General features: G+C 72.9%; 45 protein-coding genes (1 of these 45 only partly in view). 20 read left to right on the top strand and 25 right to left on the bottom strand.

Translation table 11 applies throughout. From position 1 onward, the window contains the following. From DTL70_RS06990 to DTL70_RS07035, 10 genes are all read right to left on the bottom strand, one after another. Positions 1-1,340, bottom strand: partial view of a DUF2264 domain-containing protein gene (locus DTL70_RS06990; protein ID WP_114021099.1) — the 5' portion only. It extends 562 nt beyond the left edge of the window; only the first 1,340 of its 1,902 coding nucleotides appear in the window; the start codon lies at positions 1,338-1,340; its stop codon lies beyond the left edge, outside the window. Between the two features lie 29 nt (positions 1,341-1,369). Next, a complete protein-coding gene (locus tag DTL70_RS06995; RefSeq protein WP_245979096.1) occupies positions 1,370-2,347 on the bottom strand; it encodes a hydroxyacid dehydrogenase in 978 nt (325 codons plus the stop codon). A gap of 191 nt (positions 2,348-2,538) precedes the next feature. Further along, entirely contained in the window at positions 2,539-3,486 is a 948-nt protein-coding gene (locus DTL70_RS07000; RefSeq protein ID WP_114020981.1) for a carbohydrate ABC transporter permease, read from the bottom strand. Then, on the bottom strand, positions 3,483-4,484 hold the full coding sequence (locus tag DTL70_RS07005; protein WP_114020982.1) for a carbohydrate ABC transporter permease: 1,002 nt from the start codon (positions 4,482-4,484) through the stop codon (positions 3,483-3,485). Before DTL70_RS07005 ends, DTL70_RS07000 begins: the two co-directional genes overlap by 4 nt. Next, the gene (locus tag DTL70_RS07010; protein WP_114020983.1) at positions 4,481-5,848 is read right to left on the bottom strand and encodes an ABC transporter substrate-binding protein; all 1,368 of its coding nucleotides are present in this window, start codon (positions 5,846-5,848) and stop codon (positions 4,481-4,483) included. Before DTL70_RS07010 ends, DTL70_RS07005 begins: the two co-directional genes overlap by 4 nt. A gap of 154 nt (positions 5,849-6,002) precedes the next feature. Then, positions 6,003-7,133, bottom strand: a complete 1,131-nt coding sequence (locus tag DTL70_RS07015; protein WP_114020984.1) for a substrate-binding domain-containing protein — start codon at positions 7,131-7,133, stop codon at positions 6,003-6,005. Positions 7,134-7,316: 183 nt separating this feature from the next. Beyond that, entirely contained in the window at positions 7,317-10,172 is a 2,856-nt protein-coding gene (locus DTL70_RS07020; protein WP_425470325.1) for an NHLP bacteriocin export ABC transporter permease/ATPase subunit, read from the bottom strand. An 89-nt stretch (positions 10,173-10,261) separates the two neighbouring features. Continuing rightward, the gene (locus DTL70_RS07025) at positions 10,262-12,379 is read right to left on the bottom strand and encodes an NHLP family bacteriocin export ABC transporter peptidase/permease/ATPase subunit (protein WP_245979098.1); all 2,118 of its coding nucleotides are present in this window, start codon (positions 12,377-12,379) and stop codon (positions 10,262-10,264) included. A gap of 167 nt (positions 12,380-12,546) precedes the next feature. Continuing rightward, complete coding sequence (locus tag DTL70_RS07030) at positions 12,547-13,353, bottom strand: biotin/lipoyl-containing protein (protein WP_114020986.1); 807 nt, start codon at positions 13,351-13,353, stop codon at positions 12,547-12,549. Between the two features lie 215 nt (positions 13,354-13,568). Beyond that, on the bottom strand, positions 13,569-13,763 hold the full coding sequence (locus tag DTL70_RS07035; protein WP_181860819.1) for a type A2 lantipeptide: 195 nt from the start codon (positions 13,761-13,763) through the stop codon (positions 13,569-13,571). 332 nt (positions 13,764-14,095) lie between these two features. Here DTL70_RS07035 and DTL70_RS07040 point away from each other — a divergent pair, with 332 nt between their 5' ends. The 9 genes from DTL70_RS07040 (at position 14,096) to DTL70_RS07080 (ending at position 23,860) form a co-directional block, all read left to right on the top strand. Then, positions 14,096-15,211 carry a sialidase family protein gene (locus tag DTL70_RS07040; RefSeq protein WP_114020988.1) on the top strand — a complete coding sequence of 372 codons (1,116 nt, stop codon included), beginning with the start codon at positions 14,096-14,098 and terminating at the stop codon, positions 15,209-15,211. A 609-nt stretch (positions 15,212-15,820) separates the two neighbouring features. After that, entirely contained in the window at positions 15,821-16,648 is an 828-nt protein-coding gene (locus tag DTL70_RS07045; RefSeq protein ID WP_114021101.1) for a TrmH family RNA methyltransferase, read from the top strand. Positions 16,649-16,793: 145 nt separating this feature from the next. After that, positions 16,794-17,237 (top strand): hypothetical protein, encoded by a 444-nt coding sequence (locus DTL70_RS07050; protein ID WP_114020989.1) that lies wholly within the window; start codon positions 16,794-16,796, stop codon positions 17,235-17,237. 10 nt (positions 17,238-17,247) lie between these two features. Further along, the gene (locus tag DTL70_RS07055) at positions 17,248-19,647 is read left to right on the top strand and encodes a DUF6571 family protein (RefSeq protein WP_114020990.1); all 2,400 of its coding nucleotides are present in this window, start codon (positions 17,248-17,250) and stop codon (positions 19,645-19,647) included. Positions 19,648-19,853: 206 nt separating this feature from the next. Beyond that, positions 19,854-20,252, top strand: coding sequence for a hypothetical protein (locus DTL70_RS07060; protein ID WP_147266743.1), 399 nt, complete (start codon positions 19,854-19,856; stop codon positions 20,250-20,252). A gap of 75 nt (positions 20,253-20,327) precedes the next feature. After that, on the top strand, positions 20,328-21,041 hold the full coding sequence (npdG, locus tag DTL70_RS07065) for an NADPH-dependent F420 reductase (protein WP_425470326.1): 714 nt from the start codon (positions 20,328-20,330) through the stop codon (positions 21,039-21,041). A gap of 81 nt (positions 21,042-21,122) precedes the next feature. After that, positions 21,123-21,800: a hypothetical protein gene (locus DTL70_RS07070; RefSeq protein WP_245979077.1), complete on the top strand. Its 678-nt coding sequence runs from the start codon at positions 21,123-21,125 to the stop codon at positions 21,798-21,800. A gap of 269 nt (positions 21,801-22,069) precedes the next feature. Then, a complete protein-coding gene (locus DTL70_RS07075; protein WP_114020994.1) occupies positions 22,070-23,605 on the top strand; it encodes an MFS transporter in 1,536 nt (511 codons plus the stop codon). Between the two features lie 45 nt (positions 23,606-23,650). Next, positions 23,651-23,860, top strand: coding sequence for a hypothetical protein (locus tag DTL70_RS07080; protein WP_114018552.1), 210 nt, complete (start codon positions 23,651-23,653; stop codon positions 23,858-23,860). 49 nt (positions 23,861-23,909) lie between these two features. Here DTL70_RS07080 and DTL70_RS07085 read toward each other — a convergent pair whose 3' ends face one another. Beyond that, complete coding sequence (locus DTL70_RS07085) at positions 23,910-24,707, bottom strand: site-2 protease family protein (protein ID WP_114020995.1); 798 nt, start codon at positions 24,705-24,707, stop codon at positions 23,910-23,912. Between the two features lie 106 nt (positions 24,708-24,813). Next, complete coding sequence (locus tag DTL70_RS07090; protein WP_114021102.1) at positions 24,814-25,779, bottom strand: EamA family transporter; 966 nt, start codon at positions 25,777-25,779, stop codon at positions 24,814-24,816. 190 nt (positions 25,780-25,969) lie between these two features. On the opposite strand from DTL70_RS07090, the gene DTL70_RS07095 reads away from it, so the two are divergent. Beyond that, positions 25,970-27,004: a LysR family transcriptional regulator gene (locus DTL70_RS07095; RefSeq protein ID WP_114020996.1), complete on the top strand. Its 1,035-nt coding sequence runs from the start codon at positions 25,970-25,972 to the stop codon at positions 27,002-27,004. Positions 27,005-27,159: 155 nt separating this feature from the next. Here DTL70_RS07095 and DTL70_RS34745 read toward each other — a convergent pair whose 3' ends face one another. Together DTL70_RS34745 and DTL70_RS07105 are read right to left on the bottom strand one after the other, a co-directional pair. Beyond that, complete coding sequence (locus tag DTL70_RS34745; RefSeq protein ID WP_281278659.1) at positions 27,160-27,291, bottom strand: hypothetical protein; 132 nt, start codon at positions 27,289-27,291, stop codon at positions 27,160-27,162. 301 nt (positions 27,292-27,592) lie between these two features. Continuing rightward, complete coding sequence (locus DTL70_RS07105) at positions 27,593-27,997, bottom strand: ChaB family protein (RefSeq protein WP_114020997.1); 405 nt, start codon at positions 27,995-27,997, stop codon at positions 27,593-27,595. A 208-nt stretch (positions 27,998-28,205) separates the two neighbouring features. Here DTL70_RS07105 and DTL70_RS07110 point away from each other — a divergent pair, with 208 nt between their 5' ends. Next, entirely contained in the window at positions 28,206-31,658 is a 3,453-nt protein-coding gene (locus DTL70_RS07110) for an AfsR/SARP family transcriptional regulator (RefSeq protein WP_114020998.1), read from the top strand. Between the two features lie 42 nt (positions 31,659-31,700). Here DTL70_RS07110 and DTL70_RS07115 read toward each other — a convergent pair whose 3' ends face one another. The 3 genes from DTL70_RS07115 to panB form a co-directional block, all read right to left on the bottom strand. After that, on the bottom strand, positions 31,701-32,582 hold the full coding sequence (locus tag DTL70_RS07115) for an ABC transporter permease (protein WP_181860820.1): 882 nt from the start codon (positions 32,580-32,582) through the stop codon (positions 31,701-31,703). Continuing rightward, complete coding sequence (locus DTL70_RS07120) at positions 32,579-33,580, bottom strand: ATP-binding cassette domain-containing protein (protein ID WP_114020999.1); 1,002 nt, start codon at positions 33,578-33,580, stop codon at positions 32,579-32,581. Before DTL70_RS07120 ends, DTL70_RS07115 begins: the two co-directional genes overlap by 4 nt. A gap of 133 nt (positions 33,581-33,713) precedes the next feature. After that, positions 33,714-34,541 carry a 3-methyl-2-oxobutanoate hydroxymethyltransferase gene (panB, locus tag DTL70_RS07125; RefSeq protein WP_114021000.1) on the bottom strand — a complete coding sequence of 276 codons (828 nt, stop codon included), beginning with the start codon at positions 34,539-34,541 and terminating at the stop codon, positions 33,714-33,716. A gap of 515 nt (positions 34,542-35,056) precedes the next feature. On the opposite strand from panB, the gene DTL70_RS07130 reads away from it, so the two are divergent. The 3 genes from DTL70_RS07130 (at position 35,057) to DTL70_RS07140 (ending at position 38,154) form a co-directional block, all read left to right on the top strand. Continuing rightward, positions 35,057-36,115 carry an endonuclease/exonuclease/phosphatase family protein gene (locus tag DTL70_RS07130; RefSeq protein ID WP_114021001.1) on the top strand — a complete coding sequence of 353 codons (1,059 nt, stop codon included), beginning with the start codon at positions 35,057-35,059 and terminating at the stop codon, positions 36,113-36,115. Positions 36,116-36,371: 256 nt separating this feature from the next. Beyond that, positions 36,372-37,571 carry an MFS transporter gene (locus DTL70_RS07135; protein ID WP_114021002.1) on the top strand — a complete coding sequence of 400 codons (1,200 nt, stop codon included), beginning with the start codon at positions 36,372-36,374 and terminating at the stop codon, positions 37,569-37,571. Positions 37,572-37,881: 310 nt separating this feature from the next. Further along, positions 37,882-38,154 (top strand): hypothetical protein, encoded by a 273-nt coding sequence (locus DTL70_RS07140; protein ID WP_114021003.1) that lies wholly within the window; start codon positions 37,882-37,884, stop codon positions 38,152-38,154. 74 nt (positions 38,155-38,228) lie between these two features. Here DTL70_RS07140 and DTL70_RS07145 read toward each other — a convergent pair whose 3' ends face one another. From DTL70_RS07145 to DTL70_RS07155, 3 genes are all read right to left on the bottom strand, one after another. After that, positions 38,229-39,980 carry an NAD+ synthase gene (locus tag DTL70_RS07145; protein ID WP_114021004.1) on the bottom strand — a complete coding sequence of 584 codons (1,752 nt, stop codon included), beginning with the start codon at positions 39,978-39,980 and terminating at the stop codon, positions 38,229-38,231. A gap of 72 nt (positions 39,981-40,052) precedes the next feature. Continuing rightward, a complete protein-coding gene (locus tag DTL70_RS07150; RefSeq protein WP_114021005.1) occupies positions 40,053-41,669 on the bottom strand; it encodes a multicopper oxidase family protein in 1,617 nt (538 codons plus the stop codon). Between the two features lie 142 nt (positions 41,670-41,811). Then, positions 41,812-42,429, bottom strand: coding sequence for a hypothetical protein (locus DTL70_RS07155; protein WP_114021006.1), 618 nt, complete (start codon positions 42,427-42,429; stop codon positions 41,812-41,814). A gap of 154 nt (positions 42,430-42,583) precedes the next feature. On the opposite strand from DTL70_RS07155, the gene DTL70_RS07160 reads away from it, so the two are divergent. The 4 genes from DTL70_RS07160 (at position 42,584) to DTL70_RS07175 (ending at position 50,237) form a co-directional block, all read left to right on the top strand. Continuing rightward, complete coding sequence (locus tag DTL70_RS07160; protein ID WP_114021007.1) at positions 42,584-43,651, top strand: helix-turn-helix transcriptional regulator; 1,068 nt, start codon at positions 42,584-42,586, stop codon at positions 43,649-43,651. Between the two features lie 230 nt (positions 43,652-43,881). After that, positions 43,882-45,096 carry a S8 family peptidase gene (locus DTL70_RS07165; protein ID WP_114021008.1) on the top strand — a complete coding sequence of 405 codons (1,215 nt, stop codon included), beginning with the start codon at positions 43,882-43,884 and terminating at the stop codon, positions 45,094-45,096. A 192-nt stretch (positions 45,097-45,288) separates the two neighbouring features. Continuing rightward, positions 45,289-47,790 carry a protein kinase domain-containing protein gene (locus DTL70_RS07170; protein WP_114021009.1) on the top strand — a complete coding sequence of 834 codons (2,502 nt, stop codon included), beginning with the start codon at positions 45,289-45,291 and terminating at the stop codon, positions 47,788-47,790. Further along, positions 47,787-50,237, top strand: coding sequence for a protein kinase domain-containing protein (locus tag DTL70_RS07175; RefSeq protein ID WP_114021010.1), 2,451 nt, complete (start codon positions 47,787-47,789; stop codon positions 50,235-50,237). Before DTL70_RS07170 ends, DTL70_RS07175 begins: the two co-directional genes overlap by 4 nt. Before the next feature lie 34 nt (positions 50,238-50,271). Here DTL70_RS07175 and DTL70_RS07180 read toward each other — a convergent pair whose 3' ends face one another. After that, positions 50,272-51,330 carry a helix-turn-helix transcriptional regulator gene (locus tag DTL70_RS07180; RefSeq protein WP_114021011.1) on the bottom strand — a complete coding sequence of 353 codons (1,059 nt, stop codon included), beginning with the start codon at positions 51,328-51,330 and terminating at the stop codon, positions 50,272-50,274. A gap of 106 nt (positions 51,331-51,436) precedes the next feature. Here DTL70_RS07180 and DTL70_RS07185 point away from each other — a divergent pair, with 106 nt between their 5' ends. Continuing rightward, the gene (locus DTL70_RS07185) at positions 51,437-51,835 is read left to right on the top strand and encodes a VOC family protein (RefSeq protein WP_114021012.1); all 399 of its coding nucleotides are present in this window, start codon (positions 51,437-51,439) and stop codon (positions 51,833-51,835) included. A 24-nt stretch (positions 51,836-51,859) separates the two neighbouring features. On the opposite strand, the gene DTL70_RS07190 is transcribed toward DTL70_RS07185, so the two are convergent. Then, a complete protein-coding gene (locus DTL70_RS07190; protein ID WP_114021013.1) occupies positions 51,860-52,807 on the bottom strand; it encodes an aldo/keto reductase in 948 nt (315 codons plus the stop codon). 82 nt (positions 52,808-52,889) lie between these two features. Between DTL70_RS07190 and DTL70_RS07195 the strand changes: the two genes are divergently transcribed. Beyond that, positions 52,890-53,495: a TetR/AcrR family transcriptional regulator gene (locus DTL70_RS07195; protein ID WP_114021014.1), complete on the top strand. Its 606-nt coding sequence runs from the start codon at positions 52,890-52,892 to the stop codon at positions 53,493-53,495. 348 nt (positions 53,496-53,843) lie between these two features. Here DTL70_RS07195 and DTL70_RS07200 read toward each other — a convergent pair whose 3' ends face one another. The 3 genes from DTL70_RS07200 to DTL70_RS34750 all read right to left on the bottom strand — a co-directional run bounded on the left by DTL70_RS07200 (position 53,844) and on the right by DTL70_RS34750 (position 57,628). Then, positions 53,844-55,736 carry an ABC transporter ATP-binding protein gene (locus DTL70_RS07200; protein ID WP_114021015.1) on the bottom strand — a complete coding sequence of 631 codons (1,893 nt, stop codon included), beginning with the start codon at positions 55,734-55,736 and terminating at the stop codon, positions 53,844-53,846. Positions 55,737-55,812: 76 nt separating this feature from the next. Beyond that, positions 55,813-57,231 (bottom strand): asparagine synthase-related protein, encoded by a 1,419-nt coding sequence (locus DTL70_RS07205; RefSeq protein ID WP_147266744.1) that lies wholly within the window; start codon positions 57,229-57,231, stop codon positions 55,813-55,815. Positions 57,232-57,499: 268 nt separating this feature from the next. Then, positions 57,500-57,628, bottom strand: coding sequence for a hypothetical protein (locus tag DTL70_RS34750; protein ID WP_281278660.1), 129 nt, complete (start codon positions 57,626-57,628; stop codon positions 57,500-57,502). Positions 57,629-57,671 lie beyond the last annotated feature (43 nt).

Genomic DNA, 57,671 nt, shown 5'->3' on the forward strand with positions numbered 1-57,671 from the left:
CTGGAGGGGAGGGCGAGCGCCAGGTGGTTGTCGGGCGGGTTGTCGCGCGCGGTCGGCCCGGTCCTGGTCGAGTACGCGAACCGCGCGTAGAGCGGATCCTCCCGCTCGTGCGCCTCCCCCTCGTCCGGGTGCACGTTGTCGCTGCCGTGGTTGTGCAGCCGCACGAGTCCGTCGCCGCCGGTCGACTGGATGAGGAAGCCCGGCGCCGCCACCGCCAGCGCGCGGTCGGGGCCCTCGCTCGGCGCGGCCTCCTCGACGGCCGTCCACAGCGGGTCCTCGGGCGGTACCAGCAGCGCGACGAAGCACTTCGACGCCCAGTAGGGGGAGGCCGGGCCCGAGTAGCGCTGCACGGTGGGGGCGTGCGCGCCGTGCCAGCCGAGCGACAGCAGCCCGTCCGCGTCGAGCGCCCCCCGGTCCAGGAAGTAGCGCAGTGTTCCGCTCAGCAGGCGGCGCGAGACGCCGGGCGCCAGTGGCGTGTGACCGGTCAGCGCGCCGAGGCCGACGGCGGTCCCCGCCGCGAACCGGTAGGTGAGGGAGCGGCCGAAGTGGACAGGGGCGCCGTCGCCGCCGAACAGCAGCGCGAAGCTCGCCAGGTGCGCGCGCAGCCGTGCCCCGTACCGTGCCGCAAGGTCCTTCTCGCCCGCCAGGTGCGCGTGCAGCAGGGGGTACAGGTGCAGGGCCCAGCCGTTGTAGTGGTCGAAGGCGCGCCCGTCGCCGTCGGCGTACCACCCCTCGCCCCGCCACCAGCCCTCCAGCAGTTCCAGCCCCCGCTCGGTCGCCGTCCGCGTCTCGGCGTCCCCGCGCCCGGCCGCGTCGAGGAACCCGGCCACCGACAGCGGGAAGAGGTACCAGTTGTTCGGCGCGGGGGAGCGCCGCAGCGCGCCCCGCAGCCAGGCCTCGGTGCTTTCCCGTACGGGTTCCTCCAGCCGGTCCCACAGCCACGGTTTGGTCAGCCGCAGCGCCAGTGCCACCGACGCCGCCTCCACCATCGGCTGCCCGGCGACCGTGTGGTCCAGCACCTCGGGCCACGACTCGGCGTCCGCGCGCCCCGGGGTGCGGGTCCCGGCGCGCAACCCGTCGGCGTACCGCTCCAGCAGGTTCGCCGGGTCGCGGCCACCCGCGCCCGCGACGCGGAACGCGGCTGCCAGGAACGTGCGCGCGTACCCTTCGAGACCGTCCGAACGCGTCCCCGACACGGAGGCGCGCCCCGGCAGGTGGAGCAGCGCGCCGCGCGGTGTGGCCCACTGCCGGGCGGCCCGCAGCAGGGCGTCTGCCACCGCTTCCCAGTGGGCGCGGGTGTAGCCGGTGTACGGGCTCAGCGCACGGTCGTGTGCCGGCATGGTCAGCGGCTGCGTGCGGCCCGCCCCGCTCACGCCAGCAACTCCCGCTGCTCGGGCGGCACCGCGTGGGCGAAGCCCTCGCCGGCCGCCCAGCGGTGCACCTCCCGGACGGCCGACTCGGCCAGCCGGTCGAGTTCGTTGCCCTGCGAGCCGGCCAGGTGCGGGGTGAGCAGCACGTTCTCGCACTCCCACAGCGGATGTCCCGCGGGCAGCACCTCGGGCTCCGTGACGTCCAGTACCGCGTGCAGGCGGCCCGCCAGCACCTCGTCGGTCAGCGCCTCCTGGTCGATCACCGCGCCACGCGCCGTGTTGACGAGCGTCCCGCCGTCTCTGAGGAGGGCCAGCAGTTCACGGCTCACCAGGCCGCGGGTCGCCGGCAGGAGCGGGGTGTGGACACTGACCGTGTCGGCCGCGGCGAACAGGCCGGGCAGCTCCGTCTTGGTCGCGCCCAGCGCCGCCGCCTCCGCCTCGGTGACGTACGGGTCGTGGAGCAGCACCCGCAGTTCGTGCGCGCGCAGCAGCGCGAGCACCCGGCGTCCGACGAGCGACGCGCTCACGATGCCCACGGTGCGCCGGTAGTTGCCCAGCGTCGGATCGGCCGAGAGCCACTCCCGGCGGCCTCGTCGCGCGGCGTACGCGCGGGCCGTGTGCAGGACGCGCTTGTTCGCCAGCAGGATCATGGCCAGCGTGTACTCGGCGACGGGTGCGGCGTTCGCCGCGGCCGCCGAGGAGACCTCGATGCCCCGGTCCCAGCACTCCTGTGTGACGTGTCCCCTGACGCTGCCCGCCGTGTGCGCCACGGCACGCAGCCGCGGTGCGTGGGCGAGGGCCGCCGCGTCCAGGGGCGGGCAGCCCCAGCCGGTGACCAGCAGTTCGGTGGTGGCGAGGGTTTCCCTGGCCGTCGCCGTGGTGAAGTCCGTGAGGAGGGTGGGGGCCAGGTCGACGGCCTCGGCGAGGCGGCGCCTGGCCGCGGGCTTGAGTACCGCGTCCGCGGCCTCGCGGCCCATGGCGAGGGCCGCGGCGGGTCGGGTGGCACGGCCGGGACCCGCGGTGCGGGCCCGGCCTTCGGCGGGGGCGGGCTCCGCGGTGGGGCCGGTGGCGGGTGCGGGTCCGGTGGCGCGGGCGGGGGCGGTGCCGGGGTCGGGCATGGGGCTCCTGGCGTCGGGTGGGTGGTCGCTTCGGTGGGCCGGGGGTGGTCTCACTTCACGCTGCCCGCCGTCAGCCCGGACCTCCAGTGGCGCTGGAGAAGGACGAAGGCGGCGATCAGCGGCAGGACCGCCAGGAGCGAGCCGGAGATGACGACGGGGTAGTAGTCGGGCGTCACCACGGCGGCACTGTTCCATACGTACAGTCCGAGGCTGACCGGGAACAGCTTCTGGTCGGACAACATCACCATGGGCAGGAAGAAGTTGTTCCAGATGGCCGTGAGCTGGAACAGGAAGACCGTCACCAGTCCGGGCCCCAGCATCCGCAGGGCCACCCGGAAGTAGGAGGCCAACTCTCCCGCGCCGTCCACCCGCGCGGCCTCCAGTACCTCGTCGGGCACGTACCCCTGGCTGAAAACCCGCCCCAGGTACACGCCGAAGGGGTTGAAGAGGACGGGGATGAACACCGACCAGAAGGTGTTGACCAACCCCACCTCGGAGGCCATCAGGTACAGCGGGAGGGCCAGCACCGTGGGCGGCACCATCACGCCCGCCAGGACGAGTCCGAACAGCTTCTCCTTGCCGCGGAAGCGGTACTTGTCGAAGGCGTACCCGCAGGCGACGCTGATCATCGTGGAGACGGCCGCGCCGGCCACCGCGTACAGCAGGCTGTTGAGGTACCAGCGGCCGTAGATGCCGTCCTCCATGGCGAAGAGGGCCGCGAGGTTGTCGGCGAAGGAGAAGTCGCCGAGGGAGAGCAGATCGCTGCGGAAGAGCGCGCCGCGGTTCTTGGCGGAGGCGAGCAGCAGCCACAGGACGGGCAGCAGCGTGTAGAGGACGGAGAGTCCGACGATCGCGTTGACGGCGACCCGGCCCAGCAGCCTGGGCCCGGCCGACGCCGCCGTGTGCGGGGCGCGCGGGGCGCGGCGCGTACGCCGGGGCCGGGACCCGCGCGAGGCGCCGGAGCCCAGCGGTGCGCGCGGGGTGGTGGGGGCGCTCATCCAAGACCCTCCTCGCCGGGGCCGCCGGCGCGGCTGTCGCGGTTGCTCCACCGGCTCAGCCCGTAGGACAGGGCGACGGTGACGGCGAGCAGGACCACCGAGGCCGCCGCCGCGAGGCCGTAGTTGTTGCGGGTGAAGGCGGCGTCGTAGATGTACATGTTCGGCGTGTAGCGGCCACCGACCACCGGCGTGGCCTGACTGAGCAGCATCGGCTCGGTGAACAGCTGGAGGGACCAGATGAGCGTGAACATCACGACCATCACGCCGGAGCTGCGCACCAGCGGCACTTTGACGCGCAGCGCGGTGCGCACGGGCCCTGCGCCGTCCACGAGCGCCGCCTCCGTCAACTCGCGCGGCACGGCCTGGAGCGCGGCGTAGAAGAGGACGACGTTGTAGCCGAGGTTGCTCCACATCGCGATGTTGACGAGGGAGGGCAGCACGGTGTCCACGCCGAGCAGGTCGAGGGAGATGCCGCCCTTGCCGAGCAGTTCGACGACCGGGCTGAGTCCCGGCGTGTACAGGTACAGCCAGATGACGGCGGCGATGATGCCGGGTACGGCGTGCGGCAGGAACAGCGACAGCTGCGCGGTGCGCCGCAGCCTGGCCGCTCCCGAGTCGAGTAGCAGGGCCAACAGGAGCGCCAGCGCCACCATCGACGGAACGTAGATGAGGCAGTAGAGCGCCGTGGTGCCCAGTCCCGCCAGGAAGGTGGGGTCGGTGAGGACCGCCTCGTAGCTGCGCAGCCCCGCGAAGACGGTGCGTTCGGGGCCGAAGCCGAGCCCGGGCTGGTCGTCGCTGAAGAAGCTCAGATAGACGGCGCCGCCCACGGGGACGAGGAAGACGAGGACCAGCAGCACGAAGAACGGCGCCATCAGGGCGGCGCACGCCCCTCTCGCGCGCCGCCGCGCGGTTCTGCGCGTCCGCGCGGTACGGCCCTGGGACGTCGCCGCGGGCGCGAGGGTGCCCGCGGGGGCGGCGGGCGTCGGTGCGGTACTCATCGCGCTCCCTCCCGCGCGTCGAGCCCGAGGGACTTCAGGTCCGGCATCGTCGAGCGCTGCCCTTCTTCCAGGGCGGCGAGGACGGTGCCCTCGCCGTCGCCCGCGCGGGCCAGCCCGGTCTGCACGGTCTTGAGGGTGGCCGTCATCCGCGGGCCCCACGTCCAGCGCCGCGAGATGTGCGCCGCCTCGCGCCGGAAGAGCGCGTAGATGTCCTGTCCGCCGAAGTAGCTGGTGTCCATCGCCTCCCGGGCGACGGGCACAAGACCGCCGACGGCCGGGTACTGGGTGCTGATCCCGCTGGAGAGCCGGGCCCTGAGCGAGTCGGGGCTGGAGACCTGCCACTCGATGAAGTCCATGGCCGCCTTCGGGTGGGCGCTGTCCTTGGTGACGGCGAAGGTGGAGCCGCCCATCACGCCCAGGCGCGGGTGGCGGGGGTCCCACTGGGGGAGCGGGGCCACGCCCCACTTGCCCTTCTGGCCCGGCTGGGCCGACATCATCCCGCCCGCGTCCCAGGCCGCGGTCACCTTGCCGAAGACCTCACCGCGGCCGACCTGCGCGGTGCCGGCCTGCGTGTCGACGGGGCCCAGGAAGACCAGGTCCCGGTCGATGAGCCGCTGCCAGTAGGCTGCCACGTGGCGGGTCGGCCCGTCGGTCATGGACACGGTCCAGGTGGCGTCGCGGGTGTCGAACCAGCGGCCGCCCGCCTGCCAGGCGAGTCCGGCCAGGTGGTGGCCGCCGTCGGTGGGGAAGGTGGCGATCCGCGATCCTGGCGCCGCCCGCTTGACCTCGCGGGCGGCTTCCTCGAACTCGTCCCAGGTGCGGGGCACCTCGATGCCGTGCTTGTCGAACAGGTCGCGGCGGTAGAGGAAGACCATCGGTTCGACGTCCAGCGGCACGCTGAAGGTGCGGCCCTCGAACGTGGTGAGGTCGAGCGCCTGCGGCAGCAGTTTCTCGCGCAGCCGCGTGTCGATCAGGCCGGTGAGGTCGCGGGCCACGCCGTCGATGGCGAAGCCGGGCACCTGGGGGTACTCGATCGTCGCGACGTCGGGCGCGTTGCCCGCGCGGGCGGCGTTGCTCAGCTTCGCGTATCCGCCCTGTTGTCCGGAGGGGACCTGTTCGAAGTCGACGTGGACGCGGTTCTGGCTGCTGTTGTAGGCGTCCACGACCTCCTGGCTGCCGCGCAGGGCCGACCAGAACGTCAGGTGGACGGGCGCCCCGGCGCGCTCCGCCACCGCGCCGGCGCCGCCGCCCGAGCAGGCGGCGGTCAGCAGCAGCGGCAGCGCGGCGAGCGCCGTCAGGAGGGAACGGGCGGTGCGGAGGGTGCGGGTAGTGCGGGAGTGCCGCGGAGAACGTCGGCCGTGCACGGTGGGTGCCTCCTTCGGGAGAGGAGGGGAACACCGGCATCCTGATCGCCCGAACGAATGAGGTCAATGGAGCGATCAGAGGAAAGGAAAACGGTCAAACGATCGAGTGATGGCGGGTGTTGACGCTGCCAGGGCGCGGGGGAGCCGTGCCCGCTCAGTCCGCCGGGGCCCGCACGGCCGAACCGCGGACCTTCAACTCGGGCAGCAGCTCCACCCGGCGCACCGCCTCGGGCGCCGCGCCCGTCGGCCGCCCCACCCGGTGCAGCAGCAGCTCGGCCGCCGCCCGTCCGATCGCCTCCGTCGGCGGGGCCACCGCCGTCAGCGGCGGGCTGCCCAGCGCCGCCACCACGTCGTCGTAGGCCACCACCGAACAGTCCTCGGGCACCCGCACGCCGCCCTCGCGCAACTGCTGCACCAGCATCAGCGCGTCCACGTCCGCGTGCAGCACCGCGGCGGTCGCGCCGTGCTCGCGCAGCACGGCGCGCAGATCCACCAGCGACGCCTCGTGCTCGTCCGTCCCCGGCCTGCGCGTCGGGTCGGGCGCCGAGGCGGCCGCGGAGCCCGCCGTGAGCACCACGGCCCACTCCTCGACCTGTGGCCGCTGGGAGGCGATCTGCGCGAAGGCGGCGCGCAGCGTGCGGGCGGTCGGGCTGTCGTCCCGCGCCGCCAGCACGATCCGCCGGTGCCCCAGCGAGACCAGGTGGTCGAGCGCCAGGTGCGCGCCGTACCAGTGGTCGCTGCACACCGAGTCGTGCGCGTGCAACGGGGAGCCCGGTGCGGGCCTGCGCTCCATCAGCACGGCGGGTACGGGCAGTTCGGCCAGCCACTGGGCGTCGAGCGCGGCCCCTTCCGCGCCGCGCCAGCGCGGCGAGACCAGCAGGCCGCGAGCGCCCTGCTCCAACGCCTGGCGGGCCATGGCCTCTTCGGCGCCGGGATGGTGCCGGGCGATGTGCAGGGCCATCCGCACCCCGGCCTCCTCCAGCGCGGCACGGGCGCCGCGTACCGCCTCGAAGAGGTAGGAGTGGTGCTCGGGCACGATCAGCCCGACCGCCGGAGCCGAGGCGTCCACCGGCGGGGCCCCGCGCTGCTCGGGAACGGAGGACAGCGACCGCGCCACCCCGTGCCCCCGCTGTACCTCGCCCCGGCGCGCCAGCTCCTCCACGTCGCGCCGCAGGGTGACGACGGAGACACCGAGTTCCTCGGCCAGCGCGGTGACCCGCACCTGGCCCCGTGCCCGTACCGCTTCCAGCACCCTCTCCCGCCTGGCGGCGGCCCCCTCGCGCACGGCGGTAACCCTTTCGTTTGACCGTTTCTCCCTACGATACGGTCGCCCCGCGCCGGCGTCCCGGAAACCGGCGTCCCGAGAACCGGCGCCGCGGAAACCGGCGTCGCGCACCAGAAGCCGGGCGCCCCCGGGGTAGGTGTGTCAGACCGTCACCGCCCAAGGGGGTGACGACTCGGTGACGTGTCAGTACCTCTGGCGCCGCACCAGGTCGTGGAAGGGCCCCGCGGTGTCGGCGAGCAGGGCGGCAGGGGCGCCCTCCTGCACCACGCGCCCCTCGGACATGACCAGGACGCGGTCGGCGTCCATGACGGTGGACAGCCTGTGGGCGATCACCACCCGGGTGGCCCGCAGGGCACGCGTGGACTCGGCCACCACCCGCTGGGTCTCGTTGTCCAGCGCGCTGGTCGCCTCGTCGAAGAAGAGGACGCGGGGACGGCGCACCAGGGCCTGAGCGATCATCAAGCGCTGCCGCTGGCCGCCGGAGACGGTGCCGCCGCCGTCGGACAGCACGGTGTGCAGGCCCATCGGCATGGCCTTGATGTCGTCGGCCACCCCCGCCATCCGTGCCGCCTCCCACACCTCCTCCAGCGGAAACGTCTCGGCGCCGCAGATGCACTCCAGGATGGAGCCCGCGTGCGGCTGCGCGTTCTGCAGCACGACCCCGCACTGGCGCCGCACCGCCGCCTGGTCGAGGGCGGCGAGGTCCTGCCCGTCGAAGCGGACCTCGCCCGAGGTGGGCCTCTCGAAGCCGATCAGCATGCGCAGCAGCGTCGACTTGCCGCAGCCGCTGGGCCCGACGACGGCGACGAACTCGCCGGGCCGCACCCGCAGGGTGACCCCGTCCAGCGCCAGCGGCCCGTCCTCGGTGTAGCGGAAGGCCACCTCGCGGGCCTCGATCAACCCGCTCAGCTCTCCCGGCCGCACGCTGCCGCCGCGTACCTCGGGCGCCTCCCGGAGCACAGGCTTGAGCTGTTCGTACATCGGCAGCGTGGCGGCGGCAGAGATCAGCGAGTTGGTCAGCTGCGTGACGGAGGTGAGCATCATCGTCATGGCCGTGGTGAAGGTGAGGAACCCACTGGGGCTCAGGGCGCCCCGGGCAGGGCCCGCCAGCAGCACGAACAGCAGCAGCATCGCCAGCGGCAGGTAGACCGCGTTGACGACCGTGCTGAGGTTGCGGACGCGGCCCACCCGCCGCTGGAGCTCGCGGCTGCGCGCGAAGTCGGTGGCCCAGGCCGCGTACGCGAACGACTCGGCCGCCGCGACGCGCAGCTTCGGCAGCCCGCGCAGCGTCTGGAAGGCCCGGTTGTTGAGCTTGTTGTTCAGCGCCACCAACTGCCGCTGCCAGCGCAGCTGCCACAGGCCCAGACCCGCGAACACCGCCGCGATGACCCCCAGCACGCCCAGCGCCATCAGCGCCAGCGACACGCTGTGGACCAGCAGCAGCACCAGGTTGACCGCGGCCACCGTGCCCGACTGCACCACGACGGAGCTGATGCCCGACAGCACCCGCCGGATCGAGCTGACGCCCAGCGCAGCGCTGGCCAGCTCCCCGGTGGAGCGCTCCGCGAAGAACCGGGTCGGCAGCCGCAGCAGCCGGTCCCACACGGCCGGCTGCAAGGACGCCTCGATCCGCCCCTCGAGGCGCAGCAGTGCCGTGTTCTGCACCAGCATGAACGCCGCCGCCATCACCGTCGTGCCCACGAGCGCCGCCGCGGCCTGCGCGATGAGCCCCTTCTCCGCGTTCGGCACGTACACGCCGAGCACCTGCCCGGTGGCCACCGGCACCAGCGCGCCGAGGCCGACGGCCACCAGACCGCACGCCACCAGGGTCAGCAGGTCGCCGCGGGCGCCGTGCAGCGCGAACCGCAGCAGCCGCCGCGCGGGCAGCGGCTCCTCGGGCAGCGGGCGGTAGAACATCTGCGCCCGGGGCGCGAGCGTGGCCGCGTTCCGGCCGCCGATCCGCCACCGGCTGCCGCTGCCCGGCTGCACCGCCTCATACCGGCCGCGCCGCCACAGCAGCGCGACCGGGGCGCCGCTGGCCGCCCGCCTGCCCACCAGCGGCCCCGCGTTGCGCTTCCACCAGGTGCCCGTGAGCCGCACGGGCCGGGTGCGCAACCGCGAGTGGTGCGCCAGCCGTTCGACGGGGTCCGTACGCTCCTCGGTGGGCAGGCCGTCGTCGGGGACGTGCAGCGTGACCCCCGCGGCCTCGGCGACGGCCCGGCAGACCGCCACCACGGCGTCGTCCCCACCGCGGCCGCCCGTACCGCCCTGGTCACGGCCCGGGCCGCCGAGCGAGGCGAGCAGCGCCCGGTCGGCCTCCTCGCGCACGGCCTCGCCCGCCTCGATGCCGGCGGCCGCACGGTCCTCGTGGGCGCGCTCCAGCCGTTCGATCCAGCGGTCCAGGGTCAGCAGCAGCCTCGTCAACTGGTCGACCATGTGCTGCCAGGTCGGCCCGTCGATCAGGAACGCGGCGGTGTCGGTGCCGTAGCGCACGCAGCCGGGGGCCAGCGGCATCCACAGGATGTCCTCATCGCCGCCGGCGCCCCCGGCGCCGCCGTGGGGCGCTTCGTGGCGGGACCCCTGCTGGGGCTGCCCGTCCAACGGCGCCTCGAACAGCACCCGCAGGCTCCGCCCGACGCCTCGCGCGAACGCGTCCTCCAGCGGCCCGAGCACCTGTTGCGCCCACGGGTCCGCGTACCCGTCCCAGGCCAGCTCCCGCAGCGGTATCCGGCGCAGCACCCCGCCACGCACCGGCCGCCCCACCAGGGTGTGGCGCGGGCCCTGGACCGGGCCGAGCAGCAGCGTGCCCGCCTCGAGCCTGCCCAGAAAGTGCCAGTGCCCGTCCCGGTCCGCGTCCACCGCGAAGACGTCCATCGCGCCCTCGGCCACCAGCCACAGCACGTGCGGCCCCTCCAGCGACATACCGCTGCCGGGCGTGTGCCACACCGCCGTGCCGAGCCCCGCGAAGTGCGCGAGCACCACGTCGGCCGCGGGGGAGACCTGCTGCGGCTGCTGGTGGGCCGGCTGTGCGTACGTCACCTGGTACCTCGGCTGTCCTGACGTTTCCTGTGCTTCCTGGGGTTCTCGGGGTTCTCGGGGTTCTCGGGGCAGGCTTCCTGGCGCCGGACTCAGTGCTCCCGCACGAGCCGCGCGTACGGCCCCTGGGCGGCCAGCAGTTCCTCGTGACGGCCCCGCTCGGCGACGCTGCCCCGCTCGAGCACCACGATCTCGTCGCTGTCGCGCACGGTGCTCAGCCGGTGGGCGATCACCACGCAGGCGCAGCCGCGGCGGCGCAGGTTGTCGATGATGACGGCCTCCGTCTCGGCGTCCAGCGCGCTGGTCACCTCGTCCAGCACCAGGACGCTGGGGTCGCGCACCAGGGCGCGGGCGATCTCCAGCCGCTGCCGCTGCCCGCCGGAGAAGTTGCGGCCGTCCTGCTCGACGCGGCTGCGGATGCCGCCGGGCCGCCGTGCGACGTCCTCATGCAGTGCGGCGTCCCGCAGCGCGGCCACAACCGCCTCGTCGGTCAGGGATGGGTCCCACAGCGCCACGTTGTCGCGCACGGTGCCCTCGAAGAGGAAGACGTCCTGGTCGACGAAGGAGACGGAGGCGGCCAGCGAGCCGCGCGGCAGGTCCTCCAGGCGCTGCCCGTCGATGCGGATGGCGCCCTCCCACGGTGTGTAGAGCCCGGCCAGCAGGCGCGAGACGGTGGACTTGCCGCTGCCGGAACCGCCGACGAGCGCGAGCTGCCTGCCAGGGCCGACCGCCAGCGACAGCCCGGTCAGCAGCGGCTTGTCGAGCGGGTTGTAGCCGAAGGTGACGTTCTCCAGCATCACGTGCCCGGCCAGCCGGCGGGTGTCGGAGGGCGGTTCGCGGCGCGTGTAGAGAGGGTCGGCGGGGAACGTCTCGACGTCCTTGAGGCGGGCGACGTCGGCGGCGAAGTCCTGGATGCGGCCCGCCACCGCGTTCAGCCGGGTCAGCGGCGCGGTGAAGCTGGTGACCAGCGCCTGGAAGGCCACCAGCAGGCCCGCCGTGATGGCGCCGTCCACGGCGCGCTCCCCGCCGATCAGCAGGATCGCGGCGCTGTTGAGCGCGGCCAGCGTCGACGCCACGACGGCGAGCGCCGCGCTGGGCACCCCCAACCGCTGCTGCACGTCGAGGGTGGTGGCGTGCTGGCCGGCCCAGCGGCGGAAGTGACCCGCCTCGCCGCCGGTCGCCTTCATCGTCTCGATGAGCTGGAGACCGCTGTAGGAGGTGTTGGTGAGCTTCGCACGGTCGGCGCGCAGCTTCTGCGTTCCCGTCGCGCGCAGTCTGATCACGACGCGCATGGCGACGACGTTCAGCAGCGCGATCCCGACGCCGATCAGCGTCAGTTGAGGGTCGTAGGTCCACAGCAGCACCGCGTACGCGACGACGACCACCGCGTCCACGCCCGCCGCCGCCAGGTCCCTGGCCAGTGTCTCGGCCACCGTGTCGTTGGACTGCAGGCGCTGCACCAGGTCGGCCGGGTTGCGCTGCGCGAAGAACGTCACGGGCAGCCGGAGCAGGTGCCGCAGGAAGCGCGCGCTGGTCAGCGTCGAGGAGATCAGCCGGGCCCGCAGCAGGTTGCCCTGCTGGAGCCCGGTGAGCACCGCCGTCAGCACGAGGGCCGCGCCCATCACCGCGAACAGCACACCCAGCAGCGAGTCCTGCCCGGCGAAGACGAAGGTGTCGATGTACGTACGGCTCAGCGCGGGCACCGCCGCGCCGACGACCACCAGCAGGAAACTGGCCACCACCGCGGCCAGCATCGCCCCCGACGTGCCGCGCAGCCGCGCGGGCACCGCACCCAGGACACCCGGCTTCCGGCCGCCCCTGCGAAAGGACTCGCCCGGCGCGAAGGTGAGCACCACCCCGGTGAACGCGGTGTCGAACTCCTCCATCGGCACGAAGCGGCGCCCGCGCGCCGGATCGTTGATGTGCACCCCGCGCCGGCCGAAACGGCGGCCCATCCCGTCGAAGACGACGTAGTGGTTGAACTCCCAGAACAGCACGGCGGGCGCCCGCACCCCGGCCAGCGCCGCGGGCTCCATCTGCATGCCCTTGGCCGTCAGCCCGTAGCCGCGCGCCGCCTTCAGCAGGCTGCTCGCGCGGGAGCCGTCCCGGGAGACGCCGCAGGCGATCCGCAGCTCCTCCAGCGGCACATGGCGCCCGTGGTGGCCGAGCACCATGGCCAGCGCCGCGGCGCCGCACTCGACGGCCTCCATCTGGAGCACCGTGGGCGTACGGACACTCCCGCGCGCCCGGGGGCCCGGTGCCTTGGCCGCGGGGCGGGCCCGGTGCTCGTTGCGGTGCCGGCTGCTGCGCCGCGGGTCGCGGGCGCGGTCACGGTCCCGCTCTCCGGCGCGGGGCCCGGGCGGCTGGGGTGCGCCGGTCACGGCAGCAGCCAGTCGACGGGCCGCTGCGCGGCGAGGTGGACGGCGCCGCTGACCGGCGTCGCCGTCTCGAGCGGGAAGGGCGGCCCGTCCTCACGCGACCACGCGTAGCCCGACCGGGTCGCCGACGAGCGCTCCAGGGAGACCAGCACGGCGCGGGGCTTGCCGCCGCGGGTGAACCGCTCGGCGAGCTCACGGTCGCCCAAGAAGCCGCTGATCTGCTGTGCGGTACGCGGCACGCGCCCGACGGCCTCGACGGTGCCGCGCAGGTGCCCGAACCGGTCGGCGGGCGCCGAGCCGACACTCAGGTCGACGGTGGCTCCCACCGGGAGGGCCGCTCCCTTGTCGGCGGGGACGTAGAGCATCGCGACGAGAGGGTCGTTCTCGCTCTTGACCCGTTCGACGGTGGCCACGTCCGCACCTGTGGTGACGACCGAACCGATCTCGGCGGCCAGCGAGGTGACACGGCCGCGCGCCACCGTGCGCACCGCCCGCACCCCGTGGTCGGTCCGCACGCTCACCACGGCCGCGTCGTCCGCGACCGTCTCGCCCTCCTTCACGTGCACGGCGGTCACCTGCCCCGCGACCGGGCTCTGCAGCACGTAGCTGCCCTCCGCGTGGGTGAGTACGCCGGGCGCGGTCAGCTTGGAGGACACCGTGCCGGTGAAGGACCACACGCAGCCGGCCGCCATCACGAGCAGGGTGACCACGAGGACGAGCAGGCCCTGCGGCCGTGCGAACCGCACCGGAACGTCGAGTTCTTCCGGCGACTGCAGTTTTGCCAGCGCCTTTTTCCGGAACTCCACGTCACCTTTCCTTCACTGTTTCGCCGAAGTCGGCCACAAGGCGGGCGACAACGGCGCATGACCGTAACACATAAGCCCCGGAACGAAGTCCGGGGCTTATGGTTCGGGCCCGCGTCACCGGAATGACGAGCGGTTCCGGTACGGCGCGGTGAAGGTGTCGGTCAGTGACACGCTTATGTCAGCCGATGACACCTTTATTTCGCCGGGCGGCCGACTCAGGACTGGGCGCCCAGGGTGACGCCGACGTTGGGCAGGCCATCGGTGCCGACACCGTTGACGGTGTTGCCGACCAGGCCTTCCACGCCGCCGACGGTCGCGCCGGCCTCGCTCACGGCCTCGTTGAGGATGCCGCCGGAAACGGCGTCCAGCTCGGCGTCGGCAAGCTCAGCGGTCTCGATGTGGTGACGCATGAATGCGTTTCCCTTCATTGCTTCCGGTTTTATGAGGGGGAATCACCCCAGGCGGCGTGAATAACCGCTCGGGGCGCTCATCAGTCGGGCCAGGACAGGCCTGGAAAAACGGGCACATCCGAAACCGGTAGCAGCGGTTCCGCCCGACTGTGCGAAGAGCAGAACACGTGAGTCAGGCCGCTCGCCACTTGAGGGAGCAGCCGTCTCAAGATCTCCACATGGTGCACCCGACGTTTATGGACCGGCACACCCTCTTCTTGACGGCTCCCCGCCGTGTCCCTACCTTCACCCAGGACAAGGGACGTCCTACCTCTGCCAGTTGGGGTCACTCGATGCCGTACGAGAGTTCCGTACCCGAGAGTTCCGTACCGTTCCGCGCCGGAAGCGAGGGCTACGCCGCCTTCCGGATCCCCGCACTCGTGAAGGCGCCCGACGGCGCCCTCCTCGCCTTCGCCGAAGGACGGGCCGACTCCGCCGACGACAGCGGCGACATCGACATCGTCCTCAGACGCTCCAGGGACGGCGGCCGCACCTGGGGCCCACTCCTCGCCGCCGCCACCAACGGCGACGGCACCGCGGGCAACCCCGCCCCGGTCGCCCTCGACGACGGCCGCGTCCTGCTCGTCCACGTCCGCGCCGCGGCCGACGCCACGGAAGCACGCATCCGCCGCGGCGAGATCGCAGACCAGGACGGCCGCCGCGTCTGGCTCCAGTACAGCGAGGACAGCGGGCACGCCTGGAGCGCACCCCGCGAGATCACCGGCGCCGCCAAGGACCCCGCATGGCGCTGGTACGCGACCACACCAGGACACGCACTCCAACTGGCGACCGGACCCTCAACCGGCCGGATCGTCGTCCCCGCCAACCACTCCACCCCTCCCACCGCACCCGGCGACGACGGCACCGAAGGCCGCTACAACGGCGGCCACGACCTGCTCAGCGACGACGGCGGCGCCACCTGGCGGATCGGCTACCGCGACGACGACCCCGACGGCCGCATCAACGTCAACGAGACCACCGCGGCCCAACTGCCCGACGGCACCGTCTACTTCAACACCCGCAACGACTCCAGCCTCCCCGCCCACCGCGCCGACGCCCGCTCCACCGACGGCGGCGCGACACTGACCGCGCCCTTCGCCCCCCAGGACAGCCTCACCACCCCCGTCGTCCAAGCCGGCGTCCTGCACCTGGGCGACCCGGACATCCTCCTCTTCTCCGCACCGTCGCACCCCCGCACCCGCCACCGCATGGCAGTACGCGCCAGCACCGACGGCGGCGCCCGTTGGCGCGTAGCCCACACCGTGGACGAGCGCCCGGCCGCCTACAGCGACCTCGTACGGGCGGACGACCACACCGTCGGCCTCCTCTACGAGACGGGCGACGACAGCGCCTACGAAACACTCACCTTCCGCCGCATCCCGATCGAAGCCCTCACCACACCGACCTGACCAACCCCCGACCTGTCCCGTACACCCACCCGCACCCGCCTGCGAGCCCCCCACGTGAACGATCGTGCGCAAGCGTGGCCCACCCCGCCGCCGACCGGCTGAGCCCGCTGGCTGCGAGGAGGACCACGGGCGGACGCCTCCGCCCGCCCACCCGCCGCGCCGGGCCACCGGCTGCGTACGCCGGCCTGCTCGGGCCACCGGCCGCCAACCGCGCCCGCCTGCGTGGTCGGACCGCCGACCGACGGTCACGCCCGTCTGTGTGGTCGGGCCGCCGCCGGGCGGCTGTGCCCGCTGGCTGCGGGGTGGGCGGGCGGACGGCTCCGCCCGCCACCGCGGCGGACCGCCGGCCGCGCAGGCCCGCCCGCTCGGGCCACCGGCCGTCGGCCGCGCACGTTCGGGTGGTCGGGTCGCCGACCGCCGCCGTGCCAGCCCGCGTGGTCGGACCGCCGACCGACGTTCACGCCCGTCTGTGTGGTCGGGCCGCCGCCGGACGGCTGTGCCCGCTGGCTGCGGGGCGGGCGGGCGGACGGCTCCGCCCGCCACCGCGGCGGACCGCCGGCCGCGCAGGCCCGCCCGCTCGGGCCGCCGGCCAACAGCTACGCTCCCCGGATGCACACCGTGCGGATCACGACCCGCAACGCCCGTTTCCAGCAGTGGCACGCCCTCCTGGCCAACCGCACCAAGCGGCAACGCGGCCGGGAGTTCCTCGTCCAGGGCGTGCGCCCCCTCACGCTGGCCGTCGAACACGGCTGGCCGCTCACCGCCCTCCTCTATCCGGCGGGCCGCCGCCTCACCGACTGGGCGCGCTCCCTCCTGGAGTCGCCCGACGTGCCCGGCGACCGCGTGGCCATGGCCCCCGAACTCCTCGCCGAGCTGAGTGAACGCGAGGAGGGCGACGCCGAACTGGTCGGCGTGGCCCGCATGCCCGACGACGACCTGGCCCGCATCCCCGTCGGCCCCTCCTTCCTCGGAGTCCTCTTCGACCGTCCCACCAGCCCCGGCAACATCGGCACTCTCATCCGCTCCGCTGACGCCTTCGGCGCGGACGGGCTCGTCGTCACCGGCCACGCCGCCGACGTCTACGATCCCAAGTCCGTCCGCGCCTCCACAGGGTCCCTTTTCTCCCTCCCCGCCGTCCGCGTCCCCTCGCCCCGCGACCTCGACGCCTGGCTGGCGGGCCACGACATCACCCTCGTCGGCACCGACGAAGCCGGCGACGACCTCCTCCACGACACCGACCTGACAGGACCGACCCTCCTCCTGATCGGCAACGAAACGACCGGCCTCAGCAACGCCTGGCGCGACCGCTGCCACCGCACCGCCCGCATCCCCATGCACGGCGCCGCCAGTTCCCTCAATGCCGCCAACGCCGCCACGGCCGTCCTCTACGAGGCAGCTCGCCAACGCCACATGGCCGCCCGCACCGGAGCCCCGTAGTCCGCAAGGCACCGGTCGGCAACGGTTGACGCCAGGCGTCCGGGGGACTGTATGGTCACCCTTCGTCACAGTACGCACCGACGCGGATACAACCCGCGGTGCGCGAACACGGGGGATCGAGTTCGCCGACGTCTGGGGGGAAGGTATGTCCTTCGAACAGGAATGGTCCCGCGCGAGTGCGACCGCCATGCGGCTCAACGGGGCCGGGAGGGCCCCGACAGGGGGTGGAGGCAGGGCGGACCTGGTCGTCACGCCCTCCGACAAGGCAGCCGCAGCCAAATTCATCAAGGAAGACCTCGGCCCGGCGGCCACCTACGAGGGCGGCAAGGCGACACTCGCCTCGACCAGCGTCTTCGGCAGCAGCAACACCAACCACGGCGTCCTGCGCGGCTGGGACACCCGCAAGGGCCTGGACTTCTGCCTGGAACGCTGGGGCGAGGCGTGGCAGAAGATCTCCCACCGCCTACGTGGCGAGATGAACGCCCTGTACGGCACCAAGACCGCGTTCGAGGTCTCCGAAGCCGACCGGGTCCGCAGCCTCAACAAGGCTCTCGAGCCGGTGCACGGCAGCCGTCTCAACGACCTGTGAGGCGGACGACGTGGAACTGACCTACCACGACATCATCAACGCCGACTTCTCCTCCCTCACCGAAACAGCCAAGAACTGGCGCATCCTCAGAGACCGCTGCGACATCTTCCACGACGCCTACCACGGCAACGTCCGGAAAAAGCTCAAGGGCTGGTCGGGAGAGTCGGCGGACGCCTTCTGGAAGTCGTCGAAGATCACCGCGCACGAGTTCGCCGCCGCCAAGAAGCAGGCGGGAAAGATCGCGGACCTGCTGGACGACTGCCACCACCGGCTCACCGCTGCCCGCGCACGGCTCGAGAAGGTCCGCGACCAAGCCGTCCACGAAGGCGGCATGAAGGTCGACGCGTACGGCAAGTGCAACCTCGACACCAGCGGCATGACGAGCGGCGAGGCGCAGAGCGCGCTGCGCGACCCCGGCCGCGCCGACGAGGAAACCAAGTGGAACGGCCGCATCAGGGACGCGGTCAAACACGTCGACGACGTGGACTACGAGAACATGCTCACCCTCAAGGCCGCCGCCACGGACAAGGACGGCAAGGGCGAGGACGGCGGGTTCAACAGCGCGGCCGCCGGGGATGTCGAGAAGTACGCAGGCAAGCGCGCCGCCCACCTGATCGAACGCCTCGACTCGCGCGAAGAGGACGGCGGACTGAGCCCCGCAGAGCGGCACGAGCTGCAGGTACTCCTCCGCACGGATCCCGATGACAAGCAGTTCAGCCGCACTCTGCTCAACTCGCTGCAGCCCGACGGGCTCATCGATGCGACGAACCAGCTGAACGCGTTGGCCTACCGCGTCGACAAGGACAACCAGGGCGTCTACCTGGGCATGGAGAAATCGCTGGCCACGTCGCTGGCCTCGGCGACGAGAGTCCCGGTGTTCCGCGACGGGGAGGGCAAGAAGGTCAAGCTGAGTTCACCGGAGTACGGCAAGAAGTACACAGCCTGGCTCGCCAGCCGGGACGGTGCCTTCTACGACAAGTGGCGCGAGGGCATGCGAAAGGCGGGCGCCGACGAGTGGTCCTACGAGTTGCGGGATGTCGGTGGTGTCGGCGGCAGTTCCTACCACGGCCGCGGTTACCAGAGCCTGGTCACCCTCATGAAGCACGGCGACGGCTACTCCCCGCAGATGCTCTACGACCTGGGCGACGACATCCGTGCCGCTGAAGAGAAAGACCCCGACATCTGGGACCACGGGGGGTTCGGAAAGAATCTCTCCGAAGACAGCGGCCTTTCGGATATGAAAAACAGCACATTCGAAAATGACCCTTACGATGGCCTTCTCGCCATCATGTCGGAGGATCCTGTTGCTGCGGCCGGATACCTCGATCCCGCGTCCGACGCCGACCTGGACAAGAACGGGATCCAGAAGAATGATCGCATGGAATACCTTGTCGGCGAGCGGGACTGGAAGGTCGTGGACGCGAGTGTTTATGACTCCGGCGATCTACTCGACAAGGATGCGCGAGACGGCTTCGAGGCTGCCCTGAAAGCGGGAGCCACGGGGCGCCTCCCTGACGCCGTGGTAACCACTGAAGCGCCACAGCATTCGGCGGCGAATGCGGGTGTCATGGAGGAGGCCGTGCGGGTGTTCGGCGGTCCGCCGAGTGACGGTGAGTTGTCTCCCCTCGCCAAGGGTGAGGATTTCGTAGATTTTCGGGGGACCCTCGGGGAGATGGTTGCTGACTACCCCGGGGATGTGCAGCGCGAGGTGACCGGCGACAACGAACTCCCGGTGCGGGGACATGCGGCGCAGTTCGATCCAGGAGCGCTTCACGAGTACTTGAATCAGGTCGGTCGTGACCCCTATGGCTATGGAGTGGTGAAGTCCTCCCAGGAGATGTACTCCATCGAGCACCTGCAAGACGTGATTCATAGTTTGCCGCCCGGGGCCGATGCGAGCGATGTGCGCGACTATGGCGGGGACGCGGTTTTCGGTGGCGCTTATGTATCGGGAGTGCTCAGTGAAGCCAAGGCGGATGCTCTGTACGAGGACAAGGTCAGCGAGGCCGAGGACTTCAACAAGAAGGCCGATGAAGCCGGCAAGTGGGTCAACAGGTTCGTTGGCCTGGGAATCGGAAATTTGGGCCCGGCGCAAGGGGGAGCGGCGCTCTCCACGCCGTTGGGGTGGGCGCAGGAGGATTTGAGTGAGGCAGTTCTGGAGGAAGTGAAGAGGGATATCCCCAAAGAGGCTGAGGAAGCCGAAGGGGAGGGTCGGTACGTGTTTACCAGAACTCAGAACAATATGCGTAACTTCTACAGGGACTGGGCGGAGCGGCTGGGGCGCGAGGCCGACTTGGATGCGGATATCCGGGAGGCTGTTGTGGCTGGCGCCAGAAGTGAAGCTCTCGCTGGTTTTCAGAACGGTGCGGGCACGGCGCGTTCGCATGCCACCGGTACTCCTGGAGGGTAGACAAGGCAGTGACGAGTAGTTTTCAGCGTTTCGCGGTTCTGCCTCTCCTGATTTGCTTCTTCCTAGTGGCCGCTCTTTCGTCGTGCAGTGAGCCTCCCAGGCGTGAATATCGAGTTCCGCAGACGCTCTGCGGGTTGGAAGTTCCCCCACAGGATTATTCTTCGTTGTTCGGGGCCGGGAAAAGGATCACGAGAGAGGACGATTATGTGCAATTGGGAAGCGGGGTGGTGTCCTCGCAGGGGTGTTATTACCTGGTGGACGGGATGCCTGCGGTCGATGTCTCCGGCGAATGGGTGAAGCCGAACGACGAGGCGGCGCCCTCCACTCCGTATGAAGCCGTCATGGAGCACAAGCCCGTTGACAAACCCAGGAAGTACCCCGGGCGGTACGAGGTCGTCACGTGGGGGAAGGGGGCCGTTGCGGGGCTCGACTGCGCTCGGGCGCCCGGCGATGACGACGCCTCGTTCACCAGGTACCTGATCGACATCTACGCGAATGACACCGAGCTCAATGACGACCCTGACCGCGCGCACAAAACTTTCGGCAAGCTGGCGCAGGTCGTGATGGCCGAGGCCGCAGGGAAGTTGACGTGCGCGGGCGGGTGACGGGCAGGTGGGGCGTGATCACCTTCACGGTGGCTGTCGGCCGCGTGCGGCGCGAGAGGTGGCAGTATGCGGCGTATGAATGCAGCTGCCTCTGACGCCGCCGGCAACACCGCACCGAAGAAGGACCCGTGGGACCTGCCTGATGTGTCCGGGATGACCGTCGGGGTGCTCGGCGGGACCGGGGACCAGGGGCGGGGGCTGGCGTACCGGCTGGCCCGGGGCGGCATGGCCGTCACCGTCGGCTCGCGGGCCGCGGAGCGGGCCCGGCAGGCGGCCGAGGAGATCGGGCACGGCGTCGAGGGGGTCGACAACGCCGAGTGCGCGCGCCGCTCCGACATCGTGATCGTCGCCGTCCCGTGGGAGGGCCACGCCAAGACCATCGAGTCGCTGCGCGAGGAGCTGCGCGGCAAGCTGGTCGTGGACTGCGTGAACCCCCTCGGCTTCGACAAGAAGGGCGCCTACGCGCTGGTCCCGGAGGAGGGCAGCGCGGCCGAGCAGGCCGCGGCGCTGCTGCCGGAGTCGCGGGTCACCGCGGCCTTCCACCACCTGTCCGCGGTGCTGCTCTCCGATCCGGAGGTCGAGGAGATCGCCACGGACGTGATGGTGCTGGGTGAGAAGCGCGCGGACTGCGAGATCGTGCAGGCGCTCGCCGCCCGTATCCCCGGGATGCGGGGCGTCTTCGCGGGTCGGCTTCGCAACGCTCACCAGGTCGAGTCGCTGGTGGCCAACCTCATCTCCGTCAACCGCCGCTACAAGGCGCACGCGGGCGTCCGTCTCACCGACATCTGAGCCGCCGCGCACGTAACGGCGGCGGCGCGTACGGACACGGATACGAATACGGGCGCGGGCATGGGTGCGGGTGCGGGTGGGGTGGGGAAGCGCAGAATCCCCGGCGGTGGTCTGACGGTCGCCGCCGTGGTGGCGGCCGTCCTCGCGGCGTGCTCGGGTTACGGCGGTTCGAAGGACGAGCACGGGGGTGGCGAGGAGAAGAAGCCGGCCCGGTCGCCGCTGAGCGTCGGAGCCCTGCGGAAGCTGGCGGCCGGGCCCGGAACCAGCTGTCCCGTGCCGTACGACGTGCCCGCCGCGCTGCGTGCCGCCGGTGTGGAGGCCGATCGCGTGGAGTCCGGTTCTGTGGACGGCGAGTTGCCCGACGACCTCGACACCCCGCTGGCGCGGGCGGACGGCGCACTCGTCGGCTGCGGCTACCGTGTCGGCGCCGAGCGGGCCCGCCTGTTCACCGTGGGCGTGGCCCGGGGGTACGCGGTCGACGTCATGCTGCCGCAGATCCAGCACGACGCGCGGATGGGGCGGGACGCGCTGCGCCGGTACGCGGAGGAGGTCCACGGGGCCGAGCCCGGTGACGCTCCGCTTGTCGTGCCCGGCGGCAACGTCGCCGCTGTCCGGCTTCCGGTGGCCGGCGGCGGAGACCTGGCTCTGGTGGTCACGGTCGGCGACGACGGCAGGACCGGGTTGTCCCGGCACCGGGTCGGCGCCCTGACGCGGAACCTGGCCCACCAGGCCCGCCAGACTCACCGGACCGACCGCTGAGGTCCCTCGTCGGGATCGCCCCGCGTCCGGATCGCCTCTCGGTCGGAGGCTGGGCTCGTGCTCCCGCCCGGCCCGCGCAGCCCGCCCGGCCCGCCCGGCCCGCACGGGCCCACGCGGGAGCACGCCGCACGGGCCCACGCGGGAGCACGTATCAGCCGCGGGGGTGCGGGAACCCGCTGTCGTCGGACATGCGGGTCACGCGTGCCCCGCCCATGATGGGGTGAGCGGTGACCGGCCACAGGGGCGTGCGCGCCCGCCAGGAGGCACGGATGGGACAGGAGCCGGCGCCCGCCACCGGGCGGACCGGGGCGAGCGGGACGACGGCGAACGGCGACGGCACGAACAAGGGGACAGGCGGCGCTCACGGCGCGGGTGACGAGGCGTACACGCCCGACCCGCGGCGCTGGAAGGCGCTGTCGGTGTGTCTGCTGGTCGGCTTCATGTCGCTGCTGGACGTCTCGATCGTGAATGTCGCGCTTCCCGCGATCGAGCAGGGGCTGGGGGCTTCCGAGTCGGCCCTCTCGTGGGTGGTGTCGGGGTACGCGCTGACCTTCGGTCTCGTGCTGGTGCCCTCGGGGCGGATCGGTGACGCGTTGGGTCGCCGTACGGCCTTCCTCGGGGGGCTCGTCCTGTTCACCGCCGCGTCGATGGCGTGCGGTTTCGCGCAGGGGCCCACGTGGCTGGTGATCGCGCGGCTGAGCCAGGGCGTCGGGGGCGGCCTGATCATGCCGCAGATCTCCGGCATGATCCAGCAGCTCTTCCGGGGTGCCGAGCGCGGCAGGGCGTTCGGGCTGCTGGGCTCCACGATCGGTCTTTCGACGGCTGTCGGGCCGCTGCTGGGCGGGCTGCTGATTCAGGCCTTCGGTGCGTCCGAGGGCTGGCGGTGGGTCTTCTTCGTCAATCTGCCCATCGGGGTGGTGGCTTTTCTCCTGGCCCTGCGCTTGGTGCCGCCCGCGTGCGCGGAGCGCGACATGGCGCACCGGGAGTCGCTCGATCCGGTCGGCGTCCTGCTGCTGGGGGCCGGGGTGATCGCCGTGATGCTGCCGCTGGTGCAGGAGCGGCAGTGGCATGGTCAGAGCAAGTGGCTGCTCGTCCCGCTGGGTGTCCTGCTCGCGGTGGCGTTCCTGTGGTGGGAGCGCAGGTATCTGCGGCACGGGAAGGCGCCTCTGGTGGACCTGCGGTTGTTCAGCGAGCGGTCGTACTCGTTGGGCGCGCTGCTGGGGCTGCTCTACTTCGCCGGCTTCACGACGATCTTCTTCATCTTCACGCTCTTCCTGCAGAACGGGATGCGCTACAGCGCTCTTCAGGCGGGGCTGACGCTTACGCCGTTCGCTGTCGGCTCGGCGGTTTCGGCCGCTGTCGGGGGTCGTTTCATCACTCGTGTCGGGCGTCCGTTGATCGCCGCGGGTCTCGTTCTGGTGCTGCTGGGGCTCGGGGGCGCGAGCGTCGCCGTGCACGAGGTGCAGAACAGCGCCGTCGGCTGGGCTCTGGTGGGGCCGATGCTGTGCGCCGGGTTCGGCTCGGGGCTGGTGATCTCCCCGAACCAGACGCTCGCCCTGCAGTCGGTGCCCGTCGCGCAGGGGGGTGCCGCGGGAGGTGTCATCCAGACCGGTCAGCGGATCGGCTCCGCCGCCGGGATCGCCGCTGTCGGTGCGGTCTTCTTCGCCTGGCTCGCCAGCAGCCGCAACTGGGCGACGGCGCTGGACTACGGGCTGCTCACGGCGCTGTGTTTCGTCGCGGCCGCGCTGGTGGTGGCCCTGGTGGACGTGGTGTACGGGCGGCGGCTCGCCCGCCGGGAGGGGTGAGGGAGAATGGCGGGCGCACACCCGTCTCGCATTGGAGCCCGCGCCATGTCAGCCCCAGCCCGCCGCGCCCCCAGGGGCCTCGCCCTCTACGCGACCGTTCTGTGCCTGCTGGCCGTCGTCGCCGCCGTGGTCTCGTTCGCGAACGGCAAGTGGTTCGGCGTGCTGTGGGTGCTGGTGGCCGGTCTGACCTCCAACATGGCCTGGTACTACCACCGCCGCCGGCCGTCGTCCGCGCCGACGGAGAGCGCCGGCTGAGGACGGGCCGGCGGAAGGCCCGGGGAGCGGTACGTTCCGGGGCGGGAGCCTAGGGGAGCAGTACGTTCTGGGGTTCGCCCTGCCAGAAGCGGAAGTACTCCAGGCCGAGGTAGGTCTCCAGTTCGGAGACGCCCATGCCGCGCAGGATGGTGTCGACGACGTCCCAGAAGACCTCGTTGACCTGGGGGATCCACAGGCATCCGAAGACGATGAGGAGCCCGAAGGGCGCGAAGGGTTCGGCCTGCCTGCGGGCGGCGGGGGAGAGCCAGGGTTCGATGACCCCGTAGCCGTCCAGTCCCGGCACGGGCAGCAGGTTCAGCAGCGCGGCCGTCACCTGGAGCAGGGCGAGGAACGCGAGGGCGCTGCGGAACGCGACGGGCATGTCGTGCACGCCGTGCAGCCAGAACGGCGCGGTGAGCACCCCGGCGAACAGCGCGTTGGTGGCAGGGCCCGAGGCGGAGATGAGGCTGTGCTTCCAGCGTCCGGTGATGCGGCCGCGTTCGATGTAGACGGCTCCGCCGGGGAGGCCGATGCCGCCGAGGATCACGAAGACCACGGGCAGCACGATGCTGAGCAGCGCGTGGGTGTAGCGCAGCGGGTTGAGGGTCAGGTAGCCCTTCGCGCCGACCGACACGTCTCCCGCGCCGAGCGCGGAGCGCGCGTGCGCGTATTCGTGGAGGCACAGGGAGACGATCCATCCGGCGACGACGAAGAAGAAGACGGAGACACCCGTCACGTCCGCCCAGCCGTACCAGACGGCCCAGCCGGAGACCGCCATGATCGCGACGAGCCCGAGGAAGACCGGGCTGATCCGGTGGTGTTCCGGATGGGAAGCTGCGCTGGTCATGGGCCCTGACCGTACCGGCAGGACGCGGGCGCCGCGAACCCCGCACGCGGCGCCTTCCGCGCGACGCCGGTACCGGAGCCCGCGGGTGCCTCTCTTCGCGCCGCTCCTACGCGCGGACCCGGCCCGTCTCGTCGTGCGGGTGGGCCGCGTCCGTGGCGTCCGTGGCGTGCTGGCCCGTGGCGTCCGTGGCGTGCTCGTCCGGGGTGTGCGTGCGGCGCTTGCCCGGGGTGAGGGAGACCAGGACGACGCCGCCGATCAGGAGGGCCGCGGCTGCGATGTCGGCGAGGGAGATGCCCTCGTGCAGCAGCAGGGCGGCGGAGGTCATGCCGAACACGGGGACCAGGAGGGAGAAGGGGGCGACCGCGGAGGCGTCGTAGCGGCGCAGCAGGTGGCCCCAGGCGCCGAAGCCGAACAGAGTGGCGGCCCAGGCGACGAAGCCGAGGGCGGCCAGCCCTGACGGGTCCAGCGAGCGCAGGGCGGCGAGATCGGCGGAGGCCCCCTCGAACAGCAGCGAGAGGGCGATCAGCGGCAGCGGCGGTACGAGGCTGACCCACACCATCCAGGAGAGCGCGTCCTCGGGGGCGGCCTTGCGGGTCAGCACGTTGGCCACGCCCCAGGCGAACGCGGCGGCGACCACGAGCGCGAAGGCGCCGAGCGGTCCCGCGGTGCCCTGGCCGACGGCGGCGACGACGATGCCGGCGAAGGAGACGGCCATGCCGAACAGCCGGGTGCGGCCCAGTCGTTCGCCCAGTGTGGCGGCGGCGAGGACGGCGGTGAAGACGGCCTGGGACTGGAGGACGAGGGAGGACAGCCCGGCGGGCATGCCGCCTTCCATGCCGATGAAGAGCAGTCCGAACTTCGCTACTCCGAGCGAGAGTCCGACGCCGACCACCCACCGCAGGGCGATGCGGGGGCGGCGGACGAAGAAGACGGCGGGCAGGGCGGCGAGGAGGAAGCGCAGCGCGGAGAACAGCAGGGGCGGGAAGTGCCGCAGGCCGACTTCGATGACGACGAAGTTGACGCCCCACAGGGCGGCGACCAGGACGGCGAGGGCGAGGTGGAGGGGAGACAGGCGCATGATCCGATCGTCACCGCACCGACCGTTCAGCACCAGCACGGCTTCCTGCATGGTTGGATTCAGCAATGCTGAACGGTCCGCGGTACTGAAGGGTCCGCGGTGACTGAACAGCCGGCGGTACTGGACAGTCGGCGGTACTGAACAGGCCGGTCGGCAGGCCGGTCGGAGCACGGGAGGGTGCGTCATGCTCGATCTGTCCCGGCTGCGTGCGCTGCACGCCGTGCGGACGCACGGCTCGGTCGGCGGCGCGGCGCAGGCGCTCGGGTACACCCCGTCCGCCGTCTCGCAGCAGATCGCCAAGCTGGAGCGGGAGACGGGCACGCGGCTGCTGGAGAGGCAGGGCCGCGGTATCGCCCTGACCGACGACGCGCTGATGCTGGTCCGTACGGCGGGCGAGATGCTCGCTCTCGCCGAGCGGGCCGAGGTGGCGCTGGAAGAGCGCAGGGGCCGCCCGGCGGGCAGGCTGCGGCTGGCGGCCTTCCCCAGCGGGGCGCGCGGTCTGATGCCCGGCGTCCTGGCCCGGCTGTGTGCCGACCATCCCGCGCTCGAGGTGCGGATGTCGGAGATCGATCCGCACCTGTCGGTCGGCCTGGTGGCCCGCGGCGAGATCGATCTCGCGCTCGCCCACGACTGGGACGTGGCGCCCGCGTCGGCGCCCGAGGGGGTGCGCAGGACACCGCTGGGCGACGACCACTGCGATGTCCTCCTCCCGGCCGGGCACGAATTGGCCGGGCACGAACCGGCCGGGCACGAGGCGGTGGAGCACGAACCAGCGGGGCACGCACCGGCCGGGCGCGGGGCGCTGGTCGTCGCCGATCTGGCGGGCCGGCGCTGGGTGTGCCAACCTCCCGGCACGGTCTGCCACGACTGGCTCCACACGACGCTGCGCGCCGCCGGACAGGAGCCCGACGTCGCCTACCAGGTCGCCGAGTTCGAGACCCAGGTCGCTCTCGTGGCCGCGGGCCTGGGGATCGCGCTCCTGCCGCGCCTTGGGCGCGGCCCGCTGCCGGAGGGCGTGGTGGTCCGCCCGCTGGAACCGACGCCCACCCGCCACCTGTTCGCGCTCACCCGCGTCGGCGTGTCCCACCGCCCGGCGATCCGGGCGGCGCTGGCCGCGCTGCGGCGGGCGGCGGCGGGTGGCGGCGCGGACGCTGCGGTGAGCCGCGGTGCGGCCGCCTCGGTGGGCCGTGAGGGTGGTGTCGGCTCGCCGGGCGGGTGACCCATGGGAGGGGGTATCCGTCCCGGCGCGGGAATGTCGCAGCCCTCTCACATGTGCACCCCGCGCGGCAGCGCGCGGGGACGCGCCGCGTGCGGGCGCTGACGGTGGTCGCGGCGGCGGTGACCTCTCCGGTGGGTGTACTGCCGGCGGCGGCGTCAGCGGCCGACGACGGGCCCGGCGCCGACAGCCGCCTGCCGCACCGCGGCCACGTGTGCGACCGGGTGGCGCACGACCGGGGTGCGGGCGTGGGCAGCGGCGACTGCCGCGCGGTGCGTACGCCTCGCCACGGCCACATCCGCGACGCTTTCGTGAGCGGAAGCCGCCGCACGCACTACCGGGCGGTCTGCACGAGCAAGCGGGGGCACGTCTCGGGTGACGCGAATCTGCCCCAGCGGGTGCGCGGAGCCGGCTGCCACCGCGCCCGAGACGGTGGCCCGACGGCACAGACCGCTTGCCGCGGACCGGCCGACAGACACTGGTCGACGCGCGCCGGTCGCTCCAGGCCGCTTGCCGCCCCCGCGGGCGCCACGCCCGCGGCCCGCGCCGCTGTCGCGCCGGCAGTCGCCGCGGTGCGCGGACCGCGGCCGCTCAGCCCGACCGGGCCTGCCGTGTCCTGGACCGGTTGGCCTTGCGGATGGCCTCTTCCAGCTCCGGCTTCGTCATTCGCGACCGGCCCTCCACGCCGAGCCGTTTGGCCACGTCGTACAGGTGCTGTTTCGGTGCGCCCTCGTCGACGCCCTGTCCGCTGCGTCCGCCCCGGCCGCGCGGGCGTGCGGACTGTGGGTCGGACGGCCCCTTGCGGGCGCCCTTCTTGCGCTCCCAGTGGTCGCCGACCTTCTCGTGCGTGTGTTTCAGCGCGCCGTACGCCGTCTGGTGGGCGCGCCGCCCCTCGCCGTACTCCTTGACGGCTGAGTCGTGCGCCTTCGACCAGGTGCGCCTGGCGCTGTCGGGGGAACGGCGGAGCGTCGAGGGCAGCTCCTCGCGAGCGGGCATCCGGGGTACCTCCGCTGGCAGTGCGCGTGTCTGTGCCGCCGCCGAGTGCCCTGCCGCAAACCGGGCAAAACCGCCGGTACGACTTCGCCGGGCCGCCGCGGTGGCTGGGCCTCCCGGGGCGGGGCCCGTCCCTGGGGAGGGGCCGCGAGGAGCCCGGTGTCCGGGGGAGACGGTCGCCGCCGGAGCCCCGTCCGCCCGGTGGCACTATGTGGGGGTGCGCTACCTCTACCGCGTTCTGGGTACCACGCAGGTTCTCCGCGAGGACGGCACGACCGTGCCGGTCGGCGGGGCGCGGCTGCGTGCGCTGCTGACCGCGCTGGCCCTGGCGGGAGGACGCGCCGTACGGACCGGGCAACTGGCCGCCGCCGTGTGGGCTCAGGACGAGGACGCGCCCGCGGACGAGACGGCCGCCGTGCAGGCGCTGGTGGGCAGGGCGCGCAGGGCGTTGGGCCGGGACGCCCTCGCCTCGGTGGAGGGCGGCTACCGGTTGGCGGTGACGCGCGACGACGTCGATCTCTTCCGGTTCGAACGGCTGGCCGACGAGGGCGCGAAGGCGCTCGCGGACGGCGATCCGGTCAAGGCCATGGCGCTGCTCGACGACGCCCTCGCGCTGTGCCGGGGTCCCGCGCTGGCCGACCTGCCCGACGGGGGTGGACCCGCCGCGGTGCGGGCGGCGGACCGCGAACTGGCCGCGCGCCGCGACGGGATGCGGGCCGCGCTCGCCCTCGGCCGTGCCGAGGCGGTGCTGCCCGGCGCGCGCGAGCTGGCCGCCGCCCACCCCCTCGACGAGTCCCTCCAGGCCGTGTTGCTGTGCGCCCTGCACGGCGCGGGCCGCACCGCCGAGGCGCTGGCCTCGTACGAGACCGTGCGCGCCAGGATCGCCGACCGCCTGGGCACCGACCCCGGCGCGGAACTCCGCGCGCTGCACGCCACGTTGCTGGCCACCGACGATCCCGCGCCGCGGTCGCCCTCCCCGCTCTCCCCTTCCCGCCCGCCGTCCCCGTCCTCTCCGTCCTCCGCGCCGTCCCCCTCCTCCGCGCCCGCCGGCGCCGTCCGGCCCGTCGGCAACCTGCGGGCCGGGCTGACCTCCTTCGTCGGGCGTGAGGAGGAGATCGGCGCGCTCGGCAAGGAGCTCGTCGGCGCCCGGCTGGTGACGCTCACCGGACCTGGCGGCGCCGGGAAGACCCGCCTGTCGCTGGAGACGGCCGCCCGCACCGGCGCGGAGGGCGGCGGCCCCGCGCGACAGGACGGAGCCTGGCGGGACGGCGCGTGGCAGGACGGCGTGTGGGTGGCCGAACTGGCCTCCGTACGGGGGCGGAACGGGCCCGCCGAGGTCGCCGAGGCCGTCCTGACCGCGCTCGGCGGCCGGGAGACCCTCCTGATCGGCTCCACCGCGGAGAGCCTGCACGCGGCGACCGACCCCACGGCCGGCGACCCGGTGGCCCAGCTCGTCGAGCACTGCGCGGCGCGGCGCATGCTGCTGGTGCTGGACAACTGCGAACACGTCATCGACGCGGCGGCGCGGGTCGTCGAGACGCTGCTCGTGGAGTGCCCAGGCGTGACCGTCCTCGCCACCAGCCGCGAACCGCTGGGCGTACCAGGGGAGTCGGTGCGGCCCGTGGGTCCGCTGCCCGAGCCCGTCGCGCTGCGGCTGCTGGCCGACCGGGGTGCCCGCGCGCGTGCGGGGTTTTGCACGGACGAGGACCCCGAGGCGTGCGCGGAGATCTGCCGGCGCCTCGACGGGCTGCCGCTGGCGATCGAGCTGGCCGCGGCCAGGCTGCGCTCGCTCAGCCCCGGCCAGCTCGCCCGGCGCCTCGATGACCGGTTCCGGCTGCTGACCAGCGGCAGCCGTACCGTACTGGCACGGCAGCAGACCCTGCGGGCGGTCGTCGACTGGTCGTGGGAACTGCTGGAGGAGCCCGAACGCACGGTGCTGCTGCGGCTGTCGGTCTTCGCCGGCGGCTGCGAGCTGGAGCAGGTCGAGGAGGTGTGCGCGGCAGCACGGGAGGGCGACGCGGGGGCTGACACCGCCGCGCTCCTGAGTTCCCTTGTCGACAAGTCGTTGGTGGTGGCCGAGCCCGGCGACGGCCGCACGGCCGGGATGCGCTACCGGCTGCTGGAGACCGTCGCGGAGTACGCCGCCGAGAGGCTCGACGCGCTGCCCGGCGAGCGGGAGCGTGCCGAGGCCCGCCACCTGGTCGCCTACCGCGAGCTGGCCCGCACCGCGGACCCGCTGCTGCGCGGACCGCGGCAGGCCGTCTGGCTGGACCGGCTGGAGCGCGAGCACGACAACATCCGCACCGCGCTGCGCCGCGCCGTCGCCGCGGGTGAGGAGCAGGAGGCGCTGTGCCTGATCCTGTCCATGGGCTGGTTCTGGCAGCTGCGCGGGCACCGCGCCGACGCCCTCATCTGGGGTGAGGCGGCCCTGCGCCTGGGCCCCGCCCCCTTCGCGGAGCAGCGCCCGGTGCCGCCGCTGTACGAGTCGGCCACCCACCACCCGCCGCCCATGAGCGAGGAACAGCTGTGGGAGGCCAGACGCGGAGTGCGGCTGATGGTCCTGGCCGACGCCGAGGAGGACGTCGAGCGGTTGCAAAGCCCCGAGCGGCAGGCCGAACTGGCCACCGTCATGCGCTCCTACACCCCCGGGATGCCCCAGGTCTGCCGCATCCCCGGCTGCATGTGGATGTTCGCCTGGCTCCACAGCGGCAACTACGACGCCCTCCACGACCTGACCGACGCACAGGTCCAGGGGTGCCGCGACCTGGGCTACGAGTGGGAGCTGGGCTTCGCGCTCCAGTTGCGCTCCAAGATCGGCGCGGACGTCCCCGACGCGTGGGACCAGACCGGCGTCGACGCGGACGAGAGCCTGGAGATCTTCCGCAGGCTCGGGGACGCCTGGGGAGAGGCCGAAGCGCTCGCGGGCCGGTGTGAAGCGCTCAGCGCGCGCGGCGAGTTCGCGCGCGCGGCGGCCGACTGCAGGCTGGCCATCGCCCGCGCCCAGGAGCTGGGCGCGCACAGCCAGGTGCCGCGGCTGAAGTCCCGGCTCGGCTCCGTGCTCGTGGAGCTGGCGGACCCGGAGTCGGTCGCCGAGGGCAACCATCTGATGCGGGAGGCGACCGAGGAGGCCGAGCGCGCCGGAGGGGACGGTCCCAACTTCGCGTCGATCCAGCTGGCGGCCCACCTGATCCGCACGGGAGAGCCGGACGCGGGCCGAGCGCTGCTGGAGCCGCTGGAGCGGGAGTTCGCCGAGAGGGTGCCGCAGCTCTTCGCGGGGATGGTGCAGGGCATGCTCGCCTGGTCGCACGTCGTGGCGGGGAGGCCTGGCGAGGCGCTGGCCAAGCTCCGGGTGTCCATCGGCAGGACCCGCGAGGCGATGGCGGACGTGGTCAGCCCGCAGCTGACCCAAAGTCAGCTCGTCACGGCCGCGCGGGCGTTGGCCGCGCTCGGGCGGGGCGCGGAGGCGGGGCGGCTGCTGGGTGCCGCCGATACGCTGACCACCCGGCCGAGCGGGCCCTTTCTCCCGCCGGTCGAGCGCGAGGCGCGGCAGGCCGCCGAGGAGGCGGTGCGGGCCGTGCTGTCGCCCCGTGCGTACGCCGAGGCCCACAGCGAGGGCGGCGGCCTCACCATCGAGGAGGCCGTCGCCCTCGTCCAGGGGGCCTGAGCACGGGCGGGTGCCTGACGGAGTGCGCCGCCAGGCACCGCCTCAGACCTTCTTCCGGAACTTCGCGATGGCGAACGGCGCCGTGACGACGGTGAGTCCCACCGCCCAGATCACCGTCCACATCACGGGGCCGGCCACCGCGCCCTGGCCCAGCATCAGCCCGCGGGCGGAGTCGGCGACATGTGTCAACGGGTTGACCTTGGTGAACGCCTCCAGCCAGCCGGGCATCGTGTCCGTCGAGACGAACACCGAGGAGCCGAACTGCAACGGCATCAGCACCAGGAACGAGATGCCCTGGACGGCCTGCGCCGTCTCCATCGACAGCCCGACCAGAATGAAGATCCACAGCAGGGACGCGCCGAACAGCGCCGTCAGGCCGACGGCCCCCAGCATCCCCAGCCAGTGGCCGTTCAGGTCGAACCCGCACAGCAGGCCCACGGCCAGCAGCACGACGATGGCCACCAGCATGCGGCCGACCTCGACCAGCGACTTGGCTATCAGCACGGAGGAGCGGGCGATCGGCATGGACCGGAAGCGGTCCATCACGCCCTTGCGGAAGTCCTCGTTGATGCCCGTGCCCACCGCCATCGCGATGGACATGCTCATCATGCCCATCATGCCGGGGATCAGGTACTGCACGTACTGGTCCCTGCTGGCGCCGCCGCCCCCGCCGCCGATCGCGCCGCCGAAGACGTAGACGAACAGCAGCGTGAAGACGATGGGCATCAGCAGGGCGTCCATCATCGACTCCGGGTCCTGCTTGATCTGCAGGGCGCACCGGCGCACGAGCGCGCCGATGTGCCGCAGATTGGCGCGCAGCCCGATCCGTCCGTCGTCCGCTCCCGGCTTCACCGGCGCCTGACCGCCGCCCGGCACCGGCGGGGTCTTCCCCGATTCGGGGGCCTTGATGGTGGCGGTACTCACGCCGCGACCTCCTCGAGTGCGTTCTCGTCGTCCTTGTGGGTGGCCTTCTGGCCGGTGAGCGCCAAAAACACCTCGTCCAGGCTGGGCAGGTGGGTGGCGATGTCGGCGAGCGCGAAACCGCGCGCGCCCAGCAGCCCCACCACGGCGGTCAGCTGTTCGTCGCTGACGATCGGGACGCTCACCAGGCCCTGGGCCTCGTCGGCCGTGGCACCCGCCACCCCGTCCAGGCCCGCCTGCGCGAGGGCGCCGACCATCCGCGTCACCTCGCCCGGGTCGCCGGGGCGGATCTCCAGCGTGCGGCCGCCCACCTTCGCCTTCAGCTCGGGCACCCGGCCCTCGGCGATGACCCGGCCGCGGTCGACCACCGTCAGCTCGCTGGCGAGCTGCTCGGCCTCCTCCATGTACTGCGTCGTGAGCAGCACCGTGTTGCCGTCGGCCACGATGTTCTGCACCTCTTCCCACACCTCGTTACGGGTGCGCGGGTCGAGCCCGGTGGTGGGCTCGTCGAGGTAGAGCACCTTCGGGCGGCCGATCATGGACGCCGCCAGGTCGAGCCTGCGGCGCATGCCGCCGCTGTACTTGCTCGCCGGGCGCCGGGCCGCCTCGGTGAGGGAGAACCGCTCCAGCAGCTCGTCGGCGCGCTTGCGCGCCTCGGAGCGGGGCAGATCGAGCAGCCGCCCGATCATGTAGAGGTTCTCCCAGCCCGACAGCTTCTCGTCCACCGAGGCGTACTGCCCGGTGAGGCCGATCGTGCGGCGCAGTTGGCGGGGCTGGCGCACCACGTCGTACCCCGCGACCACCGCCGTGCCGGCGTCCGGCTGCAGCAGTGTGGACAGCATCCGCACCAGCGTCGTCTTGCCCGCTCCGTTCGGGCCGAGGACGCCCATGACCGTGCCCTCGCGCACGTCGAGGTCGATGCCGTCGACGGCCTTCGTCTCCCCGAAGTGCTTGACCAGTCCGCGGACCTCGACCGCGTTCGTCGTCTTCTCGCTCGTCATGCCTGTCAAGATGCCAGGTGCCACCGACAAACCACCGACACGCCGCCGACAGCCCGGACCCGGGGCGCTGTCGGTTTCCGCCCGCCCGCCACCGGGAGGCGGCGGACGGGCGGAGGACGGCGCGGGTGAAGGGTCACTCGTAGGAGTGCTCGGCTGCCGGGAACGCCCCGGAGACGACGTCCTCGGCGTAGGCGCGCGCGGCGTCGGTGAGCGCGCCCCGCACGTCGGCGTACCGCTTCACGAAGCGGGGCAGCTTGCCGGGCGTGAGACCTGCCATGTCGGTCCACACCAGGACCTGCGCGTCGCAGTCGGCCCCCGCCCCGATGCCGACGGTGGGCACCTGCAATGCCCGGGTGACCTGGGCGGCGACGGACGCGGGCACCATCTCCAGGACGACGGCGAAGGCCCCGGCGTCCTGGACGGCCTTGGCGTCCCGCAGCAGCTGGTCCGCCGCCTCCTCGCCGCGGCCCTGCACCCGGTAGCCCATGGCGTGCACGGACTGGGGGGTCAGTCCGATGTGCGCCATCACGGGAATGCCGGAGCGCACCAGGAGCCCGATCTGGTCGGCGGAGCGCTCGCCGCCTTCCAGCTTCACAGCGCCCGCCCCGGCTTCCTTGACCAGCCGGGTGGCGCTGCGCAGGGCCTGGACCTCGCCCTCCTGGTACGAGCCGAACGGCAGGTCGGCGACGACGAGGGCCCGGCCGGTGCCGCGGACGACGCCGGCGGTCAGCAGGGTCATCTGGTCGAGGGTGACGGGGACGGTCGTCTCGTAGCCCAGGTGGCAGTTGCCGGCCGAGTCGCCGACGAGCAGCACGGGGATGCCGGCCTCGTCGAGGACCGAGGCGGTCATCGCGTCGTACGCGGTGAGCATCGGCCACCTCTCGCCCCGCTCCTTGGCGAGTGCGAGGTCGCGCACGGTCACACGGCGATTCCGGGTTCCCCCGTAGAGCGTTTGAGGCATGGCTCTGTCTCCAAAATGTCGTCTCGAAGCGCCCTGACGGCGTCTCCGGATCAGAACCCATGCTGGCACGCACCCGGCGGCCCCGGTAGGGGTGCGCCACCTCGGCGGACCCGGGGGCTCCGGGCCGTCTGGCCCTGGGTGCGCGGCCATGTGCCCCTGCGTGTGCGGCTGCGTACTGCGTTCCCCCGCGTGGTACTGCGTTCCCCTGCGTACACGGCCGCGTACGCCCTGCGTGCGGGGCCGGGTGCGCTCTGCGTGCGCAGCCGTGTACCTTTCTGCATGCGCAGCCGGTGGGACGCGCGTTGTGTCACAGCCGCGAAACCACCTCGACCAGCCGGAACCCGGCAGGCCCCTCCCCTCGTCCTCCCAGCAGACTCCCTACCCAACCACCGGGTTCCGGGCGACCCCACCGGTTAATGGGCGAAAACAGCAGTTGGACCGAAGCGTTCAACTGGTCGAGAACCGGCATCACCTATCGTTCATCGGGCACCAGCACAGGCAAGTGAGGACGGCGGATGGCGCGCGCGTACACGTCGGAGGCCACGCACAGCGAAGAAGGCGACCGGCGGGCGGGATTGTTCTCCCGGCTCGCACGGCGGCCGGGCGGCCGCCAGGGCCGGGCCTTCTCCCGCTGGTCGGGACCGGGCAAGTGGCGGCGCGGCTGGGTGCCGGCGGCGCTCGCGGTCGTCCTCGCCCTGGTGTTCCTCCTGCACGCGGAGATCCCCAACTCCATCGGCAACATCGGTTCGCTGTGGGAGACGTTCCTGCCCTGGGGCGGCCTGGGGATCGTGGTGCTGCTCGTCGTGGGGGTGCTGCGCCGCTCGGCCACCGCGCTGCTCGCCCTGGTGCTGCCCTCGCTCGTGTGGTTGAACCTGTTCGGCGGCGTCTTCGGTGACAAGTCGACCAGCGCGGCGGGTGATCTGACGGTCGTCACCCACAACGTCAACGCGGACAACCCCGATCCGCGGGGCACGGCCAGGAAGCTGGCCGCCTCCGGCGCGGACGTCATCGCGCTGGAGGAGGTGTCCCGCACGCAGGCCGCCTCCTACGAGGAGGGCCTGGAGAAGTCCTACCCGTACCACAAGCTCACCGGCACGGTCGGGATCTGGAGCAAGTACCCGCTGACCGACACCCGGCCCCTCGACCTCAAGATGGGCTGGCCCCGTGCCATGCGCGCCACCGTCGAGACGCCCAAGGGGGACGTGGCCGTCTACGCGGCGCATCTGCCGTCCGTGCGTGTGCAGTTCCGTGCGGGCTTCACGGCCGGGCAGCGGGACGGCAGCGCCAGGGCGCTCGGTGACGCGCTCTCCGACGACCCGGCGGACAACGTGGTCCTCCTCGGCGATCTGAACGGCACCATGAACGACCGTGCGCTCGCCCCGATCACCTCGCAGCTGCGCTCCGCGCAGGGTGCTGCGGGCGACGGGTTCGGCTTCAGCTGGCCCGCCTCGTTCCCGATGGCGCGGATCGACCAGATCATGGTCAAGGGCCCGGATCCGGTCTCCGCCTGGACTCTGCCGTCCACCGGCAGCGATCACCTGCCGATCGGGGCGAAGCTGAACCTCGCGGACTGAGCACGGCCGCACACCCCGCGTGCGCGCGCTCGCGACAGGAGGGCGCCGGGTTCCGCGGCCGGCTTCGCCTGCCCTTAACGCCGTGTTTTGCGCCGCGGAACATCTGGCTGCGAGACTTTGTTCTTCGGCAAAACATTCAGGGTCGGCACACCCTGCAGGGCGCCCAGCGCCGCGCCGCCCTGCCCTGTCCGCGCGCGTGCTCGCGCACCCCTGATCATTCCGTTGAGCTCGACATCCCCCGAAAGGTTCTTACCGCATGCCTCTGGCTCTGCTCGCACTCGCTGTGGGCGCCTTCGGGATCGGCACCACCGAGTTCGTGATGATGGGCCTGCTGCCGAACGTCGCCGACGATCTCGGCACGTCCGTACCGACCGCTGGTTACCTGGTCTCCGCCTACGCGCTCGGCGTCGTCCTCGGCGCCCCGCTGCTCACCGCCGTCGGCGCGCGCGTCCCGCGCAAGCTGATGCTGCTGCTGTTGATGGCGCTGTTCACACTCGGCAACCTCGCCTCGGCGCTCGCGCCCGGGTTCGGCACCCTGTTGGCGGGGCGGGTGCTGGCCGGGCTGCCGCACGGTGCCTTCTTCGGTGTCGGCGCCGTGGTCGCCGCGCGTCTGGTGCGCGAGGGCCGGGCCGCCCGCGCCGTCGCCACGATGTTCCTCGGGCTGACCGTCGCCAACATCGTCGGCGTCCCCGGCGGTACCGCGCTGGGCCAGCAGCTGGGCTGGCGCGCCACCTTCGTGGTCGTCACCCTCATCGGCCTGGTCGCGATGGTCTCCCTCGCCCTGCTGGTGCCGCGTCTGCCCCCGGAGCACCAGGGCGGGGTCCGGCACGAGCTGCGTGCCCTGGGCAACCGCCAGGTCGTCCTCGGGCTGCTGACCGCCGTCTTCGGCTTCGGCGGCGTCTTCGCCGTCTACAGCTACCTCGCCTCGATGATGACGGAGGTCACCGGGCTGGCCGAGTCGTCCGTGACGTGGGTGCTCGCCCTCTTCGGCATCGGCATGACGCTCGGCACGCTCGTCGCGGGGCCGCTGACCGACCGGGCCCCGCGCCGCACCCTGTACGCGGCGCTGGGTCTGATGGCCGTGATCATGGTGGTCTTCCACTTCGCGGCGCCGGTGAAGTGGGCGGCCCTGGTGCTGGTGGGGCTGCTGGGCGCCGTCGGCTTCCTGATCACCACGCCGGTCCAGATGCTGGTGATGCGCGCCGCCTCGAACGCGCCCACGCTGGCCTCGGCGTCGAACCACTCGGCGTTCAACCTCGCCAACGCGGGCGGTGCCTGGCTCGGCGGTGTCGTCATCGCGGCGGGCTGGGGCTGGATGTCGCCGACCCTCGTCGGCGCGGTCCTCGCCCTGGCGGGTCTGGGGATCGCGCTCATGGCGGGCGCCGCGGCCCGCGGCGAGTCGCGGGTGGTGGCCCGTGCGGGCGAGCACCCGGTGGAGGTCCACTCGGGCAGCTGAGGCCCGTGGGGTCGACTCGTGGGGCCGACTCGTGAGGCCGAGGTGTGTACGACGTGGATGTCCCGTGACGCGTGGGGCGTCACGGGACACGCGTGGATGCGGGGATTGATGTGACCTGAGTCACTGGCTATGCCAGTGGCAGGTGCCCCGGTCGCTGCATACGCTCTTCGACAGCACCACGGGGATCGCCAACTACACCGCGCGCACAGCGAGTTGAGGCGTCGCGTCGGGTTCGTCGGACAGGCGTGCCCGCCGCCGTTTCGGCGCGTCCTCCCGTGGGGTCCGTCCGTGTTTCCAGGGAGGAACCCGCATGAGATCCCGTTCGGTCCGTCTCGCCGTCACCGCCTCAGCCGTCGCGCTGCTCGGCACCCTCGCCGCCGCGGCCCCGGCCGCCGCCGCGCCCCAGCACTCCGCAACCGGCACGTCCTCCGTCGAGCAGGCCGCCGCCTGGGAGTTCGTGGCCTGGTACCCCAACAAGACCCAGTGCCAGAACGGCGGCGCCTACTACCTCCGCCACGGCTACAGCAACTACATCTGCGAGCTGGACCCGATGCGCGGCTGGGCGTTGATGGTCGGGGAGTAATCCCCGGCGTCCGCAGGCAGCCGGCTCGCCCGCCGCACCGGGCGGGCGAGCCGACCGCGCCGTCGTATCCGGCCTCAGCCCTCCCGCCAGCCGTTCGTGATCGGCAGGCGGCGGTCCTTGCCGAAGCCCTTGGGGGAGATCTTGGTGCCCGGCGGGTACTGGCGGCGCTTGTACTCCGCGCGGTCGGTCATCCGTAGCACGCGGCGCACCGTCTCCGCGTCGAAGCCCGCCGCGACGATGTCGGCGGCGCCCTGGTCCCCGTCGACGTACCGCTTCAGGATGCCGTCGAGCACGTCGTAGTCGGGCAGCGAGTCCGTGTCGACCTGGCCGGGCGCCAGCTCGGCGCTGGGCGGCTTGGTGATCGAGCGCTCCGGGATGGGCGGGGTCTCGCCGCGCTCCCGGGCCGCGCGGTTGCGCCAGGTGGCCAGGCGGAAGATGTTCGTCTTGTAGACGTCCTTGATCGGGCCGTAGGCGCCGACCGAGTCGCCGTAGAGCGTCGAGTAGCCCACCGCGAGCTCCGACTTGTTGCCCGGGGCCAGCACGATGTGGCCCTCCTGGTTGGAGAGCGCCATCAGCAGGGTGCCGCGCAGCCGGGACTGGAGGTTCTCCTCGGCGACGCCCGTCAGCTCCAGGGAGCCCATGTACGCGGCGAACATCGGCTCGATCTCGACGGTGCGGACGTTGCAGCCCGTGCGCTCGGCCAGCTCGGCGGCGTCCTCCTTGGAGTGTTCGGAGGAGTAGCGCGAGGGCATGGCGACGCCGTGGACGTTCTCGGCGCCCACCGCGTCGCAGGCCAGCGCGGCGGTCAGCGCGGAGTCGATGCCGCCGGACAGCCCGATCAGCACCGAGCGGAAGCCGTTCTTGGCGGCGTAGGCGCGCAGGCCGACGACGAGCGCCGTGTAGATCTCCTCGTCGTCCTCCATGCGCGGCGCCTCGCTGCCGGTGGCCTCCGGCTCGTACGCCGCGAGCGGCTCGGCGGTCAGTACCCGGTGCTCGACGCGCAGCCCGTCGTCCACGGTGCCCGAGGGCGGAGTGGCGGCGGCAGCGGGCAGCTCCAGGTCGAGGACGACGCAGCCGGGCTCGAACTGGGGAGCCCGGGCGATGACGCCGCCGTCCGCGTCGACCACGATCGAGTCGCCGTCGAAGACCAGCTCGTCCTGGCCGCCGGTCTTCGCCAGGTAGGCGGTGGTGCAGCCCGCCTCCTGCGCGCGCTTGCGGACCAGCTCCAGGCGGGTGTCGTCCTTGTCCCGCTCGTACGGCGAGGCGTTGACGGACAGCAGCAACCCGGCGCCCGCGCTGCGCGCGGCCGGCACCCGACCGCCCTCCTGCCACAGGTCCTCGCAGATGGCGAGGGCCACGTCGACGCCGTGCACGCGGATGACGGGCATCGTGTCGCCCGGCACGAAGTAGCGGAACTCGTCGAAGACGCCGTAGTTCGGCAGGTGGTGCTTGGCGAACGTCAAAACGCTCTCGCCGCGGTGCAGCACCGCGGCCGCGTTCTGCGGCGCCCCGGCGGGCTGCCCGTAGCGGGACTGCCCCTGTGCGCAGCGGTCGAGGTAGCCGACGACGACCGGCACCTCGCCCAGCCCCTCGTCGGCCAGCCGCCGCGCGAGGTCCCGCACCGCGGTGCGGGACGCCTCGACGAACGACCGGCGCAACGCCAGGTCCTCGACCGGGTAGCCGGTCAGCATCATCTCCGGGAAGGCCACCAGGTGGGCGCCCTGCTCGACGGAGTGCCGGGTCCAGCGGAGGACGGCCGCGGCATTGCCCTCCAGGTCGCCGACGGTGGAGTCGATCTGATTCAGCGCGAGACGTAGTTGAGCCACGGGCCCGAGTGTAATCGTCGGGCTGACGTTTAGGGGCGGGCCCCGACCGGCGTCCGGCGCCCGCCCCCATGCTCACTTACGGTAGCCGAGCACCGTCATCATGCCCGCCTCACCGTGGTAGACGTTGTGGCAGTGGACCATCCACAGGCCCGGGTTGTCGGCGTCGAAGTCCACCTCCAGCGTCTTGCCGGGAAGCACGATCGAGGTGTCCTTGCGCGGACCGCCGTCCGGCAGGGCGAACGTGTGGCCGTGCAGGTGCATCGGGTGCCACATGTCCGTGGTGTTCACGAACCGCAGCCGCACCCGCTCGCCCGCCGTGACGGGGTGGCGCTGCTCCGGGTCGTACTTCTTGCCGTTGATGCCCCAGTCGTACGTCGCCATGGAGCCCGTCAGCTTGAAGGTGACCGTACGGTCGGGCCTGTCCGCCTCGAGGCGGACCGGGCCTTCGGCCCTGAGCTTGTCGGCGGTCAGCAGCGTGCCGTCCAGCTCCCCGGGGCGGGACTTCGGCGACGGCGTGGCGCCCCCGCCGGTGCGCAGCAGCGCACGGGCCTGCGCCTTCTTGCCCTCGGCCAGCGCCGTGAGCGGGAAGACGCCGTCCTTGACGGTGACGAGCACGTCGTAGCGCTCGCCCATGCCCAGCAGCAGCGCGTCCGTGGTGGCGTGCTCGACCGGGTAGCCGTCGGTGTGGGTGACGGTCATGCGGTGGCCGCCGAGCGCGACGCGGAAGGCCGTGTCGCCGCCCGCGTTGACCAGCCGGATCCGCACCCGGTCGCCCGGCCGCGCCCGGAAGCTCTCCGGATCCTGCGGGGTGCGGCCGTTCACCAGGTAGTACGGGTACTTCACATCCCCCGCGTCGCCGCCCAGCAGCGCACTCGTGGCCCCCATCATCATCCGCGAGGGCCCCTTGTCCCCCTTCCCCGCCGGGCGGGAGCCACCGCCCATCCCGTGCATGCCGTGACCACCGGACGCGCTCGGGCCGTCCTTGCCGCCGTCGTCCCCGCCCATGCCGCCGTGGTCCATGCCTCCGTCGCCGTGGTCCATGCCCTTGCTCAGCTCGGCCAGGACGCCGTCCGGCGTGGAGCCCTCGACGCCGTCCACCCAGTCGTCGAGGACGACCACCCACTCCTTGTCGTACTCCAGCGGCTCCTTCGGGTCCTCCACGATCAGCGGCGCGTACAGCCCCCGGTCCTGCTGGACCCCCGAGTGCGGATGGAACCAGTACGTGCCCGGGTGGGTGACGGCGAAGCGGTAGGTGAAGTCGGCGCCCGGCTTGATCTCCCGCTGGGTGAGCGCGGGCACCCCGTCCATGTCGTTGCGCAGCGCCAGCCCGTGCCAGTGCAGGGACGTCGCCTCCGGCAGATGGTTGGCGAGCGTCAGCGCGAGCGTGCTGCCCGCGGTGATCCGCACCTCCTTGCCGGGTGCCCGGTCGCCGTACGCCCAGGTGGGAACGGACGTGCCAGCGCCCAGCTCCAGACGGGTGCGGGTGGCGGTGAGCCGCACCTTCTCGGTACGGCCCTTCGGGCGGTCGGTCTCGGCGGCGCGTACCTCGGCACCGTCGGGCTCGACGTAGCGGTGCCCGCCGCCCGCGCCGTCGGCGCTGCGGGGCTCGGAACAGGCCGCCAGCAGACCGCCGGCGGTGAGGGCCGCACCGGTGCCGAGCACGGTGCGACGGGTGGGAAGGGAACGCATGGGGATACCTCGCGTGGTCGTCTCCTGATGTCGTAGCCGGGCACACGCGCGCCCGCGCGCTCGCGGCGCGCATCGTTCGGGCCCGTGGGCAGCCGGTGGCTTGCCCCCGGGGCGAGTGGAGTGGGCGGGCGTGCGGGCCCTGTCAGGTCCGCAGGATCGACAACCGCGCGAGACGGACGGCGGTTCTGGGCGGCGGCAGCGGCCACAGCGTGCGCAGCAGCCGGGTGCGGTACGCGGCGGCGAGATCCGCCACTCGGCGCCGCCGCAGCACCAGCACCACGAGCAGGCCCAGCAGCGCGACGGCCGACCACACGCCCAGGACGGCGAGGCACACGGACGTGGGGTCCATCCCGGTGCCGTGGCCCTCCCCGTGCCCGGCGCCGTGCCCTCCCGGTTGGGACGGCGCGGCGTGCGCGGCGTGCGCGGCCTGGTCGGCCTGGCCGACGGACGCGGCGGCGTGCGCGGCCTGGGCGGCGGACGCGGGGTGGCCAATGGACGCGCTGTCCGCGCCGGGCACGGTCCGGGCCGCGGGCATGGCGTACCCGGGCGGCCCGGCGGCCTCGGCCGGTGCCGTCAGGGGCACGTCGCCGCCCCGCGCCGTGGAGGCCGCCACTGCGGCCGTCGGTGCGGCCGACGCCGGCTCGGGTGAGGGGTGGCCGAGGGTGTGCATGGTGACCAGGCCCAGGAGCAGGGCGGCGAGCAGCAGCGCGCGGGCGCACCAGGAGGTGCGGGGGTGGCGCGTGGACTGCTCCGTCGGCATGGTGTCCACCCTAACCAGATGCCCTGGCGGGGTATGCGCGGACTACCCGGGGCCGGTTTCCGAAGGTTTCCTGTCTATTTGGCGCGGTCCTGGCGCGGTCCTGGCGGGGTTCGGTCATTGACGTGAACTCGCCACCGAGCTGAGGATGCCCAGCATGTTGGAGGCTCTGGATCTCGACCCGGTCGAGCAGCAGGTCTACGAGGCGCTGGTGGACGGCGCCGTGACCGTCGGCGAGCTGCGCACCGCCGCGGGGCTGAGCGCCGCCCGCGTCCGTGCGGCGCTCACCGCGCTGGAGAAGCTCAACCTGGTGGGGCGGTTCGCGGCCGACCGGGGCCAGGGCGAGGCGCGCTACCTTCCGGTGGCGCCCGAGATCGCCTTCGAGTCGCTGCTGCTCGCCCGCGAGGAGGAGATCCACAGGACCCGCCGCCACATCCAGCACCTGGCGGCGCGGTTCCGCGCCAACGCTCCGGGCCGCGACCCGCTGGACCTGGTGGAGATCGTCACCGGGCGGGCGGCCGTCATCCGCCAGGTCGACCAGCTCCAGCGCAGCGCGCGCACCCAGATACGGGGCATCGACCGGCCGCCGTACGCCAACAGCGATCCGGACCGCCTCGACCCGAAGACCGGCATGATGCCGGTGCAGGCGCAGATGCTGGGCCGTGGCGTCGGCTACCGCGTCATCTACGACACCGACGGGCTGGCCGCCTCCCACCGGTTCGAGGGGGACATCGGTGCGGCGGCCCGGCTGGGGGAGGACGCCCGCGTGATGGCCGACACCCCGACGAAGATGCTGATCGCGGACGACCACATCGCGCTGATCCCGCTGCGGGCCGCGCCCCACGAGCTGGCCAGCAGCGTCGTCGTCCACCCCTCCGGGCTGCTGGAGGTGCTGTGCGAGTTCTTCGAGGTGCTGTGGGGCAGGGCGCTGCCGATCTCGGAGTACCTGGCGGGGCGGCGACCCGGCGCGCCCGACGGGCCCAGCCGCGAGGAGGCCAGGCTGCTGGCGCTGCTGACGACGGGCATGACCGACCAGGTGATGGCGCGGCAACTCGGCATCAGCTACCGGACCTTCCAGCGGCGGCTGCACGGCTTGATGGAACGCCTGGGCGCCACGACCCGCTTCCAGCTCGGCATGCGCGCGGCGAGCCTCGGCTGGGTCCCGCAGGCGCCGAGCGCGGCGGGCCGCGGCGAGGCGGGCACCGCCCACGAGCCGGCCAAGTGAGCGGTTCCGCGGGGGGGGCGGTGCGGGGTGGCGAGGGCGAACGCCGTAAACGTGCGGCCCGGCCAGGGGTGCGCGCCGGCTGACCGAGCCGCGAAGAATGACCGCCCGTACGGCAATTGACCCTTCGTCGGTCCGGGCAAGCCACCTCTTGTCCCGCCGATGACAAAGCGCTTAGCGTGCCGAACGCGCACCCCACAGGCGCACCCCCCACACGAGGAGGAACCCTCCCCATGGCAGTGACGCGCAAGAAGGTTGCTCTCGGCATATCCGCGGCGGTCGCGGCCGCCGCCATCGGTACCGTCACGGCGCTTCCCGCCAGCGCGGCCCCGGAGGCACCGGCCACCGGAACGGTCGTGGGCGCCAAGTCGGCACACGCCGTCAAGGGCAGCTACATCGTCACGATGAAGAAGTCGGCGGTCAGCACCAAGTCCGCCGCCGCCAAGGGCAAGACGGTCATCGCCGACCACGGCGGCAAGGTCCGCAAAACCTTCACCAAGGCCCTCAACGGCTACTCGGCGAAGATGTCCGCGAGCGAGGCCAAGGAGCTGGCCGCCGACCCGGCGGTCGACAAGGTCTTCGCCAACCAGAAGCACACCGTCAGTGCCGAGCAGGCCAACCCGCCCAACTGGGGCCTGGACCGCATCGACACGCCCGAGCTGAACCTCGACGACAAGTACGTCTACCCGGACAGCGCCGGCGAGGGCGTGACCGCCTACATCATCGACACCGGTGTCCGCACCACGCACAAGGACTTCGGCGGCCGCGCCACCAGCGGCTTCGACGCGGTCGACGGTGACGACGACGCCTCCGACGGCAACGGACACGGCACGCACGTCGCCAGCACGGTGGCGGGCGAGGCCCACGGCGTCGCCAAGAAGGCCGACGTGGTGGCCGTCCGCGTGCTGGACGACAACGGCTCGGGCACCACCGAGCAGGTCGTCTCCGGTATCGACTGGGTGACCAAGAACGCCAAGTCCCCCTCGGTCGCCAACATGTCGCTGGGCGGGGGCGCCGACGAGGCGCTCGACACGGCGGTGCAGAACTCCATCAAGGCGGGCGTCACCTTCGCGGTGGCCGCCGGCAACGAGTCCTCGGACGCGGGCAACAACTCGCCCGCCCGCGTGCCGGAAGCCATCACCGTCGGTGCCACCGACGACACCGACGCGCAGGCCGACTTCTCCAACTACGGCAAGGTCGTCGACCTGTACGCGCCCGGCGTGGACATCACCGCCGCCTGGAACACCGGTGACGACGCCACCGACACCATCTCCGGCACCTCCATGGCCTCCCCGCACGTCGCGGGCGCCGCGGCGGTCTACCTGGCAGGGCACAAGGACGCCACCCCGGAGGCCGTCTCCAAGGCGCTGACGGACGGCGCAGCCAAGGACGTCGTCGGCAACCCGGGCGAGGGCTCGCCCAACCTGCTCCTCAACGTCGTCGAGTGACACCCGGGGTGTCACGCGAGTGACACCCTCCACCCAGTTCGCTGGGTAACCCCCCACCTTCCGCGGCCCGGTGTGCCCCACACACACCGGGCCGCGGTCGTGCGCGCGCACGACACCTGCCGGCCGGGCGCGGGGGAACTCACGGAGCGCTTCCGCGCGTCTTAGCTCCGCGACACGGGGGAGGGTTCACGCATGGCAGCAGACGGCAGTCCGGAGCGGAGCGGAACGGGGCCGTGGTTCGGGCCGTACCGGGCGGAGCGGTTGCTCGGCCGCGGCGGTATGGGTCAGGTGTACCTTGCCCACGACGCCGCGGGCCGGGCCGCGGCGGTGAAGGTCGTGCACTCCTTCCTGGCCCGCGACCGCGAGTTCCGCGTCCGGTTCCGGCGCGAGGTCGCCGCCGCGGGCGCGGTGGACTCCCCGCGGACGGCAGCGCTGCTGGCCGCCGATCCCGACGCCGACCTGCCCTGGCTCGCCTCGCAGTACATCGAGGGCCCCACCCTCTCGACGCTGCTCCGCGTGCGGGGTCCGTTGAACGAACCACACCTGCGCGGTCTGGCGGCGGCGCTCGCCGCGGCGCTCGGCGCCATCCACGGCGCGGGCCTGGTGCACCGCGACCTGAAACCGTCCAACGTACTGATCGGCGCCGACGGCCCGTACGTCATCGACTTCGGTATCGCCCGCGCCGCCGACGCCACCCGTCTCACCGGGACGGGCGCCGTGCTGGGCAGCGCGGGATACGCGGCGCCCGAGCAGCTCACCCGCGGCGTCGGCGAAGCGGCGGGCGACGTGTTCGCCCTCGGAGCCGTCCTGGCGACCGCCGCCACCGGGCGGCGCCCCTTCGGAGCCGGTCCCGCGCACGTCGCCGCGCACCGGACCGTGCACGGGGAGCCGGACCTGGCCGGCGTGCCCCAGGACCTGCTGCCTGTGATCGCCGCCTGCCTGGAGAAGGACCCCGACCAGCGGCCGGCCCTGTCGGCGGTGCGGGCCCTCGACCCGCACGGCGAGGTGTCCTGGGCGGCGCTCTCCACGGTCCGCGACAGGTCCCAGGAGCAGGGCGAGGACTGGCACCTCGCACCGCCCGCACCGTCACCCCGCGACGCGTCGCCCGCCCCCGCGGCCGCACCCCGAGACACCTCGCCCACCTCCGCACCCACGCGCCGCGACGCGCCGTCCGTGCCGGGGGCATCCGCCGCTCCGCCCCCGGCATCCGCTGCCCGGCGGCCCGCCGGGCGGCCGCCTGTGCCGCGCGGGGCCCGCCGTCGGCGGGTCGTCCGCGCCGCGGGCGGGGTCGGTCTCGCCGTGGTGGTGAGTGCCGCGCTCGCGTGCGGTGTGTGGTGGACCTGGCGCGGTGGGGACGATCGGCCGCCGGGGGACGATGTGGGGCGGGCGGGGCCGCCCGCGCCTTCCTCGTCGCCGGTGACCGATCCCGGCGCGCCGGGCGGGGACCGGGAACTGCCCGCACCCTCCAGCCGCGTCCGCGACGTCTCCCTCGCCGCCGGGGCGTGGACCACGACCTGGGACAACCTGACGCCCGAACCCGAGGCGGGCGAGGACGTCAACGCGGTGCGCGGCTCGGACCTGCTCGGCGCGTGGCTCACCGAGGACGCCGTCGTCCGCGCCAACGAGCACGACGTGCGCGCCTACGACCGCCGCACGGGGCGCGCGTTGTGGAAGGCGACACCGCCCCGGCACGGTCTGGTGCCGTGCGCCATGTCGCGCACGGCCGAACACGGCATCGGTGCCGTCGCCTTCGGCCGCTCCCGCCGGCCCGACGAGGGGTGCGACCAGCTCGCCGCGATCCGTCTCGACGACGGCCAGACGGTGTGGCGCACGGGGCTGCGACCGGAGAAGCGGGAGGTGGACAGGGTCCGCACCACCGTGGGGATCGCCCGGGGCCGCGTCGTCGTGCACTCCTTCTCCGGCCTGGTGGCCTACGACCTCGGCGACGGCCGGGCCGTCTGGCGCCGCTCGTGGCGGCACGACGGCTGCGGCCTGAGCAGCGTGCGGGCGGCCCGCGCCGTCGTGGCCGTGGTCTCCTCCTGCAGGGAGGGGAAGAAGGGCTCGGATGAGGCTGCACGGACGCGGGTCAGCCAGCTGAACGCCGACGACGGCACGGTGCGCTGGTCGACGAAGCTCACCGAGAAGGCCACGGGCGCGAGCATCAACACGGTCAGGCCGCTGTCGGTGCGGCTCTACCTCCGCGACTCCGACGCCCTCCCGCTCCAGGTCTTCGGTCCTGACGGCACCGCACAGCCGCCGCTGGAGAACGAGCAGCCTTTCGGGACGCTGAAGACGTCCGCAGGTCTTCCCTCCCGTCCTGAGATCTTCGGCTGGAAGGACACCGTCGTCACCACGTACTACACCAGGTCGGACGAGGCCCGTTTCGGCGTCGCCGCCATCGACACGCGTACGGGGAAGGTGCGCTGGCACCGCCCCGCGCTGGACGGTGTTCCCGAGCTGTACGGCGTCGACGGTGACGGCGCGTTGGCCGTCGACGAGCGTGACGGGGCACTGGGCGGGACCCAACTGCTGCGCATGGACCTGTCCGATGGCGACGTCCGCACCGGCGGCACCCTCCCGACGCGCGACACGGGCCCCGTCGGCACTCTGCTGGCCAGGAAGGACACCGTGCTGCTCTTCCCGTCCCTCGACACCGCGGAGGGCGTGGCCGTGCTGGCCGCGCCGGGCACATGAGCGGGCCGGAGCACCCGTCGGGCAGGCCGGAGGAACCCGGAGCCGACGGTCCCGTACGCGTCGGCCCGTACCGGCTCATGCGGCTGCTGGGCGCGGGTGGCATGGGGGAGGTCCACCTGGCGCGCTCCGAGGCCGACGGGCGGCACGTCGCGCTCAAGCTGGTGCACCCCGAGTACGCCGCCGATCCGCAGTTCCGGGCCCGGTTCCGGCAGGAGGTCGACGCCGCGGGCAAGGTCTTGAGTTTCTTCACCGTCCCGCTGCTCGACGCCGGCCCCGAGGACCCCACTCCGTGGCTGGCCACCCAGTACGTCCCCGGCCCCTCCCTCGCGCAGGCCGTGCGCTCCGACGGGCCGCTGGCGACGAGCCGGTTGTGCACGCTGGCCGCGGCGCTGGGTGAGGCGCTGGTCGTCATCCACGCGGCCGGTCTCGTCCACCGCGACCTGAAACCCTCGAACGTCCTGCTGGCCGACGACGGGCCCCGCGTCATCGACTTCGGTATCGCACGGGCCGCCGACGCCACGGGGCTGACCGGCACCGGCATGGTCATCGGCACACTCGGCTACGCCTCTCCCGAGCAGCTCGTCGACGAGGGCACGCTCGGTCCGGCGAGCGACGTGTACTCCCTCGGCGCCGTGCTGCTCCACGCGGCCACCGGCAGGCCCCCGTTCGGCGACGTCCCGGCCGCCGCGCTCGCCTACCGCACCGTCCACGAGACCCCGGACACCACCGGCGTCCCGGCCGCGCTGCTCCCTCTCGTGCTGTCCTGCCTCGACCACGACCCCGCCCGCCGGCCCACCCCCTCCCAGGTGATCGCGGCGGCACGGACCGCCCAGTCCCTGACCCCGCCCCCCGACGCCGACGCGGACGCCGGCGCCGCACCGGGCAAGAGGGCGGGGCCGGGCGACGACGCCGAGCACGGAGTCGGCGACAGCGGCGAGACGACCTCGTACCCGCTGAGACCTCCGCCCCCGGCGCCCGTCACCCCCACTCCCACCGCGCCCGACCACCCGGCTCGGCCCCCTCGTTGGCCGGCGGCCCGGCGTACCGTGCTTCTCGCCCTCGCCGGTGCGGCCGTGCTCGCGCTGCTCGTGGGGGCCGGGTTCGTCCTCCTGCCCGGCGACGGAGACCGGCCAGGACCGGACGACGGGCCGTCGGCCTCCGCCGAGCCGGGGAAGGACACACCGCGCCGGGCGGCCCCCGACCCCGAGGGCCCTGCCGCCGACACCCACGCGGACGTCACCGCGGCCGGCCGGCGCGCACGCGTCTGGCACACACCTGTCACCGGCCTCCCCGCCGAGAAGCCCGGCGCAAGCAGTGAGGGGGCCGGGAAGAACAAGGACAAGACCACTCTGGTCGGCGCCTGGCTCACCGAGCACGCCGCCGCCCGCACGGATCGACGCGGCACCCGGGGCTTCGACCCCGGCAGCGGGCGTCCCCTGTGGACGGTCGAGCCCCCGCGCGGCACCGACACGGTCTGCGCCACCTCCCTCGGCCGCTCCGCGACCGCCGACGGCATCGGTGCCGTGCGCTACGGCACCTCCGCCGACGAGGACGACTGCACGGTCGTCTCCGCCGTCGACACCCGCACCGGCGAACTTCTCTGGCACCACGAGACCGGCCCCGGCGTGACGCGCACGCCGACGCTCGGCATGTCCGGAGGCAGCCTCGTCACCGCGGGCGAGGACGGGCTGCTCGGACTCGACCCGCGCACCGGCAAGGAACGCTGGCACCGCACCGACCGCATCGACGGCTGCCGCTTCACCGACGCCCTGACCGGGCCGCGCACCGTCCTGCTCCTGGAAATCTGCGGCAACGCGCCCAGTCCGGACACGGCCGTCGAACTCGACTCGGCCACCGGCGAGGAACGCTGGCGCCTCACCCTGCCCCGCAACGTCACCCACGCGCTGCCGGTCACCGCCGAGCCGGCCTCCGTCTCGCTCGGCCGGGGCGGTGACGGCAGCAAGGACGCGCTGCTCGTCCTCGACAGGACCGGCCGCCACCACCACGAGATCCCGAAGGAGAACCCCTTCGGGACACTGTCCTTCGCCGGCGACGAGCACGCCGACCGCCCGACGGTCGCCGCGCACGGCGACACCCTGGTGCTCACGGCCGAGTCGTCCGGCGCCGCACTCGACGACACTCTCGTGGCCGTGGACGCCGCCGGCGGCAAGGTCCGCTGGCACGAGCGCTTCGCGGCGCGCGGCCCGGTGATCGTCGGCCTCGACGACGACTCCGTCACGGCGCTGGGCGCCTACCCGGATCCGGGAAAGCCCGTCCGGCTGGTGGAGTACGCCCTCGACGACGGTGCCGTCCGCGGCGACGGCACTCTGCCCGCCGCGTTCGGCGCCCCCTCGGACCGGCGTGCCATCGCCGACGACAGGCGCGTGGTCCAGTTCGTGGGCCGCCGCCAGGACGCTGCCGCCGGGTACGCCCCCGAGGAGTCGTAGGGCGCCGCGCCGTGGACCCCGCGGCCGGGCGGGGTCACGTGCGGGGGACGTCGCCTTCGCCGGCGGTGGCGTGCGCGTCGAGACGGCGGGCCAGGGCGCGCACCAGGTCGCGCAGCGCGGCGGGGCGTTCGATGACGAACGGGCGGTCCACGGCGGCGAGCACGGCCGGAATCCACTCCAGCCGCTCGGCGCTCACCCGCACCCGCACCCATCCGCTGTCTCCGTCGGCCCCGTCGGCCCCGTCGGCCCCGCCGGCTACGTCGCCTCCGGTCGCGATCGGGGTCGCCGTGGCGATTGCGGCCGGCAGGTGGCGGTGGATGTGCGGCACGTCGGCGCGGACGCGCACCACCACCTCGTGGGCCCAGGGCGTGCGCGCGATGCTGTCCAGCACGGTGGCCACCGGGTCGAAACCCGCCGGGACGTCGAACGAACCGGACCGCACGGACAGCGCGACGATCCGGTCCAGCCGGAAGGTGCGCACCTCGCCGCCCCCGGCGGTCTGACCGGCGGCCCCCTGGTCGGCGGCGGTCAGGTACCAGCGCCCGGAATGCCCAACGAGACCGTAGGGCAGCACCGTGCGGTCGCTTCCGCGCCCCCTCCGGTCGCTGTAGGTGAGCGCCACGGGACGCTGGTGGCGCGCGGCCTCGGCGAGTTCGAGCAGCACCTCCGCTTCCGGCGCTGCGGCGGGGCGGGGCCGTTCCGTGAAGCCGACGGTCTCCAGCAGCGCCTCCAGACGCTGCCCCAGACGCCGGGGCAGCACCCGTCGCAGCTTCGCCGCCGCGCTCTCGCTCGCCGCCACGTCACTGGCGAACAGCCCGGCCCTGCGGCCCGCCAGGAGGCCCAGCGACACGGCCAGGGCCTCCTCCTCGGTGAACATCAGCGGCGGCATCCGGTAGCCGGGCGCGAGCCGGTAGCCACCGAGGCGGCCGCGCACCGCGTCGACGGGCACGCCCAGGTCCAGCAGGTGGCCGACGTAGCGGCGGACGGTGCGCTCGTCCACGCCGAGGCGGGCGGCCAGATCGGGAACGGTGCGCAGGCCGCCGCCCTGGAGGATCTCCAGCAGGGCGAGCACCCGGGCGGTCGAGGTCGGCATCCGGAAAGTGTCTCGCGGATACCGGGCGGATCCTGCCCGGTATCGCCCGTAGCGTTCGGGACGCCCCGCCCCCCGGGGCCCTCAGCCCGTACGAAAGGCCACCCTCATGAACTGCGTCTCCCTCCGGATGATCACCGACGACGTCGCGCGCCTCGTCGCCTTCTACGAGCAGGTCACCGCCCTGCCGGCGAGGTGGGCGACGCCCGACTTCGCCGAGCTCGTCACACCGTCCTGCACACTCGCCCTCGCGAGCACCCGCACCCTGGCGCTGTTCGGCGAGGACTGCGCCCGCCCCGCCGCCAACCACTCGGTGATCATCGAGTTCCGCGTCGACGACGTCGACGCGGAGTACCGGCGCGTGTCCTCGCTGGACTGCGCGATCGTCCAGGAGCCGACGACGATGCCGTGGGGCAACCGCTCCCTCCTCTTCCGCGACCCGGACGGCAACCTCGTCAACTTCTTCACCCCCGTCACCGAGGAAGCGCTGCGCCGCCAAGAGCGCTGAGACCGCGGGGGCTCACGCGGGGGCTCACTCGAACGTGGGCTCCCCCGACCGGCTCGGGACCGCGTCCAGCGCGGCGAGCGTCGCGTCGTCCAGGGTGAGCGCGCCCGCGGCGACGTTCGCCTCCAGGTGCGCGGCGTCGGCCGTCCCCGGGATGAGCAGCGTGTGCGGCGCGTGGTGCAGCAGCCAGGCCAGCCCGACCTGCGAGGGGGTGGCGCCGAGGGTCTCCGCAACGGCGCGGACAGCGGGCTCGTCGGTCGCCTTGGGCATGCCGGGGAACGCGCTGCCGAGCGGGAAATACGGCACCCAGGCGATGTCCTCGGCCAGGCAGGTCCTGAGCATGTCCTCGTCGCCGCGGGAGACGAGGCTGTAGCTGTTCTGCACGCACACGGGGCCGACTGGGAGCGCCCGGCGCAACTCGTCGGGGCCCACGTTGCTGACCCCGAGCTTGTCGATCTTGCCCTCGTCGCGCAGGGCTGTCAGTACAGCGAGCTGGTCGTCGATGTCGACGATCTGCTCGCCCTCGGCGCGCAGCCCCGGACCGGTCTCCGCGCGGCGCAGGTTGACCACGGGAAGCTGCTCCAGGCGGAGGGCGGCGAGGTTGGCCTCCACCTCGGCCCGCAGCTCCTCGGGCCGCTGTGCCAGGCGGAGCGGCAGGGGGCCGCCTGAGTCGGCGGTGGCACCGACCTTCGTGACGACGAGGACGCCGTCCTCGGGGCGGATCGCCTCGCGGACGAGGTCGTTGACGAAGCCGTCGCCGTAGAACTGGGCGGTGTCGACGTGGTCCACACCCAGCTCGACCGCCCGGCGCAGGATCGCCAGAGCCGAGGCGCGGTCGCCGTGCAGGCGTTCGAGCTGCATGGCGCCGTAGCCGACGCGGGAGACGGTACGGCCGGCGAGCCGGCCGGGTCCTCCGGCGCGCGGGGCGCCGGTGGCCGCGGTGTGGTCGGACGAAGGGGTCGAAGAGGTCGTCATGAGGTGGCGCTCCCGTGAGACGATGGAGTAAGCGGAGGGTTCTCCGCTTATCGACCGTAACACTACCGGAGGGTCCTCCGTTTTGAACGCGCCCGAGCCGCCTCCCGGCCCCGCCCCCGCGCCCGGCCGCCCCGCCCGCGCCGACGCGCGGCGCAACCGCGAGAAACTCCTCACCGCGGCCCGCACCGTGTTCGCCACCGCGGAGGGCGCCGTCCCGCTCGACGCCGTCGCCCGCGAGGCCGGCGTCGGCATCGGCACGCTCTACCGCCACTTCCCGACCCGCGAAGCGCTCGTGGAGGCGGTCTACGCCGCTGAGCTGGACGCCGTCCACGCCGCCGTCCACACGCTGCTCGCCGACCTGCCCCCCGACGCCGCGCTACGCGCCTGGCTGGACCGCTACGCCGCGTTCGTCGCCGCCAAACGCGGCCTGCTCGACACCCTCCGCGCCGGCTGGGCCTCCGGCAGCATCGCCACCCCCGACACGCGGGGGCGCCTCACCGCGGCGCTCGCGACCCTCCTGGAGGCCGGAGCGCGGACGGGCTCACTCCGTGGTGACGTCGACCCGGACGACGTTCTCACCCTGCTGCTCGGCCTCTTCCTCGCCACCCCCACGGGCGGCGCACCGCACCGGGTCGGACCCCTGCTCGACCTCATCGTCGACGCCCTCCGCCCCCGTCCCGGCGACTGAGATCGCCGGGACGAGGCGGGTTTGCTCCGCCGTTCCCACCTGGTGCCTTCCCCCGTGCCACCAGGACGGCTCTGGTGTGTCTGGGCTCAGCCGGTGCCGTCGGCGTTCTCGCTCCCGTCTGTGTCGGCGTGGATGCGGTAGACGGTGGGCCGACGAGGGGCGCTGGCCCCTGTTCTTGCCCGAGGCTATGACAGCTTCTGGGCGATCCGCAGTACGGGCAGGCCGCCTGCCCGCCGACTGCGGGCATAGTCGGCCATGTCGTCGTCGACGACCTTTGACCGCCCGCCGTGGCGGGCGCGCTCGCGCGCGCCGAAGCTTGGCCCTCCAAACCGGGCTGACCAGCACTCCTCACCGGTCTTGGGCGAGTTTGTACAGCTCGGCGAAGAGTCCGGCCGCATCCAGCAGCTCCTCGAACGTCCCGGACTCCACCGCCCGGCCGCTGTCGAGAACGACGATGCGGTCGGCGATGCGGGCGTTGTCCAGGTTGTGGGTGACGAACACGGCGGCTTTGCCCGCGGCGAGCTGCTTGAAGCGGCGGATGACCAGGTGTTCGGCGCGTGGGTCCATTGCCGAGGTGGGCTCATCGAGCATGAGCATGCTGGCGTCGCGGTAGAAGGCGCGGGCGACGGCGATGCGCTGCCACTGGCCGCCGGAGAGGTCGGTGCCGCCCCAGTTCGAGCTGGCTACCAGGGTGTCGAGCCCGTGGGGCACCTTGTCGATGACGCTGTCGGCGCCGGCCGCGCTGGCGGCCTCCAGCAGTGGGGCGTCGTCGGCTGCTCGGGGCTGGCCGAGGTGGATGTTGGCGCGCAGGTCCATGGGCCAGCGGGTGTAGTCCTGCGGCACCAGCCCGACCTTGGCCCACACGCTGCTCGGGTCGGCCTGGGTCAGGTCGGTTCCGTCCCAGGTGATCGTGCCGGAGCTGGGTAGGTACAGCCCGGTCAGCAGGCGGGAGAGGGTGGTCTTGCCCGAGCCGTTCTCGCCGACCAGCGCGATCAGCTCGCCGCGGCGCACGGTGAGGTTCACGCCGTCGACCGCAGAACTGCCGGCGCCTGGGTAGTTGTAGGTGACGTTCTTCGCCTCGATCTCAACGGGCGCCCCAGCGGGGATCGCCTGGGAACCCCGTACGGCCCGAAGGGCCTTGGCGCGGCGCAGGAAGCTGCGCCAGTCCTCCAGGTACAGCGAGGTGCGGAACATGCGGGCGGCGGCCATCACCAGCGAGGTCAGCGCCCCGGTGGAGGTCCGGACGGCCACCACGGCAGTCGCTGCGACGGCCAGCTCCATCCGCCCGCTGGCGGCGAGCCAGCCCAGGGCGGCCCAGGTGAGGGCGAGCATCAGCCCGCTGACGGCGGAACCGGCCAGGGTTACCCGCAGCACGCGAGGGGCCACTGCGCGGTGGGTGGCCTTGATCCGGCCTGTGATCTGCCGGTACCAGACCTGAAGGAAGCTGGCCATCGTGGTGGCGCGGACCTCGGCGGCGGTGCGCTGGTTGGTGGAGTAGTACCGCAGCAGGTAGCGCAGGTGGTTGTCGGCGATGTTCTGGAAATCCGCGCGGTGCCGGATGCGGGCGGTGGTCACCGCGGCGGCCCCCTTGGGGACGACGGCCAGTAGCAGCAGGGGCAGCAGCAGCGGGTGCAGCACGGTGAGGACGGAGACGGCGGCCACGAGCTGGGCGAGCGCGGAGATGAGAGCCTGAGCGTCGCCGATGAGGTCCTCGGTCGCCTCGGCGCCCTTGCCGGCGGCTTGGAGGCGGTCGGTGAAACCGGGCCGGTCGTACGCTTCCAGCTCGACCTGGGGGGCGGCGGCGAGAATCTGCATGTCCGCTTCGGTGGCGACCTCGGGGGCGAGGCGGGTGGCGGCATAGACGGCGAGCGCGTCCGCCCCGGCCCGCACAGCGGTCGCTATGGCGGCGACGGCGAGGGCGGGGGCCGCGGCCGTGACGCGCGTGGCGACGTCCCCGTCGCCGAAGAGGTGGCGCATGGCGCCGGGCAGCGCGGCCAGGGCGACGGCCGCGCTGGCGGCGACGAGGAGCTGGCACAGGACGAGCCAGAGCATGGCGGGCCGGTCGGCGGCCCAGCCCAGTCGGGCGGCGGCGGCCAGCGTGCGCGGGAGCCGGGCTGCCATCTGCCACCAGGTGGCGCCGGCGATGTCCTCGGCGTGCGGATCGGCCTGGAAGCCGACCTGCTGCGGCGATGCGGAAGCGGAGGGGGCTGGGGCTTTCGGGGCGGGCGAGGAGTCGGTCACTCGACCCATCCTCGCGCCGTCGCCGGGAGGTGCGAGGCGGTTTGCGCCGAAGTCGCCCGGCTGGTGGACGAGCCGTCTATAGAGCCCGTAGGGCCAGCTCGACGGCGGTGATCAGGAACAGTCCCGTACGGTATGGCGCCGCGTCCTGCGCAGAGACTGCGGCCCGTTCCACGGCCTCAGCGAGCGCCGCGGCGTCCACGAAGCCTTGCTCGATGAGGTGGAGGTCCCTGCCCCAGCCGCGCAGCAGTCTGGTGGCGTAGGTGTGCACGGCACGGTTCATCACGTGGCCGAAGTTCTCCCGCTGCGGTGGGTTGACCACGTCCTCGGGTAGGCCGCGGGCGGCGAGCCGCCGGTGCAGAAGACGCTTGTCGGCCTTCCACGCCACCGGCAGACGCTGCCCGAAGCGCACCATGTCCGGATCGGTGAACGGGGCCAAAGCCCACAGGCCACGCCGCGCGAGGAGCGGAGTGGCGACCTCCAGGGCGATCAGCGCGGTCTCCGGCGCCACGGTGGCCGGAGCGATCGACGTGTTCACCTCACCCAGCAGGTCTCGGACCCGCTCGCCGCACCAAGTCGGCGCGGTGGGGGTGAGAGCCGGCCCGCCGTCGGGGCGGCGGACACGAGCGACTTCGTCGCCGCCGAACCCGGCCACCACCGTGTGGATGTCCCGGCTGCGCAGGGCCTGCGCGAGGGCGTCGGCGGCCTCCAGGTGCGGCTCGTCCAGCGGGCTGATCACCTTCGCACGGGAGCGGCGCAGGCCGTGAGGGAACAGTGCCGGATGTGCGGTGGCCGACACCGTCACGTCGGCAGCGAAGCCGGTCTGCTCGATGACCGTTCGGCGCCGTGCTTCCTGCTGGGGACCGGCGTCACCGCCGATGAGTAGGGCGCAGGGAGTGATGGCCCCTGGGTGGGCGAGTGCCAGAGAGATGGCCAGGTTGGTGGAGTCCATACCGCCGGAGAGCTGGGCGGCAGTCCGCTTCGGCGTGATGGCCCGCTTGGCGTGGACGTGGCTGGTCAACGTCTCGAAAGCGTCGACCAGCGCGTGCTCCTCGGTGCCGTCCGCAAGAGCAGAGGGCTGGGCGTGCTCGGCCGCGACCGGGTAGTCCATGCGCAGGCCCGCGGCATCCGCGTACGCGGTGGAACGCTCCGATAGCCGCTTGATGGTGGTGAACAGCGTGTCGTGGCCGTAGCGGGGGTGACCGGTCAGCAGCCGCATCACCTCCCGCTCCTCCAGGTGCTTCGGGGTCAGGTGCGCGCGCAGTTCCATGAGCTGCCATGAAGCATCCAGTCTCCCGTCGCGGTGCGCGAGGTAGAGCGGGCACACCCCACCGAGCCCGGTCTGGATACGCAGTCCGCGCGGTCCCGCCTCGATCCACACACTCTGCAACGGCCAGTCCCGGCACTCGGTCAGCATCCGGCCGTACACCTCGGAGTCGACCCGGGTCGGGGAGAACGAGCGCAGTAGCGAAGGGCGGCCGGTGGCCCGTTCGCGCATGACCATCAACGTGGCAGTGCCGTCGGTGGCCGCCCGCCCTTCCAGCGCTGGGTGCTCCAGTGGACGGATACGGTCCTGACCGCGGACCCACCCGGTTTCCTCTCCGCGCCATTCCCACGGCCCCGAACCACCGGTCCGCAGATCGACTGAGCACGTCAACATCCTTGTTCCTCCTTCTCGCCGGGGTGAGACGCGACGGGGCCCGCGCGGCTCTCGGCCAGGCGCGGGCCCCGGTAACGCTGTGATGCTCAATGGCGGTGCTGCCGGATCAGTCCTCGAAACGGCCCTGGTCGGAGGACTCCTGCGGCTTCTCCTCGTAGCGGGCGGCATCCCCCGGCACGGCGGTGATCTCCGGACCGGCGAACACCGACTCCCACGGACGCGTCTGATCCCTCATGACGAACCCCTCTCTCACGCGGCTTCCCGGTGGACGGTGTGTC

The organism is Streptomyces diacarni (assembly GCF_003323715.1).
Lineage (GTDB): Bacteria > Actinomycetota > Actinomycetes > Streptomycetales > Streptomycetaceae > Streptomyces > Streptomyces diacarni.

Coding starts and splice junctions, on each gene's coding strand:
- DTL70_RS07085 (WP_114020995.1), bottom strand. CDS start 24,707: ATGACCAGCGCAGCTTCCCATCCGGAACACCACCGGATCAGCCCGGTC.
- DTL70_RS07160 (WP_114021007.1), top strand. CDS start 42,584: ATGTTGGAGGCTCTGGATCTCGACCCGGTCGAGCAGCAGGTCTACGAG.
- DTL70_RS07130 (WP_114021001.1), top strand. CDS start 35,057: ATGGCGCGCGCGTACACGTCGGAGGCCACGCACAGCGAAGAAGGCGAC.
- DTL70_RS06995 (WP_245979096.1), bottom strand. CDS start 2,347: ATGGGCCGCGAGGCCGCGGACGCGGTACTCAAGCCCGCGGCCAGGCGC.
- DTL70_RS07000 (WP_114020981.1), bottom strand. CDS start 3,486: ATGAGCGCCCCCACCACCCCGCGCGCACCGCTGGGCTCCGGCGCCTCG.
- DTL70_RS07170 (WP_114021009.1), top strand. CDS start 45,289: ATGGCAGCAGACGGCAGTCCGGAGCGGAGCGGAACGGGGCCGTGGTTC.
- DTL70_RS07135 (WP_114021002.1), top strand. CDS start 36,372: ATGCCTCTGGCTCTGCTCGCACTCGCTGTGGGCGCCTTCGGGATCGGC.
- DTL70_RS07050 (WP_114020989.1), top strand. CDS start 16,794: ATGTCCTTCGAACAGGAATGGTCCCGCGCGAGTGCGACCGCCATGCGG.
- DTL70_RS07040 (WP_114020988.1), top strand. CDS start 14,096: ATGCCGTACGAGAGTTCCGTACCCGAGAGTTCCGTACCGTTCCGCGCC.
- DTL70_RS07150 (WP_114021005.1), bottom strand. CDS start 41,669: ATGCGTTCCCTTCCCACCCGTCGCACCGTGCTCGGCACCGGTGCGGCC.
- DTL70_RS07005 (WP_114020982.1), bottom strand. CDS start 4,484: ATGAGTACCGCACCGACGCCCGCCGCCCCCGCGGGCACCCTCGCGCCC.
- DTL70_RS07205 (WP_147266744.1), bottom strand. CDS start 57,231: ATGCGCGAACGGGCCACCGGCCGCCCTTCGCTACTGCGCTCGTTCTCC.
- DTL70_RS07185 (WP_114021012.1), top strand. CDS start 51,437: ATGAACTGCGTCTCCCTCCGGATGATCACCGACGACGTCGCGCGCCTC.
- DTL70_RS07120 (WP_114020999.1), bottom strand. CDS start 33,580: ATGACGAGCGAGAAGACGACGAACGCGGTCGAGGTCCGCGGACTGGTC.
- DTL70_RS07165 (WP_114021008.1), top strand. CDS start 43,882: ATGGCAGTGACGCGCAAGAAGGTTGCTCTCGGCATATCCGCGGCGGTC.
- DTL70_RS07105 (WP_114020997.1), bottom strand. CDS start 27,997: ATGCCCGCTCGCGAGGAGCTGCCCTCGACGCTCCGCCGTTCCCCCGAC.
- DTL70_RS07180 (WP_114021011.1), bottom strand. CDS start 51,330: ATGCCGACCTCGACCGCCCGGGTGCTCGCCCTGCTGGAGATCCTCCAG.
- DTL70_RS07175 (WP_114021010.1), top strand. CDS start 47,787: ATGAGCGGGCCGGAGCACCCGTCGGGCAGGCCGGAGGAACCCGGAGCC.
- DTL70_RS07155 (WP_114021006.1), bottom strand. CDS start 42,429: ATGCCGACGGAGCAGTCCACGCGCCACCCCCGCACCTCCTGGTGCGCC.
- DTL70_RS07140 (WP_114021003.1), top strand. CDS start 37,882: ATGAGATCCCGTTCGGTCCGTCTCGCCGTCACCGCCTCAGCCGTCGCG.
- npdG (WP_425470326.1), top strand. CDS start 20,328: ATGAATGCAGCTGCCTCTGACGCCGCCGGCAACACCGCACCGAAGAAG.
- panB (WP_114021000.1), bottom strand. CDS start 34,541: ATGCCTCAAACGCTCTACGGGGGAACCCGGAATCGCCGTGTGACCGTG.
- DTL70_RS07025 (WP_245979098.1), bottom strand. CDS start 12,379: ATGGAGGCCGTCGAGTGCGGCGCCGCGGCGCTGGCCATGGTGCTCGGC.
- DTL70_RS07045 (WP_114021101.1), top strand. CDS start 15,821: ATGCACACCGTGCGGATCACGACCCGCAACGCCCGTTTCCAGCAGTGG.
- DTL70_RS07035 (WP_181860819.1), bottom strand. CDS start 13,763: ATGCGTCACCACATCGAGACCGCTGAGCTTGCCGACGCCGAGCTGGAC.
- DTL70_RS07075 (WP_114020994.1), top strand. CDS start 22,070: ATGGGACAGGAGCCGGCGCCCGCCACCGGGCGGACCGGGGCGAGCGGG.
- DTL70_RS07095 (WP_114020996.1), top strand. CDS start 25,970: ATGCTCGATCTGTCCCGGCTGCGTGCGCTGCACGCCGTGCGGACGCAC.
- DTL70_RS07080 (WP_114018552.1), top strand. CDS start 23,651: ATGTCAGCCCCAGCCCGCCGCGCCCCCAGGGGCCTCGCCCTCTACGCG.
- DTL70_RS34750 (WP_281278660.1), bottom strand. CDS start 57,628: ATGAGGGATCAGACGCGTCCGTGGGAGTCGGTGTTCGCCGGTCCGGAG.
- DTL70_RS07190 (WP_114021013.1), bottom strand. CDS start 52,807: ATGACGACCTCTTCGACCCCTTCGTCCGACCACACCGCGGCCACCGGC.